Raw genomic sequence first — 53,421 nt, 5'->3', positions numbered from 1 at the left:
TCTAATCGATGAACTTGAAGTGCCCGGCATCGGCACGATGCAGTCAACCATGATCACCGCCGGCATCCCCACAGTATTCGTCAACGCCGACGCGCTGGGTTATGACGGCACCGAATTGCAGCCGGCGATCAATGACGACAAAACCGCGCTGGCCAAGCTCGAAGCCATCCGCGTGGCCGGTGCGCTGCGCATGGGCTTGATCAGGACGCCGGAAAAGGCGGCCACACGCCAGCACACGCCGAAAGTCGCCTTCGTCGCGCCACCGCAAGCCTACGTGTCCTCCAGCGGCAAAGCCATCGCCGCCGACGCCATCGACCTCAACGTGCGCGCGCTGTCGATGGGCAAACTGCACCACGCGATGATGGGCACCGCCTCGGTGGCGATTGCCACGGCGGCTGCGGTTCCGGGCACGCTGGTGAACCTGGCCGCCGGCGGCGGCCAGCGCGATGCGGTGCGTTTCGGGCATCCGTCCGGCACCCTGCGCGTGGGCGCATCGGTGCAGCACGTCGATGGTCAGTGGATGGTCACGCGTGCGGTGATGAGCCGCAGCGCGCGGGTGTTGATGGAAGGCTGGGTGCGGGTGCCGCAGGACTGACCACACGCAAGCGCTGCGTCAGTGGGCTTCCCCCTGTAGCGAAATCAAGGGGGAGGCAGCGGGCGCAAGCACGCTGCCGGAGGCGTCGCGTAAGGGGGAAGCCCGCTGGCGCAGCGCCACATTGCTGCCATGGCTTCAACCGTGGCTTCACGCGCCGCAGCAATAAAACCCGCACGCTACAGGCTTGGTCGAAGCTCCCGGCCTGCCACCGGCACGCGTTTGCAGTTGACCTGAATCAACGCAACCCAACACGACTGTCGGCTTCACGCATCTTTCCGGCCTCCGGCGTAGCGTTGCCGGCGACAATGCAATTCGGTGCTGCTGGAACGTCCGCATGGCTTCCCATCTCGACAACGCCCGCCCCGACTGGGACGAACTGCTGGTCCGCATCGTCGATTACGTTCGCGACTACCAGCCACGCTCCGAACTGGCGTGGACCACGGCGCGCAACGTGCTGATCGATTCGATCGGCTGCGCGCTGGAAGCGCTGGACTACCCGGCCTGCACCAAGCTGCTGGGGCCGTGGGTGGAAGGCGCTGCGCTGCCGGGCGGGGCGCGGGTGCCGGGCACGGCCTTCGAGCTGGATCCGGTCAAGGCCGCGTTCGACATCGGCGCGACCATTCGCTGGCTGGACTACAACGACACCTGGCTGGCCGCCGAATGGGGCCACCCGTCCGACAACCTCGGCGCGATCCTGGCGGTAGCCGACTGGCGGGCCCGCCGCGGCGCGCCGTTGACCATGCGCCAGGTGCTGGAGTGCGCGATCAAGGCGCACGAAATCCAGGGCGTGATCGCGCTGAAGAATTCCTTCAATCAGGTCGGGTTGGACCACGTGGCGCTGGTCAAGCTGGCCTCGACCGCGGTGGTGTGCAAGCTGCTGGGGCTGGACCGCGAACAAACGCTGGCGGCGCTGTCGCAGGTGTTCGTGGACGGCCAGAGCCTGCGCACTTACCGGCATGCGCCCAATACCGGCTCGCGCAAGAGTTGGGCCGCCGGCGATGCGTGCAGTCGCGCGGTGCGGCTGGCGCTGATCGCGCAGACCGGCGAGATGGGCTATCCGGGCGCGCTGACCGCGCCGGCCTGGGGCTTTTACGACGTGTCCTTCCAGGGCCGCGAATTCCGCTTCGAGCGCGAGTTCGGCAGCTACGTGATGGAAAACGTGCTGTTCAAGATCAGCTATCCGGCCGAATTCCATGCGCAAAGCGCGGTGGAGGCCGCGATGGCCCTGCACAGCCAACTCAAGGCGCAGGGCCGCCGCGCCGATGACATCGAGAAAATCATCATCCGCACCCAGGCCGCCTGCATGCGCATCATCGACAAGCAGGGGCCGCTCGACAACCCGGCCGACCGCGACCACTGCATCCAGTACATGGTGGCGGTGCCACTGATCTTCGGCCGGCTGACCGCCGCAGACTACGAGGATGACGTGGCCAGCGATCCGCGCATCGACGCGCTGCGCGCGAAGATCCACTGCGTCGAAGACCCGGCCTTCACCGCCGACTACCACGATCCGGACAAGCGCTCGATCGCCAATGGCCTGACCGTCACCTTCACCGACGGCAGCAAACTCGACGAGGTCCTGGTCGAATATCCGATCGGCCACCGCCGCCGCCGCGCCGAGGGCATCCCGCTGCTGGAAGCCAAGTTCCGCCGCAACCTTGCCCGCCGCTTCGACCCCGCCCGCCAGCAGGCCATCCTCGACGTCGCGCTGGATCAGGCCAGGCTGGAAGCGCTGCCGGTGCAGGACTTCATGGCGCTGCTGGTGGCCTGAGCCACCGCGCGCCGGCAGCGGCCGCGCCTGCGCCCGCGGCCGTGGGGAAGCGTGCTCAGGCCGCGTCTTGTGCGAGCGCGAAACCGCCTTTGCGCAGCTCGTGGCGGGCCTGGTCGAAGCCCTGCGCCGGCACGAAGCTGTCGCTGCGGTCGCTCAGTTCGCCCCAGCGCGCGAGGATGGCTTCGGCGCTGGCGGTTTCGCCCAGTTCGATCCCCTGCGTCATCGCCACCTGCACCAGCTCATAGCCGCCGGCACCAGCGCTGAGGATGGCGCGGTTGGGCGCGCCTTCGGCCACCAGCGCCAGCACCGCCGGGCTGACCAGCTCAGGGCTGAACTTCGACAATTGCTCCGGCGGCAGGATGCCTTCCATCATCCGCGTCGCGCCGGTCGGGGCCAGGCAGTTGACGCGGATGCCGTGCTTTTCGCCCTCGATGCCCAGCGTCTGCATCAGCCCGACCAGCCCCATCTTGGCGGCGGCGTAGTTGGCCTGGCCGAAGTTGCCGAACAGCCCGCTGCACGAGGTGGTCATCACGATGCGGCCGTAGTTCTGCGCGCGCATCGCGTTCCACACCGCCTTGGTGCAGTTGGCCGCGCCCATCAGGTGCACGTCGACGACCAGGCGAAAATCGTCCAGCGCCATCTTGCCGAAGCTCTTGTCGCGCAGGATGCCGGCGTTGTTGACCAGGATGTCGATGCGGCCGAATTCCGCCAGCACCGCATCCACCATCGCCTGCACCGCCCCGGCGTCGGCCACCGAGCACTTGGCCGCACGCGCCTTGCCGCCCGTTGCGATGATTTCCGCCACCACCACATCGGCGGCATCGCCCAGATCATTGACGATGACCTGCGCGCCGCGACTGGCCAGCAGCAGCGCGTGGGCACGCCCCAGGCCGCCGCCCGCGCCGGTGATGATGGCCGTGCGGCCGTGGAGGTCGATGCGGGAAGTCATGCGATCCATTCTCCTAGGGTGCGGGTTGCAGGCGCGATTGGATGTCCAATTCCTGCAGGGTTTGCGGCAATGCCGCCAGTGAATCAATCGTGCGTATTCGACCTTGGCCTTGGCCAAGCTCGGCCTCGGTTTCGTGCGCCCAGGTGGTGTGATAGGGCACGTGTACGCCCCAGCCGCCCAGCTCCAGCACCGGCGCGATGTCCGAGCGCAGCGAATTCCCGACCATCAGGAATTGCGCCGCGGTGATGCCGAATTCCTCGAACAGGCGCGCATAGGTCGCCGGGTCTTTTTCGCTGACGACCTCGATCCGGCGGAACAGATCCGACAAACCGCTGTCACGCACCTTGGTTTCCTGATGGAACAGATCGCCCTTGGTGATCAGCACCAGCGGATGCTGCGCCGCCACCGCCGCCACCGCTTCGCGCACATCGGGCAGCAATTCCACCGGATGCCGCAGCAGGTCCTTGGCCAGGGTCACGATGCGCTTGATGTCGGAGCCGCTGATGCGCGCCTCGGTGATGTCCACCGCCGCTTCCACCATCGACAGCGCCATGCCCTTGGCGCCATAGCCGAAGAAGGCGATGTTGTGTTTTTCGTAGGCATACAGGCGCTGGCCGACGTCGCCCAGGTCGACGTACTGGGCGATGATCCGCTCGAAGCTCGCCTGCGCGTCGTCGAAGTAATCCTGGCTGCGCCAGAGGGTGTCGTCGGCATCGAACGCCACCAGGGCGATGCCGGAACGTGGGTCGTTGGAGTTCATCACCGCCATTTTACGGCTTCGCGCCAGGCATGGCCGTTTCCGGTGACCGACGGGCACAATGGGTCGATTCCGGAAGGAGCCGCGCCATGCCCGAGTGGACCCAGCTGATCCGCGACGTGCCGGATTTCCCCAAGCCGGGCGTCGTGTTCAAGGACATCATGCCGGTGCTGGGGGAGGCGTCGGCATTCGCTGCGGCCATCGAGGCGATGGCCCGACCGTGGCAGGGGGTGCCCATCGATGCCGTGCTGGCGATCGAGGCGCGCGGCTTCCTGCTCGGCGCGCCGCTGGCACGCACACTCGGCGTTGGTCTGGTGCCGCTGCGCAAACCGGGCAAGCTGCCGGGCGCCACGCTCGAACAGTCCTACGCGCTGGAATACGGCAGCGACGCGCTGGTGGTGCAGGCCGGCGCGCTGGCGCCGGGCAAGCGCGTGCTGCTGGTGGACGACGTGTTGGCCACCGGTGGAACCCTGCTGGCCGCGCGTGCGCTGGCGCAGCAACTGGGCGCGCAGATCGCCGGCGCCAGCGTGCTGATGGAGCTGACCTTCCTCAACGGCCGCGCCCGCTGGACGGACGCGGCGCCGCTGCACGCGGCGCTGGTGGTGTAGCGGGCGGCGCGTGCCCGCGTCCGGACGCGGACCGTCGCCACGTCGGTTGCGAACGCCGCCGCTGGCGGCAGCCCTCACGGCATCTCGAGCGCGTCGGTCTTGTAGATCGCCACGTGCGGCACGCCGTCACTGCCGATCCAGCCGCGGTACATGCCGCCGCTGTTGAACGGGAACGCGACGACGCCGTCGGCACCCAGCGCGATCGCCCCGCCGTCGCCGCCGGCGCGCGGGATGTCGACGTTGATCACGTCATTGGCGGCATTGGGCAGGGGCACGCCGGCCAGCCGCACGCGGGCGCAGATTTCGTGGGCGGCGGCAGCGCGGATGTAGAACTCGCCCCAGCCGGTGCCGGAGACGGCGCAGCGGGCGTCGGCCCAGGTGCCGGCGCCGATGATCGGCGAATCGCCGACCCGGCCATAGCGCTTGTTGGTCATGCCGCCAGTCGAGGTACCCGCCGCGAGGTTGCCGCTCGCGTCCAGTGCCAACGCGCCGACGGTGCCGAAGTAGGCGCGGCCGGGCAGCACCAGCGGTCGCTTCTCCAGCTGCGCCTGCTTTTCTTTCTGCAGGGCGCGCTGCAGCGCCCTCCAGCGCGATTCGGTGCGGAAATACGCCGGATCGACCAAGGTGATCCCCTGCTCGCGGGCAAAGGCTTCGGCGCCATCGCCCACCATCATCACGTGGTTGGAGTGTTCCAGAATCGCGCGCGCCAGCAGGATGGGATTCCTGACCCGATGCAGGCCGGCCGCCGCGCCGGCGCGTCCGGTCGCGCCGTCCATGATCGAGGTGTCAAGCTCGTTCCTGCCGTCGTGGGTGAACACCGCGCCACGCCCGGCGTTGAAGTGCGGATCGTCCTCCAGCACGGTGATCGCGGCCGTCACGGCATCCAGCGCCGGCGCGCCGCCCTGCAGCTTGGCGTAGCCGGCGCGCAGGGCGGCTGACAACGCGGCTTTGATGTCGGCCTCCTGCTGCGGGTTGAGATCACCCGGTTCGACCCCGGCGCCGCCGTGGATCACCAGCAGCGGCGCATCCAGCGCCACCAGCACGCCGTTGCGGACGGCATAGCGGCGCGTAAAGCTGGGGCGATCGACGGTGCCGGACGGCAGGTGCAGCACCGAATCGCGGCCGGCGCCGAGGGTTTCCAGGCGATCGAGGTGCATCGGACGTTCTTCGGCCTGCCGGGCCGCAAACCCGCCGCGCACCACCGTCGCCCCCGCGCCTGCCGCCGTCGCGTAGACGCGGCCGGTGCCATCGCCTTCCACCGCGACTGCCGCATCCTCGTCCACGCCCAGCCCAATCAGCGCCCGGCCGGCCATGTCTTCACTCTTGGCGAGGAAGGCCACCAGACGGCCGAGCCTGGCCCGCTCGCTGAAGTGGGTATCGGTGACGACGCCCTTGAGCAGGGCGAGGTCGAGGAAACCGGTTTCGATGGTATTGGCGTCACCCAGCGGATCGGCCAGCGCGGCCGGGCTGACCAGGCTGCCGCCGTCCATCGCGCCATACAGATATTCGCCGAGGATCGCCAGCCCGGCGCTGGTGCCGCCCAGCGGCTTGCCGGCGCGCACGTGCGCATCCAGCGCGCGGGCAATGGGCGTGCCGCGCCAGTAGCGCACGTAACGCGACTGGTCGCCGCCGGCGATGAAAATGCCGTCGGCATGCTGCAGGGCCTTGAGGATGCGGGGGTCGCTGGCGGCCTGGCGATCCTTGAACACGAAGGTTTCGACCGACGCGATGCCGCCGATCCGATGGAAGAACTCCTCGCCTATCTCGCCACCCTGCGAGGCGCGCAGGATCACGATGTGGCCGTTGCCCGCCTTCTGCATGAACCAGCGCAGGGCGTCGTCATTGCGATCGCCACCGCCCATCAACAGCAGGCCCGGTTGCACCGGTCCCGGCGTACGGGCGGCGGTGTTGCCGAGCACGAAGTGGCCGACGTCGGCGGCCAGCGCGGACAGCGGCAGTGCCAGTGCCAGCCATGCCGCCAACAGGATTGCCCGGCAGGAAACTTGCTTCATCCTCGCACTCCATCCATCAAAGGCCACACCCGGTAGACGTGCCAACGTGGAACATCCCCCACCGCCGCCGAACCCGGCGCAGCACGCCTGCGTTCGGCTATGGTACGCGGGTGCGCAGCCCGCTCGACCAGTGGTTCGTCCAGGAAATCCTGATCCACGAGGAGGCCTTGCTGCGCTACCTGCAGCGCCACTGGCCGCACCGGGACGAGATCCACGACCTGCGCCAGGAGCTCTACGTGCGCCTCTACGAAGCCGCCGGCAAGGCCCTGCCCGCCCAGCCGAAGGCCTTCCTGTTCGCCAGCGCACGCCACCTGATGACCGACCGGATTCGGCGCAACAAGGTGGTTTCGATCGAACCGATGGGTGATTTCGAGCCTTCGCACGTCTTGATGGACGAAGTGACGCCCGAACGCTGGAGTGGCGGTCGGCAGACCCTGCATCGGCTTTCCGACGCACTCGACCGATTGCCGGCGCGCTGCCGCGAGGTGGTGTGGTTGCGTCGGGTGGAGGATCTTTCGCAGAAGGAAGTGGCCTTGCGGCTGGGGATCAGCGAGAAGACCGTGGAGAAGCAAATCGCCAAGGGCATGCGCCTGCTCGCCGACGCGCTGTATACCGGCGCGGTGCCTGCGGCCGTGCCGAAACCGCCGCGCCGCGACAATGCGTCCGCAACCGGCGCGCAGGACTGAAGGCCGATGCGCCCGTCCAGCCGCGACATTGAACAAACCGCCGCCGATTGGCTGGCACGCTGCGACGCAGGCGCCTGCACGGATGCGGAGCGGGCCGCACTGGACGCCTGGCTCGCGCAGGACAGCGCCCACAAGGTGGCTTGGCTGCGACTGCAGGCGGCGTGGTCCGAAGCCGGACGGCTGCGAGCGCTGGCCGCGGGTCGTCCGGAAGGTGCCACCGTGCGCCCCGCACCGGCCCCGGGCGACGACCGCCGCGCCCGGATGCTGGCCGCCCTGCAACCGCGGCCACGGCCAAGACGCGATTCGCGCCGCCGCTGGCTCCACTTCACCGCCGCCGCCGCGCTGGCCGCTTGCGCGCTGCTGATTGGCTGGACCCTGCGGCCGGCCCCACCGGTCGCCGCCAGCGTCTACGCCTCCAGCCTCGGCCAAGTGCGCAATTTCACCCTGGCCGATGGCTCGCACGCCATCCTGTCCAGCGACAGCCGGATCGAGGTGCGCCTGCAGCCGCACGCCCGCGACATCACCTTGGTCCGCGGCGAAGCCATCTTCGAAGTCGCCAAGGATCCCGGCCGGCCGTTCACGGTTGCCGCCGCCGGCTACCGCGCCATCGCGGTGGGCACCCGCTATGGCGTACGCCGTGACGCTGCGAACCTGCGGGTGGTCGTCACCGAAGGCACGGTCCGCCTGGAATCCACCGCACCCGGCCCGTCCGCGCATCCGGCGCTGCTGCTGCCGGCCGGCAGCGTGGCCCTGGTGCGCGGAGGCGGCGTGCTGGTGCGCAGCCTGGCGCTCGCGCAGGCCCAGGATCTGCTCGATTGGCCCAGCGGGATGCTGGCGTTCCGCGATGCGCCGCTGTCCGAGGTGGCCGCGGAGTTCAACCGCTACAACGCCCGCAAGCTGGTGGTGGCCGACGACGCCGCGGCTGCGCTGCGGATCGGCGGCAGTTTCCGCTGGGACAACGAAGATGGTTTCGTGCGCCTGCTCGAAGCCGGTTTCCCGGTCCGCGCCGAAGCCAGCGCCGACCGCATCGTCCTGCATTCGCGCTGATTTCACCTCGACTGGGGGATTTTCCGCACCCGTTCGTCATGAACGCTGAACGGCGCAGCGCGCGCCTACCGGGGAAACCACAATGCTCGCGTCCCGATCACTCCGCCGACTGGTGCTGGCGCTGGCCTGCTCCGCCGCCCTTGCCGCACAGGCGCAAACCGCCACCCGCATCAACGTCCCGGCCGGCGATCTGGCCGCGGCGCTGGCGGCCTATGCCAGCCAGACCGGCACCCAGCTGATCTATCGCGCCGACCAGCTGCGCGGCGCCCACAGCAATGGCCTGCGCGGCCAGGCTGCTTCGCCGCAGGCGCTCGACGCGCTGCTGGCGGGCAGTGGTTTTCGCGCCCAGCACGATGCCTCGGGGGCGGTGCTGATCGTGCCAGCCGCCAGCTCTCCGGCCGCACCCGCGCGCACCGCGCCCGCCGCACGTCCACCCCAGGCCCAGTCCGAAGGTCCCGTCACCGAACTGGAGACGGTGCAGGTGACCGGCTCCCGCATTCCGCGTGCGCAGGTGGAAGGCCCGGCCCCGATCACGGTGGTTACCTCCGAGCAGATCCAGGCCGCCGGCTTCACCTCGGTCCCCGAAGTGCTGCGCTCGCTCAGCCAGAACAGCGGCAGCGTGCAGGGCCAGCAGAACACCACCGGCGCGCAGTCCACCCCCGGCGCGCAGGCGGTCGACCTGCGCGGCATCGGTCCCAACCACACCCTGGTGCTGATCAACGGGCGCCGGGTCGCCGACTTTCCGCTGCCGCTGGGCGGCAAGAGCAACTTCACCGACATCGGCAACATCCCGCTGGGGATGATCGACCGCATCGAAGTGCTGACCGGCAGTGCATCGGCGGTCTACGGCTCGGACGCGATGGCCGGGGTGATCAACTTCATCCTGAAAAAGACCGCCGACGGCACCACCATTGACTACCGCTTCGGCGACACCAGCCACGGCGGCGGCCAGTCCCATGACCTGACCCTGACCACCGGCTTCGAGCGCGGCAACTTTACCGGCCTGATCGGTCTGGAATTGCAGGACAAGCGCCCGCTCTGGGGCTTCCAGCGCAACATCCAGGATTCCACCCTCGACGCCCCGACCGCGCGCCGCCGCCTGCCGCGCCTGACCGCGCAGATCTACGACTGGGACGACGACATCAACATCGCCCCGGCCGACAACTGCGCGGCACTGGCGGGGCTGAACCAGGGCACCACCGAACTGGCCTTCGACCGCTGGGGTGAACCCTATTGCGGCAGTACCCGCGCGATCGCCAACCGGACGATCCAGAACGAACGCAAGGGCGTCAATTTCTACGGCGCGTTCGAATATCGCTTCTCCGGCACCCTGTCCTGGTTCGCCGACGTGCAGGCCGGCCGGCAGACGGTGCGCCTGCTGACCGGCACCAACGGCAACGACGTCAACAGTGACCACATGGGCTGGCAGTTCCAGGACCCCAATGCCACCGACAGCAACGACGGCATGTTCTACAACGCCAATACCGGCCACTACGAAGTCTGGACCCGGGAGTTCACCCCGGAGGAAGTCGGCGGCCTGCGCAACCGCATGAACACCACGGTCGAGAAGACCTTTGCGCTGACCACCGGCTTCAAGGGCATGATCGGCGAGAACTGGGATTGGGAGCTGTCCTGGAACCATTCCCAGTACAGCGCCAGCGTGGGCATGCCGCGCATCAATGCCGAGGCCGCCAACACCTGGTTCCTCGGCCCGCGCCTGGGCTACGACGCCGACGGTTATGCGATCTATGCGCCGGACCCGAACAAGCTGTTCACTCCGCTCACTCCCGACCAGTTCGCCGCCATCGGCGCCATGTCGGTGTTCCATCCCAAGGCGCAGAACGACAACCTCAGTTTCATGGTCAACACCCCCGCCCTGTTCACCCTGCCGGCCGGCGACGTCGGCTTTGCCGGCGTGATCGAATACGGCTCGCAGTCCTACCGCATCAACCCCGATCCGCTGGCATTGACCGATACCGCCTACTACGGCCCGCGCTACGGTGATGGCCACGGCAACCGCGACCACTGGGACGTGGCCGGCGAGCTGCGCCTGCCCCTGTTCTCCTCCCTCCAGGCCAGTCTCGCCGGCCGCTACGACCAGTACAGCTACGGCGGCAAGAACCCCGGCAAGTTCACCTGGAGCGTCGGCATGGAATGGCGCCCGGTCGACAGCTTGCTGCTGCGCGGCTCCTACGGCACCGGCTTCCGCGCCCCCGACATGCACTATCTGTTCGCCGGCAACGACTACTACCGGCGGACCTCCACCGACTATTTCCAGTGCCGCACCGACGATCCGAGCCTGAGCAACGACGAATGCTGGGATGACGGCAGCTGGGACATCGCCACCCGCGACGTCTATTCCGGCAACCGCAACCTGGAGGTGGAGACCAGCCGCTCCGGCACCGTCGGCTTCGTGTGGTCGCCGACCCCGAATTTCGACCTCGCCATCGACTACTACAACATCCACATCGCCAACCAGGTCCAGACCCAGAGCCGTGACCTGCTGCTGATCACCGACGCCGACTGCCGGCTGGGCGTGACCGACACCGGCGCGCCGGTCGACATCACCACCCCGACCTGCGTCGATGCGATGGCGCGGGTTGTCCGCAACGGCGCCGGTGAAATCACCAGCGTGTTGTTCGGGCCGATCAACATCGCCCGCGAGCAGACTTCCGGCATCGACCTGACCGCCAACTACCGGCTGGAAACCGCCAGCATCGGCACGTTCCGCTTCAGCGGCAACTACAACTGGACCCGCCGCCACACCCGCGTCATCTACCCGGGCGACCCCACCGAGGACATGCTCGATGTCACCTTCAGCGACACCACCCTGCCGCGCAGCAAGGGCAACCTCGGCGTGAACTGGGACAACGGACCGTGGGGCGCCAGCCTGTTCGGCAACTACCTCGGCAAGGTCGCCAACTATGCCAACGACGCCTGGACGCGCTCGACCTGGCGCTTCAACGCCGCCGCCCGCTATGACATCAACGACCATTTCCGGGTGGCGCTGACGGTCAACAACCTGTTCGACCAGATGCCGCCGAAGGACCCGACCTGGGCGAACTATCCCTACTACGACACCTCGTGGTTCGACAGCTTCGGCCGCAGCTTCTTCCTGCAGCTGACCTACAAGATCGGCGGCGCGCCGCTGCAGTGACCGCACACGCGCCCGGGGATTCCAGCCCGGGCCAGGCGGTCGCACCGACGCCCCGGCGCCGGCTCAGTCCGGCTGCCGCACGTCGTGGTTGCGACCGTGGAAGGGCGCATACCAGCGCTGGATGCGGGCGATGTCGGCCTCCATGTCGTCGGTCAAGGCCAGCGCCGCACCGATGACGATGCGCCGGTTCTGGTAATCGAACGCCGCCGGCACCACCGGCACGCCGGCGCCGTGGGCAATCTTCCAGAACCCGGTCTTCCAGTGCGGCACGCGCCGACGCGTGCCTTCCGGCGCGATGGCGTACCAGATCGCCTCATGGGCGCGGATCGTGGCGATCGCCTGCTCGATCACGCCCAGCGGCATGGCGCGGTCCACCGGGATCACGCCCTGCCAGCGCAGCACCTGCGCCAGCACCGGAATCCGGAACAGGCTGTGCTTGCCCAGCACCGACAGGCGGATGCCGACCGCAACCTTGGCCGCAAATCCCCAGATGCCGTCCCAGTTGGACGAGTGCGGCGCGGCAATCAGCACCGCCTTGGGCAGGTCGGGAAACTCGCCCACCAGCGTCCACCCGCCGCTGCGCAGGAGCGAACGCGCCAGCCATTGCGCAAACGCGTTGCGCGGCATCCGCGGCACCGCCGCAGGCAAGCTTGGCACCCGGTCTTGCCCCTGCGCCTGGCTCAATCCCAGCTCCGTCCGCTGCGCCCCTGCTTGATCGTCGCACGTTCACGCTTGTCCCCCAAGCGGCGCTCCTTCGCGGCGCGCGACGGTTTGGTGGCGATGCGCGGTTTGGGCACGTGCAGGCCGCTTTCGATGAAGGTCGCCAACCGCGCGCGCGCATCCTCGCGGTTGCGCTCCTGGGTGCGAAAACGCTGCGCGGAAATCACCAGCACGCCCTCGGCGGTCAGGCGCCGGTCGCGCCTGGCCAGCAGACGCGCGCGCACGGATTCCGGCAGCGACGGCGAGCGCGCCACGTCGAAACGCAGCTCGACCGCCGTGGCCACCTTGTTGACGTTCTGCCCACCCGGCCCCGACGCCCGCACGAAGCGTTCTTCGAGCTCGGTTTCATCGAGGGTGATTCGGCCAATGCGCATGGGAAGAATCTTAAGGCAATGCGGAACAAATACCGTCATCCCCGCGAAAGCGGGGATCCATGGACATCAATCACTTGAATGGCAAAGTCCATGAATTGGACAAACATTCGTTTGTGAGACGCGGCCCGCTTTCGCGGGCATCATCTCGCAGGCGAATGTCTGCGCATGACCGACACGAATGACTTGATTGGCGCTGCACCGCTCGGGCGTCAGCCAGTTGCCGTTTGCTCGAACAGCGCCAGCGCTCTGGCAAATTCCGCATCCACCGGCGCCACTGCTTCGATGAGCGCGTCGGTGTGGGGGTGCGCGAACGCCAGTCGGCGCGCGTGCAGCAGCATCCGGTGCACGCCCAGCATCCGGAATGTGCGGTTGTGGCGACCATCGCCGTGGCTGGTATCACCAATCAGGTGGTGCGAGACATGCTTGAGATGGCGGCGGATCTGGCGAAAGCGGCCGGTTTGCGGGCTGGCGCGCAACCACGCGTAGCGCGAAGTGGCAAAGGCGGCGGACGCCAGCGCCAACTCGCAGCTGGCCAGCACCTCGAACTCGGTGCGCGCCGGTTTCTTCAGCGGCTTGCCGGGGCCGCCGTCCAGCGCGTGGTCGACGATGAACGCACGCTCCGCCGGCCAGCCGCGGCAGACCGCCCAATAGTCCTTTTCGACGCCGCCCATCATCAGCACCTTGCCCAGCGCGGACGCAGTATCGCGGTCGAAGGCCAACAGCAGGCAGCCGCTGGTGGCACGATCCAGCCGGTGCACGAGGAAAATGGGTTTGCCGAACTGTGCGCGCAGGCGATCGGCGGCAAACTCGGTTTCGCCGCGCGCCAGCGCGCTGTCGTGCACCATCAGCCCGGCCGGCTTGTCGACCACCGCCAGCGCGGCGTCGGCGTACAGCACCTCCAGCGCCGGCTCAGTCATGCACACCCTCACCACCGCAGTGGCGGGCTTCAACCTGCAAGGTGGCGTGGCCAATGTCGAATTTTTCGTGCAGCACCTGTGCCACCTGCGCACGCACGGCATCCGGCTCACCGTGGCCTTCGCACAGCACCACATGGGCGGTCAGGATCGGCTCCCGCGAACCCAGCGCCCACACGTGCAGATCGTGCACCGCGCCCACGCCGGGCACCGCCCGCATGGCCGCGCGCACGGCCTCGACGTCCAGCCCGGCCGGAACGCCCTGCATCAGCACGTGGATCGCCTGCCGCAGCAGGATCCAGGTGCGCGGCAGCACCCACAGCCCCAGCAGCACCGCGACCACCGGATCGACCCAGGACCAGCCGGTGAAATGGATCAACAGGGCGGCCACGATCACCCCCAGCGAGCCGAGCATGTCGCTCCAGACTTCGAGGTAGGCGCCCTTGACGTTCAGGCTCTCGCCGGAGCCGGCCGCCAGCAGTTTCATCGACACCAGATTGGCCACCAGGCCCACGCATGCGACCACCAGCATGAAGGTCGACGCCACCGCCTCCGGGCTGCGAAACCGCTGCACCGCCTCCCACAGGATGTAGCCGGCGACGAGGAACAGCAGGCCGCCGTTGACCAGCGCACCGATCGCCTCCATCCGCGCATAGCCGTAGCTGCGCCGCGCGTCGGCCGGGCGTCGGCTCAGGCGCACCGCAAACAGCGACACCCCCAGCGCCGCCACGTCGGTCAGCATGTGCGCCGCGTCCGACAGCAGGGCGAGGCTGTTGCTGAGCAGCGCACCCGCCAGCTCCACGCCCAACACCACCAAGGTCAGCCCGAACGCTATCCACAGCGGACGCTCGTGCTTGATCACCGCCGGCACGTGGCTGTGGGCGTGAGCGTGCGCGTGGGCGTGGACATGGCTGGCGCCGGCGGTCCGCGTATCGTCGCCGGCTTCCCGCGTGTCGTCGTGATCGTGGCCTGCGGCCATCGCGGCATTCCGGACAATTGCAATGGCGCCACCCTAGCGAGCATGGCGGCGGTTACACAATTTCAGCGCGCCCGCGGGGATTCAGCGCGGGTCAACCCGTTCGTCATGCGCCGCAAGGCAGTCTTCACAGAGAAACGCGTGCGACACCTCGCTGCCGGCCGGACCTTCGAACGTGCAGGCGATCAGGTCATCACTTTCCGTGCCGCACTCGTGGCAGCCGCTGACCCCCGCCGCCTGCTGGAGGGTCAGGCCAGGCGCCAGGTCTTCGACCCGGTCACCGCAGTGCGGACACCGACGGGTCGGCAGCAGGCCCGGCAGCGGGTCCATCCGTTCCGCCGCGTGCGCGACCGCCTTCTGGCCACCGCAGTCGCGGCAGAGGCGGTCGGCAGTCGGCAGGTAGACGACGTTCCCCACGGCCGCGCTCCACGGAACCCGCCCCAACATAGCAGATCAATCCCCCGCAGACGGGGCGGGCCGCGCCTCAGCCGGCGTGCAGCGAGGCGCGCAATCGCGCCAGCCCCTGCGCCATCGTCAGCCGGGGCCGATAGCCGAAATCACGGGTCGCCGGTGCCATCGAATACCAGTGCGGGGTGCTCAGCTGTTCGGCCAGAAAACGCGTCAGCGGCGGGTCATCGCGCAGCGGCAGCAGCGTCCACAGCGCCTCGCACACCGCGCCGATGGCGTAAGCGGCCGGGAAGGAAATGGATTTGCGCACCTCGGGCGCGTCGGCCGCTCGCAGCAGGGCGTTGAGCACGTCGCGCAGCGGCCAGGGCTCGCCGTTGCTGATGAAGTAGGCCTGGCCGGCGCAGGCGGCGCCGGCGTGCAGGTGCTCCAGCGCATCGACGTGGGCCTGCGCGGCATTGTCGAGATAGGTGGTATCGACGAGGTTGTCGCCGCCGCCGACCAGCCGCACCCGGCCGCTGCGCGCACGCGCCACCAGCCGCGGCAGGATCTGGGTGTCGTTCGGCCCCCAGATCAGGCGCGGGCGCAGCGCCACCGTGGCCAACCGATCGTCGTTGGCCGCCAGCACCGCGCGTTCGGCAATCGCCTTGGTGGCGGCATAGTGCGACTTGAACGGCTCGCCGTAAGGCACCTCATCGGCACCCACCCCTTCGACCGGGCGCGTGGCGCGATGCGTCACGCTGGGCGTGGAGGTGTAGACCAGCTTGCCGATGCCGTGGGCACGACAGGCCGCCAGCACGTTTTCGGTGCCAAGGACATTGGCCGCGTGGAAGTCGGCGCGGCGCCCCCAGACCCCGGCCTTGGCGGCGTTGTGGAGCACCGCATCGAAGCCGCCGTCCAGCGCCCGCAGCACCGCCGTGCGGTCGGCCAGATCGCCCCGCAATTGCGGCACACCCATTGTTTCGAGCGCGGCATGCGCGCTGCGGCTGAAGCTGGTGACGGCATGACCCCGTTCGCGCAGTGCACGGCACAGCGCCAGCCCGAGGAAACCGCCGCCGCCGGTCACCAGGACCTGCATCGCTCAGCCGCCGCCCGCCGCCGCCATCCGCGCCGCCGCCCAGCGCGCCAGCTGTTCACGTCCGATCTTGGCGTTGTGGCGAATGTCCACCGGGAACGGCTTTGGATGATGCAGGAACACATCCACCTTGGCGGTATGCACGAAGCCATCGGCAATATGCCGCAGTTCGTCGGCGATTTCCTTCGGGTCGGCGCCGCTGCCCGGCTTGAGTTCGAAGCACAGCACCGCCGTCTGCGCGCCGCGCGGCCCTACCCCGACCAGCGCCGTGCGCGCCAGCGCCGGGTGGGTGTTGAACACCGGCTCGACCTGTTCGGTGTACAGGGTCGTCAAGGCATCGACAGTCACCCGCTGCGACTTGCGCCCGCAGAACCACAGCCGCCCGTCTTCATCGAACCAACCCAGATCGCCCATCCGGTGCACGCTGCGCTCGCTGCCATCGGGCAGGGGTTCGCGGATCTTGGCCAGCGCGGTCTGGTCTTCGCGTCCGAAATACGCATCGGTTGCGCTGGGGCCGGCGACGACAATTTCACCGACCTCGCCCTTGGGTACCGACAGCGCGTCATCCCAGTCGGCAATGGCATTGTCATCGATGGCAATGATCCGCACCGTGTTCCCGGCCACCGGATGGCCGACGCAGGTGCCGGCGCCGGTTTCGGTGCGCGCGCGCAGGCCCAGCAGTTCGCGGCCTTCGATCACCGCCACCGGCAGGCATTCGGTGGCGCCATACGGCGTCCAGAATCGCGCCTCCGGCGGCAACAGTTCCAGCATCCGCTGCACGATCTCCGGCGGCACCGGCGCGCCGGCGCTGGTCACCCGACGCAGGGTCGGCAGCGCCTCGCCGTATTCGGCCAGCACCCGCATCAGCGCCGGCGAGCCGAACAGTTGATCCGCCTTGAAGCGGGTGATCGCTGCGTGCAGCTTGCGCGGCTTGGCCTTGGCCGGGCGGGTGGGGTCCATGTCCGGGATCACGCTGGTCAGGCCCAGCGCGGGATCGAACAGGGCAAACGGCGGGAAGGTCGGGAAATCCACGCCACCGGCTTCGATCCCGAATGCGCTGCGCAGCATCTCGACCTGGGCAACGAAATGCCGGTGCCGGTAGACCACGCCCTTGGGCACGCCGGTGCTGCCGCTGGTGAACAGGATTGCCGCCACGTCATCGGGCGCGGTGTCCGCCAGCTGCGGGCCGGCGCCACGTCCCGCCGCCTCGACCTGCGCCAGGGTCGCATCCGACAACAGGGCGACGCGTCCGGTCGTCACGCGCAGGGTCGTCATCGGCGCCCAGCCCAGCAGCGCCTTGGCCAGCAGGGCCAGCGGGACGCCGATGAAGGCGGACGGCTGCGCCTGTGCCAGGCATTGCCTGAGCGCGCGCTTGTCGATGCCAGGATCGATCAATACCGGCACAGCGCCCAGCTTGAACAGCGCGAACATCAGCAGGAAGAAGTCCGGGGTGGGCCGCACCATCACCACGCAGCGGCTGCCGCGGGCCACCCCGCGCCCGGCCAAGCCCGCCGCGATCGCATCACTGCGCGCATCGAGCTGGGCATAGCTCAGCGACTCGCCATAGTCGCCGCTGCGGCCGGGGCAACGGATCGCCGCCCGCTCCGGGCTTTCAAGCGCCAGCTTCGGCAGCGCCGCGGCGATGTTGCAGTTCGACTCCATGGGGGGATTATCGCCCATCAACCGTCGCAGTCCCCGGCATCGGTCGTCGATTCAATTCGGGAATTGACGCCGATCAAATCCCGGTTCCTCCGGCACGCGCAGGCTGGAGTCCCCGACCCGGAGAATCCCGGATGAACGACAAACTGGAAGGCAAGGTTGCTCTGGTGACCGGCGGCGCACGCGGCATCGGCGCAGCCATCGCCCGCAGGCTGCATGCGGAAGGCGCAGCCGTGGCCATCACCGACATACTCTCCGACGCCGGCCAGGCACTGGCTGCAGAACTGGGCCCACGGGCGGCGTTTTTCCACCACGACGTCGGCGACGAGACGGCGTGGATCGATGCCATGGCCGCAGTCACCGCCACCTTCGGTCGGCTGGACATCCTGGTCAACAATGCCGGCATCTTTCACCCCGGCGAAATCGCCCAGACGGCAGCTGCCGACGTCGAGCACCAGTTCCGGATCAATCAGCTCGGCGTCTTCCTTGGCATGAAACACGGCCAGGTCCCACTGCGTGCAGCCGGAGGCGGCTGCATCATCAACATCAGTTCGATCGCCGGTCAACTGGGCTTCCCGGGCGCCGCGGCCTATGTGGGCACCAAGTGGGCGGTACGCGGAATGACCAAGACCGCCGCGCTGGAACTGGCGCCACTGCACATCCGTGTCAATTCGGTCCACCCCGGCTTCATCGACACGCCGATGCTGGAAAACAACCCGCCCGAAGCCAATCAGGCCGGCCTCGAAGCCACGCCACTCAAGCGCATCGGCAAGCCGGAGGAAATCGCCGCTGCCGTGGCGTTTCTGTCGGGTCCGGATGCCGGCTTCATCACCGGCGCCGAGCTGACCGTGGACGGCGGCTGGATCCTGTAGCGAAGCAACGCGGCGCGCTGTCCCACCCGGATCAAGGTGCCCTTGCAACCAAGCGAGCACCGGGGAGCAACCTGCGATGGCAGCTTGATCCGGATGGCATCGCAAACACATCTAACCTGGCGCCGAACTACTCCGGATTGCGCTCCAGGAACGCCCGAATCAGTGGCACCAATTCTTCGTGCTTGTCTTCCAAGGCATAGTGGCCTGCGTCGACATAGGCATGCACTTGCGCGTTCGTCAGCGCGGCACGGAAGCCGTCGAGGAAGTGCTGGTCGAACACGAAATCGCGCAAGCCCCAGCCGATGACCGCCGGCCGATCGGCATAGCCCGGCAACGCCTGCGCGCTGGCTTCGACCAGCGCCATCGCGCGATCGCCGGGTTGCAGCGGGATGTCCTGCATGAAGCGCAAGGTGCTGATCGCATTGGTCCAGCCGTCGTACACGCCCGTATAGGCCTGTCGCACGTCCTTCGGCAGTCGGCGCACGGTGCCGAAGCGTGCCGCGCCGCGCGCGAACAGGTTGCAGCGGCGGATCAGCCAGCCACCCACCTTCGAATCGCGGCCCATCGCCAGGCGCAGCGGGAAGCGCTTGCGCCGCGGCAACGGGAAGGCGGCGGTATTGGTGATGACCAGCCGACGCACTCGTTCCGGGTCACGCAGCGCCCAGCCGAAACCAATCATCCCGCCCCAGTCATGCACCGCCAGCGTCAGCGGGCCGCTGATGCCGAGATGGTTCAGCAACGCAGCGACGTCATCGATTCGCGATTGCAGGGTGTAATCGTAGCGAGGCGAGGCGTTGGGCGCATCGTCGGGCTTGTCGGACAGGCCCATGCCGACATGGTCGGGCACGATGCAGCGGTAGCGATCGCGCAGGCCCAGCACCAAGTGCCGCCAGTAATAGCTCCACGAAGGATTGCCGTGCAGCATCAGCACCATCTCGCCGTCACGCGGCCCTTCATCCAGATACGACATGGCGATGCCGGGTCGCACCTCGAATCGACGCGGGGTGAAGGGATAGTCAGGAAAAGAAGGCGTGGTCATCCTTGCCATTGTCGCAGGCAACGCCCGTTCGAACATGCACAACGCCCTCATCGCCGATGACGCCGCCGCACGAAGTCAGCAGCAAGGCACAACGCTGCCGTCCAAGGAAGCCACAGGGCCGCCTGCCTGCGCGATCGGTCCGAGCGGGCCAAGGATGGCCCGCGGCTGCGCATCGAAGCTGGATGCGTCGCCTGCGCGGCGGGCCGAGCACGCAGGCAGGCGGCCGGCGCGGACGCAAGCGATACTCCGGTTGTTTCACGCCGCAGACGTTTCAGCCCAAGTTCGGTGGCTTCGGGCAACTCGACTAGAAGCGGTTGCGATTCGTCGCGGGTCGCCCGGTCGGGTTCGCCGCTCAACACTCCGCGTCCAGCCTCGTGCCCGTCATTCGCTGACCCGTGTCAGCTCCTTGCCGTCCACCGTCATTTTCCATTCGCCATTGTCCTGGTGCGGCGGCGCCGACACCGTGTAGGTCGTCTTCATCGGCCCGAGCCCGATGGTGAAATCGTTGCCGGTGAAGCCCTGCAGCGGCGCTTCGACCTTGGTTCGGCCATTCGCCCCTTCCTTCACGACGATGACCTTCCCGTTCGCGGCGATGTTGACGGCCATGCCGTCCGACTGCCATTCGCCAATGTAAGCCTGCTTGTCCGGCGGGACGGATTGGCCACAACCGACCAATCCAAGCAGGGTAAGCAATAACGCAATGATCGCAATACGTCGCATGTCGGCTTCCTCGGTTGGGCCATGACTCACGATGCGGAATGCGGCGGCAACAGCGGACATCCACACATTTGACCGGGCACCCTGGTGGCAGCGGATTTCGGTCCCTCCGCCAACGGAGCAACGCAGAACACCCCGCCAACCGGCCAGCGCACCGCTTGCTACGGCACCGCCTACAGCGAGGTGTAGACCAGCAGGACCCCGCCGGCAAGAATCGCGATCAGCGATGCCGAGAAACACCATTCGGAAATCGAAACGAACTTCCGCGCCCGGGCCCGGTCCGGGTGCTTGGTGGACCAGTAGCCCAGCGACACCGTCGTTAGGAACCCCAGTGAGGCGAACAGGAAAAAATCGTCGGTGATCGAATCGATGTGGGTGACGGCATCCTTGGCCGAAATGATGGCTACCACGGCCAGGCACACGGTGGCCATGGTGGCGCTGACCGTGATCAGCACGTCGATCGATCTGTTTTCGTCCGTCATGCGCGTCTCCGGCCTGCAACCGAATCATGCCCGAGATTCCCGCGAAATCGAAACCCGCCGTCTGGCCGCGCGCTTCACTGCCGCGCTGGCATCATGCCCAACCATGACCGAATCCTTCGACGCGCTGCTGGCGCGCATCCGCGCCTGCCGGATCTGCGAGGCCTTCCTGCCGCTCGGGCCACGCCCGGTGGTGCAGGCCTCGCCCACGGCGCGGTTGCTGATCGTCAGTCAGGCGCCGGGCCGCAAGGTGCACGAGACCGGCATTCCCTTCAACGACCCCAGCGGCGATCGCCTGCGCAACTGGCTGGGGATCGACAGGCCAGTCTTCTACGACCCCGACCGGATCGCCATCATCCCGATGGGCTTCTGCTTTCCCGGCACCGGCAAGGGCGGCGATCTGCCGCCGCGCCCGGAATGCGCGCCGCAGTGGCATCCACGGCTGCTGCCGCACTTGCAGCAGGTCCGGCTGACCCTGGCAATTGGCCAGTACGCGCAAGTCGGGCTGCTGGGCGCTGACCGCGGCAACACCCTGACCGACAGCGTGCGCGCCTGGCGCCGCCATCTGGACGGGCGCGGCATCCTGCCCCTGCCGCACCCCAGCCCGCGCAACCGGCTGTGGCTGACGCGCAATCCGTGGTTCGAGGCCGAGCTGCTGCCGGAGCTGCGGCAGCGGGTGGCCGAGGCGCTGGCGCCTTGAAACGTCGCGCCGGCCGACGGGTCAGCGCACGTCGGTGACCACCACGGCATCACCCTGGCGAGTCAATTCAACTCGCATCGCCTCGCCCGCCTTTTTTTCGACGTTCCAGGTCCTGGGCACCTGGACGAAGTTCAGATGGTAGGTGGTGATGTGGCTGGACACGGTCTTGCCCTGCGCATCCTTGCACCAGACCACCAGGCCCCCACGCTCGGAAAACTGCACGTCATAGGCGCCCGAGCAGTCGTCGTAGCCGCCTTTGGGCACATAGCTGAAGGTGTGGGCCGCCACCCCGGAGTCCCGCAGTTGGCCGGCCTCGGATTCCAGCCGAAACGCAATCCGGGTGGCACCATCACCCTGGAACAGGCCGCAGGCGGACAGAGCCACCAGCGGCGGCAGCAGCAGCGCCAGCCGGCCAGGATTCATGCTTCGGTTCATGCGGCACCCGGAGATTGGACCCGCCACCAGTATGCCGTCAATGCGGGCGGGCTGTGCGGCGCCGCCCCTCCCGGACTACCACTCCACTTCGGCCATCGAGCAGTTCAGGCCCGAACCAATCCCCAGCAGGGCGACCCGGCTGCCTTTCTTGAAGCGGCCCATTTCGCGCAATTTTGACAGCACGATCGGCACAGATGCCGGGCCGATATTGCCATGTTCGCCGAAGATCGTCATTACCTTCTTGGGGTCGATGCCCATCGCCCGGGTGAAGGCAGCGGTGTGGACCTTGCTGACCTGGTGGATCACGAACTCGTCCATCTCGCCGACCACCCAGCCCAGCTTGGTCTTGGCCACGTCGAAGGTCTTGGTGGCCAGCTTGATGCCCTCGATCAGCAGGGTGCGGGTGTCGGTGATCATGCCGTCGAGGTTGCCGCGGCACAGCTTGTTCCACTGGGTCGCCGCGCGCGTCACGCCACCCTTGTAGCGCGGCGCGCCGGGCGCCAGTTCGGCACGCGCCAGCACCATTCCGGCGGCTCCGGAACCCAGGGTCAGGGTGGCCAGTTCATTGCGGAAGTCGGCCTCGGTGACGTCGGCGCGGGTCATGCGCTCGAGGGTTTTCTCGTAAGCCTTGTTGGCGGTTTCACCATCGACCACCAGCGCATACTCGATCTCACCGCGCTCGATCATCCGGCCGGCGATGTCCATGCCGTTGATGAAGGCCAGGCAGGCGTTGGCAATGTCGAAGTTCTGGCAGGTCTCGGGCAGGCCGAGGTTGCCGCTGACGATCGAGGCGGTGGACGGCTCCAGATAGTCGCGGCTGACCGACGTATTGACCAGCAGACCGATCTTGTCCGGGTCGATGCCGGCGTCGGCCAGCGCCTTGACGCCGGCCAGGGTGGCGGCATCGGAGGCCTGCACGTTGTCGTCCCACAGACGGCGCGCATGGATGCCGGCGATGTCACCGAGCACGTCAGTCCGGATGCCCAGCCGGTCCAGCGTCGGCTTCAGCCGCGCATTGATTTCCTCGGACGTCAGGCGCCGGGGCGCATCGATATGGGCCAGACCGGCAATGGCAACGCGTTGAAACAACATGATCTTGACTCGAGACTGGCGCAAACGGCGCCCCGGACCGTGCAGGATAGCGCGATTCGCGCCCCATGCGCAGGCGTATGGAAATTTCGGATCGGCGGGCCCCGTTCGCCTTCAGGGGCAGCGCCACATCGCCGAAGTTGGCGGCCGTGGTCTGGCGCCTGCATCGGACTGATCCGATTGGCGCCCACTCGACGGCCTGGTTGCGCGCCAGGATTCCAGTTCGTCGCGTAGCCGCAGCGCGTCGCGCTCGTAGAAGCGACCTCGGTGGGTCATGGTCACCACCACCTCGCCGCGGTTTCACAGCCGGACGGCGCGCTGGCCAGCACCTGCACCTGTGCCGCGCTCGGGCGCAGGTCACGAAAGCGCAGCCTGAAAGGATCAGGCATCCGCACGCCAGCAGGAAAACGTCGCATTCGCATGCCTCGGTGTCCGAAAATTCACTCGCCCGACCGGGCCGGCCGGCACCGCCTGGGCGCACACGTCGCTGCCTCGCATGGGCGACCGCGCCGCGCCCACGCCGGGAGTGTGGCCGGTTTGAATCCGGCTGGATGAACGCGGGGTGGCTTGGCGCCTGCGTGACGGCCTGCCGCAGGTGCCACCAGGCAAGCCTGGCCCCGCCCGCTGCCGGCCGGCCGGCATGTCTGCCTCGCCCAGCAGCGCCGCCACCAGCGCGGCATGATGCGCGGCCTGGACCGCCCGGCGCAGGCGGCTGGCGGTGAGGATGCAGCAGATCCGCTGACCGCGGTTTCGAACACGTCATTGATGACGACGTAGTCGAACTCGTCGTAATGGCGCATCTCTTCACGCGCACCGGCCAGTCGGCGCCGGATGACGTCCTCGGAATCCTGGGCGCGTTTGCGCATGCGCTCTTCCAGCGCGGGCGCGGGTCGGCGGCAGGATGAAGATACCACCGGCCTCCGGCACTTTCGCCGCACCAGCCGCGCGCCCTGCCAGTCGATCTCCAGCATTGCCGCGCCCGGCCGCCAGCAGCGGCCTGACCGCCTGCCGGCCGGTGCCCTTCCAGTCGCCGGACGGCGCGGGCGTATTCGAAGAAACTGGCCGCCACCAGCACGCCCCCTGAATTCGTCCGCGCTGATGAAGTGGTAATCCCGCCTCCATCCACCTCGCCCGGCCGCGCCGCCCGCGAGGTGTACGACACCGACAGGGAAAGCCCGGCATCCCGAGTCAGCAGCGCCCGTACGATGCTGGATTTTCCTGCACCGGAGGGCGCCGCGATGATGTAGAGGGTGCCTTTGCAGTGGTGATTGGTGATTGGTGACAGGTGATTGGTGATTGTGATTCGTGATTCGTGATTGGTGATTCGTGATTGGTGATTCGTGATTGGCAAAGGCGGGGAACTCTATCTGCCGTAAACTCAGCATTATAGGGCTGCCGTTTATCCAATCACGAATCACGAATCACCAATCACGGTTCTTTTCCAATCACTCGATGTTCTGTATCCGCTCATGGATCTGATCGATCAGCAATTTCAACTCCACTGCGGCAGTGCTGGTGCGGGCGTCAACCGACTTGCTGCCCAGGGTGTTGGCCTCGCGGTTGAATTCCTGCAGCAGGAAATCCAGCCGGCGGCCGATCAGCCGGGCTGCGTGAGCACGCGCTGGAGTTCGTCCAGATGGCTGGTCAGACGGTCGAGTTCTTCATCGACGTCGAGTTTTTTGCAGCCACAGCACCAGTTCCTGCTCCAGCCGCCCGGGATCGACCGCCGTTCCCCAGTTCGGCCAGGCGGGCCTCCCAGCTTGCCGCTGGCCGGCGCGGATCGCCGGGATCAGGCCGCGCACATCGGTCACGATCGTCGCGATGCGCCGGGCGTTCGCGATCGCCGCCGCCAGCGCTTCACCTCACGTTCTCGGGCCGCGACGAAGGCGGCCAAGGTCGCCTCCAGCACTGCCAGCGCCTCGGCTCGCAGCGCCCTGACATCGACGCCGGCCACCTGCAAGACCCCGGATACTGCAACAGCTTCGGTGAACCTCGACGTGCAGCTGCGGGAAATGCGGCATCCAGCGTGCGCGCCAGTTCGCCCAGCCGCGCCACCACCGCCTCATCCAGCCCCAGGCCGGTGCCGGCCGGCGCGCGCAGGCGCAGGACGAGGTCGAGCTTGCCGCGCGACACCCGCGCGGCCACCCGCTCGGCAGCGCCGCCTCGCAGCCGCGCACCCTTCCTGGCAGGCGCACGCCCAGTTCCAGAAATCGATGGTTGACCGCGCGCACGCTCGCAGCTGAGCGCGCCCTACGCGGTTGCGCGCTCGGCGGTGGTACTGGCGGTCAGTGCTGCGAATCGACATGGGTGGGTCAGGTTGCGGGAATCGTGAATGGCAGTCTAGTGCCCTGTCGTTTTCCGTTGCAGCGATGACATCGCTCGTCCCAGCGGCCGCCAGCCCGGCGAGCCGCGCACCGTGGAGATCGTCCGCGGCTACACCCGACATGTGCCGAAGGTTCGGTGCTGGTGAGCTTCGGCGACACCCGGGTATTTCGCACCGCCAGCGTCGACAACAAGGTCCCGCTTTCCTGCGCGGCAGCGAGGAAGGCTGGGTCACGGCCGAATACGGATGCTGCCAGCGTCAATTTATACACGCAGCGACCGCGAGGCCGCGCGCGGCAAGCAGGCGGGCGCATCGCTCGAAACCAGCGCCTGATCGAAGCCGCTGCGCGCCTGCATCGACCGCAAGCTGCTCGGCGAGCGCACCATCACTCGACTGCGACGTGCTCCAGGCCGACGGCGGCACCCGCACCGTGGCAGTGATCACCGGCGCCTATGTGGCGCTGGTGGATGCGATCGACGGCCTGATCGCTTCCGGTGCCATCCGTCCGAAACCGCAGCGCCGCTCGCCGGTCACCCGCGCGGTCGCGGCGATTTCGGTCGGCATCTACGCCGGCGTGCCGGTGCTCGATCTCGATTATGCCGAGGACAGCGCCTGCGACACCGACATGAACGTGGTGACGAACGACGGCGGCGGCTTCATCGAATTGCAGGGCACCGGTTGAAGGCCAAAGCGTTCCGCTGGCGACGAACTCGATGCCCTGCTGGTGCTGGCCGAGCAAGGCTGTGCCCGCTGTTCGCCGCGCAGCAGGCCGCGCTGGTTCTGTAGGCGCACCACAGGGGCGCGATCGGGGCCGCCAAACGCCAGCGCGTCTCTGTGGCGCGCTCCCTGTAATCGACATGACATGGGCGCTTCATGCAGCTGGTCCTCGCCTCTTCCAATCAAGGGAAATCTGGTCGAATTGCGCCGAGCCAGTTGGGCGACGGGTCTTACCCTGCACGCGCAGTCCGAATTCGGGATTGCCGATGCCGAGGAAACCGGGCTGAGCTTTGTCGAAAACGCCCTGATCAAGGCCCGCCGCCACCTGCGCCAGCGGGCTGCCGGCGCTGGCCGACGATTCCGGGCTGTGCGTGGACGCGCTGGGCGGCGCGCCCGGCCTGCATTCGGCGCGCTACGCCGGCGGCCACGGCGACAGCGCGGCCAACATCGATCGCCTGTTGCGCGAACTGGACGCGGTGCCCGACGCTGCGCGCACGGCACGCTTCGTCTGCGTGCTGGCGTTGCTGCGCAGGCCCGACGATCCGCTGCCGCTGATCGCCCAAGGCGTCTGGGAGGGCCGCATCCTGCGCCAGCGCACCGGCGCCGGCGGCTTCGGCTACGACCCGGTGTTCTTCTCGCCCGCGCATGGCTGCAGCGCGGCGGAATTGCCGGCGGCGGTCAAGAATCGGGATTCCCATCGCGGGATTGCACTGGCGCAATTGCGCTTCAGGCTCTCGTAGGAGCGCACCTTCAGGGGTGCGATGACGGTGTGTGATCGGTCGCGCCCCTGCGGTGCGCTCCTACAATAGGCCATGCTCACCACACCACCGCTGTCGCTCTACGTCCACCTGCCGTGGTGCGTGCGCAAATGCCCGTATTGCGATTTCAACTCGCACCAGCAACGCGGCGCGCTGCCGTTCGATGCCTATGTCGATGCGCTGATCGCGGATCTGGAACACGATCTGCCGCTGGTCTGGGGCCGCATCGTGCACAGCGTGTTCTTCGGTGGCGGCACGCCCTCGCTGTTTCCGCCGGAGGCGATCGATCGCTTCCTGCAACAGGCCAGCGCACGGCTGCGGATTGCGCCCAACGCGGAAATCACCCTCGAAGCCAACCCCGGAACGCTGGAACATGGCCCCTTTCCGGGCTACCGCAAGGCGGGCGTCAATCGCCTGAGCATCGGCGTGCAGAGTTTCGATGACGCCAGCCTGCAGCGTTTGGGGCGCATCCATTCCAGCGGCGACGCCGAGCGTGCGGTCAAGGCGGCGCAGGATGCCGGTTTCGACAACATCAACCTCGATCTGGACGCTGCCGCAGCAGACGCTGGCGAGCGCCGTGGCCGACTCCTCGAGCAGGCCCTCGCCCTGCACCCGACCCACCTCAGCCACTACCAGCTCACCCTCGAAGCCGGCACCGCCTTCGGCGCCCGCCCGCCCAAGGGCATTCCGACATCGACAGCGCCTGGGACATGCAGGAAGCCCGCTGGCCGGCTGGCGCAGGCCGGTTTCGCGCAGTACGAGGTCAGCGCCTGGGCGCGCGCAGGCCACCGCTGCGCGCACAACCTCAACTACTGACCTTCGGCGACTACCTGGGGCATCGCAGCGCTGGCGCTCACGGCAAGCTCACCCTGCCGGCCGAAAACCGCGTGCTGCGGCGCTGGAAGACCAAGCTGCCCAATGCCTACATGGCGGCCGCCGACCGCTGGACGCCATCGAAGGCGAGGAAACCCTCGATCCGAAGCGACTGCCGTTCGACTTCATGCTCAATGCCCTGCGCCTGGAACGACGGGTGCCGATGACCACGTTCGAAGCCTCCGCACCGGCCTGTCGCGGCAGGCGATCGCCGGGCAGCTTCGATCGCGCCCGCGCCAACGGCTGGCTGGACGATGATCCGACTGGCTGCGGCCAACGCCGCTGGGCCTGCGTTTTGCCAATGATGCGATCGCGCTGTTCCTGGACTGAGCCAGTCCCGGCAGCCGGCATCGCCGCGATCAATCGCCGGAGCCGATTGCACGGTGGCCGCCAATGCGCTTGATGGCCACCTGTTTCTGCTGGCGGCGTTGCCGAGGGCAACGGTGTTGCTGAAGCCGAAGCAACATCCGGGACCAGGGAAGGCGGGGATGCATCCGGCCAGCGTGTCGCCGCGCGCGCCGCGTGCTCGATCGCGTGCTGGCCGACGTCCGCGCGGAATTCGAGCACCGGTTGCCGCGGATGGTCGAAGCCACCGGAGCCTGGCCCTGACCGAACCCTTGCCGGTCGGCAATCCCGCTTTGGAAACCATCCGCATCGACTCGCTGCGCAACCTCGGCAGCGGCAGCCCGTTGTTCATCCGGCGCTTCCTTCTGCACGTGGAGGAAAGCTTCAAGTCCCCCGACAGCAACACCACGCCGGCCTTGACCGTTACTGCCGCCGATCCACTGCCGCAGACGCTGAGCCTGGTGGTCGACGATGAATTGGACAACGACGGCACCTTGCTCGACAACATCGCCAGCCGACTCAGCGCGCGCAATAGCCTGGCGCTGCAGCTGCTGGGCCAGCGTTTCGGCGTGTTGACGCGCGCGCCGGCGTATGAAGCGGAAACCCTGCCGCTGGGCCTGAACGTGCTGTGCGCAGGCCTGGCCAAGGCTTCCGACGCTGGTTTTCGTCGCGGCAGGCCCGACTGCAATTGTTCCAGCAGTTCGAACGGGCGCTGGTCGATGCCTATCCGGCGTTGCTGGACGCCTGCAACGCCAGCCTGGCGCGGCTGGGCATCCTGCCGCACCTGAGCTTCGTGCCGGTGCGGCGAGCGCCAGGGTCGTACGCCGGCGACGTGGTGCGGACGCCGGCTTTGACCCGGACTCCGCCGGCACGGGCAGCCCGCAAAACGCCCGAAGCCCTGGCCAGCGTGTGATCCGTGCGCGGCGCAGCGGGCACTGATCGATGCCAGCTTCGCCACCTTGAAAGTCGCTGCCGTAATGCCGCTGCGCGGTGTTTCGCCAAGCCGCTCGGCGGCGGCCGGCGGCAGCGGCGGCGAGCGTCGCCGAAACGCCGCCAACGCTCGCCCACGACGATTGCTGGAAGCGCCGCAGCGGCTGCGCGCCAACAACACCCGCGCTGGGAAAGTGCAGGAATACCGCCAATCCTGCTGGCCCAGGCCTGCCAGCAGCACGGCCACGGGATGGCGCTGTCGGAAACCGATGAAGACAGTTTGAGCCCGCTGGCGCTGTTCCTGGCTCCAGCCCAGCGCGCCCTGCGGCGCTCCAGCCCGGGCCATTCGCTGATCGACAAACTGTTCCTGCCGATGGTGCTGTCCGCCCTGCGCGACAGTGATTTCTTCCACCCGCCACGATCATCCGGCGCGTGGTTTCGATCGACGCGTCCCGCCTGCCGGCGCGCTGGCTGGGTGAAGACGACCTCGACCCGCGTGGCTGGGGCTGCTGGCAACGCGCCGTCAATTCGGTGCAGCGCGACGGCAACGGCGGTCCGGAAGCCTTTGCTGAGGCCAACTGCACGCTGCAATCGGGCCTGCAAACCCTGATGCGCAAGGCCGAGAGATGGCCGAACGCCGGCAGGTGGAAGGCCCGCGGGCGCGAGCGGTTCGCGATCGCGCGGATGCGCGCCGGCGAGGAAATCACCCGGCTGCTCGGATGGGCAAACGCTGCCGCAGTTCCACGACGTGTTCGTCCATCACGTCTGGGTCGACGTGCTGTCGCTGGCCTACCTGCGCAGCGGCGATGACAGCGACGCCTGGCGGCAAGCTGGTGGAGACCACGCAACACATCGTTGCCGCCGGCGCCGGAGGATGTCGTCGGCACGCTCCCGGAAGCCAGTCTCGAACGCATCCACGACGCGCTGGAACAGGTGGGCTACCACCGGGAAGATGCGGCTGCGATCGCCAGCGCGCTCAACGATGTGCGCACCGTGCCCGCCGCCGAGCGTCACCGTACCGCTGGACAGCTCGGCGCGCGCGCCCGCCCGGCGAAGACGCGCTGTGCTCCGGGTACGGATCCCCGGCGGAGCCCAGCACCTGGACGAACTGGAAGCCTACGAACAGCTGCGCAACACCCTCGTTCCCACCTGGATCGAATTCAACGTCGATCCCGAGCATCCGCTGCGCTGCCGCCTGGCGTGGGAAGGGCGAAGCTTCGGGCTGGCCTCGCTGGATGCACCTGTCGCGGCCTGCGCGCGGAGGAAGAAACCCTGGTCGTGACTGGCGCGCAAGCTTGCGGCCGGCAATGCCTACTGCTGGGCGCGGACGCCACACCGGCAAGATCGGCATGGAAGCCACCCTCGACAGCCTGATGCCACTGGCGTCCGGCGCGCCGGCAAGAGACGACGATGGGCATTGAACAGCGCCGCCATCCGCGCCGCGCGGTGGTCGGGCGCGTCGAGGTTCGACACCATCGCCGAGACGGTGGAATCCTCGGTGACGTCCGCCGGCGGCCTGCTCCTGATCGCCAGCGCCCCGCTGCCCGATGACGCGCTGTTCCAATTCCGTTTCTGCCTGAATGACGACGGCCGCCCATTGCCGACGGTCGAGGTCGGCGCCCACGTGCTCTGGCAGGCCCCTGCCGGCGCTCCGGGGCAGCATTACGTGGGCATGCGCTTCATCGGCCTGGCCCCGGAAACTGCCCTCCTGGCTTCGACAGTGGTCCGAAGCACCCACCAGGCCGCCTGGATGACGGCTCGCCTCGATGACGACAGGCCGACGCCTGACGGCCAACAAACATTCCGGATGGAGCCCGTGGCTGTCTTCAATCGGTCCCGCTATCACTCCCGACATTCAAATCCGCCACCTCGCCACGACGCGTGGCCCAGATCGTGGACCACGTCACCCGGACCGCGGCCACCGCGCTGACGCCCCTGCTGCAAGCGGTCATTGCGGACCTGGAAGACGTTGCCGTTCAAGCTGGCTGACCAGGCCCCGACCACCAGCCTGCAATCGTGGAATGCCTGATGGCGGCGCTGCGCGATGTGCGCGGATGCAGCGCTTTGTTCAGACGGATTTTCCTCGCCACCCCCTATGGACAGCTCCTCGGCGCAAAGCGCCTGCGCCCTCCGGCACCACCGGGGCTTCGGCGTGGCCCGGCGACCAAGCCTTGTCCTTGGTCGGCAACATCGCCATGGATGAGACCGTCCTGCTCAATGGACATCGCCACTCATGGCAGCGCGACGAACACCGGCCTGCGTCAGCCCGGCCAGCGCTTCGCCGTCTTGATTGTATCGCCGGTATTCGACGCGGAACAGGTGTTCTACGGCCCGCACGCCCTGTGCTCGGTGCTGCGTGAGGTCGCCGGCCGGATGCCCCTGTCGGCCGAGACCTGGCAGCATCTCTACCGCAGTTTCGACCGCGAACCTGCTGGCGCAGCACGCATCTGGTCGACCTGATCAACACCACGATGGAAGAGCATGGCGTCTTGCGCAATCTCCGCTAATCCTGGCTGCGCATGAAATCCTCAAGGCAGTCCGCAGGCGGCGAATGACAGGCGGCCCAGGCCCAGCAAGCAGGCAGCGGAACAGTCCGCTGACGCGCCTGCGCAGCGGGAGAACTGTCCGGCCCGCACCCCGGTTCCGGCTTCGGCGCCAGCCCCGGTTCCGGTTCCGGTTCCGCTTTTCCCGACAGCCCCGTCGAACCGCCTGGCTGGGCGCTCCATGCCGACGCCGCCGCCGCAGACACCATCGACAGCGCCATTGACCTCACTTCGACACGCTGCGCTGCTTCGCTGGCCAATCGGCGCGAGTCGCAGCATGCCGCGGGCAATCGCAGTGCCAACGGCTGCGCTGGTCACCGTGACCCGTGAACTACTGGCGCGCTGCCGGCGTTTGCCGCGGGATGACGCCCGCCCGCTGTCCATGAACATCGCGCAGCATCCAGCAGGACACCCTTTGCCCGTCTTCGCCATCAGCACGGGCAATCGACCGATCCGGCCAGCGAGGACAGCGACACCTTCGAACTGCTCGATCTGCTGTACGGAAACATCGAGGGCGAAATCCGGCCCAGCAGCACCGCCGCAACGCTGCTCAAGCAGTTGCAGGTGCCCACGATCAAGCTGGCGCTGCGCGATCGCGCGTTTCTCGAACGTCCTGACCATCCCGGCCGGCAAGCTGATCAACGCCGCCGCCGAAGCGGCGCCCGCTGGCTGACGGAAGACGACGTGGATCCTGACGTCATCGCCGCGCTGATCGAGGCCGTCAGGCAGGTGGTCGAGACCCACCAGCGTGACGCGGACGCCTTCAGCAAGGCCAACACGACGTACCAGGCACGCGCCCGCAACCTGAAACGCAAGGTTAAACCGGCCGAGCGCCGTCAGGTTGATGCGGCGCGGCAAAAGAAAACTCGAGGTCGCCAGGCAGCTTGCGCTTGCCACGATTACCGCTGCCGTCGGGAACACGCCGCTGCCGCACGATGCCGCCACGTTGTTCCAGCAGGTCTGGCTGGACGCCCTGACACTGACTTTGCGGCATGGCGAAGCCTCGCCGGAGTGACCGGGCAACTTGCGACAACTCGGCACATCGTCACCCGGCTCCAGTCACGGGACGCCTCCGCCCCCGATGCCGCGCTGGCCGATACGGCACAGGCTTCACTCGTCGCAGATCGGCTACCACGCGGACGATGCGGCGGCCGTTGCCCAACGCCTGACCGGCAACATCGAGGCTACCGAAGAACCATCGTCCGCCGATGCGCATCCCGAAGCCAGCCCCAACGCACACACCCGCCTGCGCAGGAAGTGCTGCGAGGCCACGCCCTTCGAGCACGTGCCGCGCACCGACGCAGAAGAAGCGCGCCACCGCTACCTGCTGCGACTGCCGTTCGGGACCCTGGCTGGAGTTCACCATCAACCAGCAGGGCGATACTGCACGCCGTCGTCTGGCGTGGTTCGTTTCCGTCACCGACAACGCGCTGTTCGTGAACCAGCGCGGGCAGCGCTTGGGCGAGCAGTCGCTGGACAGCCTGGCCAGGCTGATGGTCAACAGGGGCAGGTGCGCGTCGTCGACATGACCCGCCCGCGCCTGATCGACCGCGCATGGGACGCCACGTTGTCCGCCCTGCGCAACTTCTCCGGGCGCCCGGCAACTGCAGGAGATCCCGCATGAACGAAGAAGCCCGCCGACGCCGCGGCGCACCCTCGATATCACTGCCCAAGTCATCGACATGATGACCGACAAGCCGATGGGGCGTACTGTGCAACATCTCCGCAACCGGCATGCTCCCGATCACCCGCACGCCCACCAACGACAATGCGCTGTACCAGCTTCGCTTCGCCTGCCCGAAGGGAGGGACGCACGAGGCTGGATTGCGAAGTCGGCGTGAATCAGGTCTGGCAGCAACCGGCGTGGAAACGCCGGGGATGTATTGGGTATACTCACTTCATCGCTATCTCGGAGCAGGACATCGCGTGCCTGCAGCAGTGGATCGGTGCCGGCGTGACGGCCGACCGGTCACGCCCACCTGCGGCAAAATGAAGCTCCCCGCTTTCGCAAGGCACCTTCGATGCGCACCCAGGACCATCGCCACGCATTACGCCGACCACCTCCAGGTGCTCCAGCAGCGCCGCCGAAGCGCCGCGACGCTGCCAGCGCGACCATCGGTGATCCCCAGTGGCACGCTGCACCTGCGGGCATTCGACGATCTTGACTACCCCTACGCGGTCAATCCCCAGTTCAAGGCCTGGCTGCCGTTGACCAACGCGCCGGGCAGCCTGGCTGGGCATCACCCTCGGCCAGCGGCCCAGGCTCATCTTCCTGCAGCCGCACGACTACCGCACACACGGTGCCGCGTGAACCCGACGGTTATTGGGCCGAGCAGTTCGACATCACCATCATCCGCACTCCCGAAGACGCGCTGGCGCAGCTTCCACCCGATGCGTCGCGCTGCGCGATCCTGGGTGAACTGCAAGCGCGCTGGGCGAGTTCACGCCTGACAACCGCCAGCGGCGGTCGCGTATTTTCGGAATACTACCACAGCGCGCGTTCAAGACGCCCTACGAATCGCGATGATGGCGGCCGCCAACCGCACCGCCGCGCGCGGCCACCGCGCCGCCGAACGCGCGTTCCGCGCCGGCTCCAGCGAGTTCGGCATCCTGTCTGGCCTACTGCCAGGCCACCGGCCAGGACGCCAATGACCTGCCCTACGGCAACATCATCGTGCTCAACCAGCACGCCGCGATCCTGCACTACATGACCCAGGATCGGCTGCCGCCGGCCGCTGCACAGCTTCCTGATCGATGCCGAGGCCGACCACGGCGGCTGCCGACGTCACCCGCACCTATTCGGCACACGAGGACGATTTCGCCGCGCTGATCACCGCCGTGGACGCGGCCCAGCAGGCGCTGGCGGCGCGGGTGCGCCTCGGGCTCGACTATCGCCAGCCGCATCTGGACGCGCATCTGGCGCTGGCCGGGGTGCTGCACGAGGCCGGCGTGCTGCGCGTGGGTGCCGAAGAAGCGGTGGCGCGCGCGTTCCCGCGCGCGTTCTTCCTGCACGGCTGCTCACGGCACGGCCTGCAGGTGCACGACGGCCGGCTTGCCGCCTCGGCCGAAGGCGGCACGATCGCCAAGCCCGATGGTCACCCTTCCTGCGCCTGACCCGCACGCTGCAGCCGGGGATGACGGTCACCATCGAACCTGGCATCTATTTCATCGACATGCTGCTGGATGAACTCAAGGCCGCCGGCAATGCCGATGCGGTGGACTGGAAACGTGTCGATGCCTTCAAGCCCCGCGGCGATCCGGATCGAGGACGACGTGGTCTGCACCGACGGTGCGCCGATCAATCTCACCCGCGAGGCGTTTGCCGAAGCTTGAGGGCCACAGGTCGCGGGTTGCCCGGGCTGGGGTTCGCCGCTCAGGACTCCGCTCCAGCTTCGATTCGCGGGCGCAGGCCATCCATGGCCTGCTCGAACCCCAGCGGGCAACCCGCGACCTGTGGCCACTCGCAGCTCGTGGCCTCACAATCGCAAGTCGATTCGTCGGGTTTCGCGGGCCTTTTGGGCAAAGTAAAGGAGGAGGCATCCGCCGCGGGCGGATGCCGGGGGACATTTGCCCAAAAGGGCTGCGGAACCCGGCGAACTGCCGGGAAGCCTCGCAAAGAGATCCGGAAAAGTTCCGAGCGCGGAGGCAGGCAACCGGCGCTGGCGCTCGACTGTTGCTCCCATCGGCTCTTTGCAAGAGCGGGCACTGCCCGCGACCCTTCACGTTTCAGGCGCGCGCCATCAGCGTTTCGACCTCCTCCGCGCGGCGCTCCAGCGCGGCACTGAGCACGCGGTGCCCGCCGCGCGTCACCACCACGTCATCTTCGATGCGGATGCCGATGCCGCGCCACTTGGCCGGCACTTCGGCGGCGTCGGCCGGCACGTACAGCCCCGGCTCGACGGTGAACACCATGCCCGGCTCGAGCAGGCGCGAGGCACCGTCGATCCGGTATTCGCCCACGTCGTGCACGTCCAGCCCCAGCCAGTGCCCGGTCTTGTGCGGATAGAAGCGCTTGCAGGTTTCGTCGGCCACCACGTCCTCCACCCGGCCCTTGAGCAGTCCCAGCCGCAGCAGACCTTCACTCAGGGTGCGCACCGCCGCTTCGTGCATCGCGGCAAACGCCGCGCCGGGTCGCGCCTGCGCCAGCGCAGCATCCTGCGCAGCGCAGACCAGGTCGTGCAAGGCGCGCTGTTCGCGGGTAAAACGCCCATTGGCCGGGAAGGTGCGGGTGATGTCGGCCGCGTAGCCCCGGTATTCAGCGCCGGCGTCGATCAGGACCAGATCGCCCGCCCGCACCCGGCTGGCATTGGCGCCGTAGTGCAGGATGCAGGCATTGGCACCGGCGCCGACGATGCTGGCGTAAGCCGGCTGCGCGTCATGGCGACGGAACTCGCGCTCCAACTCCGCCTGCAACACGTATTCGTGGGTCGCGCCAGGCGCCGCACCCATCGCCGCGCGGTGGGCATCGATCGTGATGTCCACGGCGCGCTGCATCAGCCGCAGCTCCGGTTCGGTCTTGAACAGCCGCATCTCGTCGAGCAGGTGACCGAGTTGCAGGAATTCCTGCGGCGCGCGCCCGTCCCCGCGCCCGCGCATGCGGTTGACCCAGCCGATCAGCTTGAGATCGAAGCCGGCATCCAGCCCCAGCGGGTAATAGGCGCGCGCGCGCCCTTCCATCAGACCGGGCAGGATGTCATCGATGTCGGAAATCGGATACGCGTCATCGACGCCCAGCGCCGCGCCGGCGCGCTCCGGCCCGAGCCGCGGCCCGTCCCAGCCCTCGCGCTCGCGGTCGCGCTCACGACAGAACAGGATCACCTCGCCGTGGCGACGGCCCGGCACCAGCGCCAGCACGGCGTCGGGTTCGAGAAAGCCGGTCAGATACAGGAAGTTCGAATCCTGGCGATACGGGTACAGGGTGTCGCGACTGCGCACCCGCTCGGGCGCGGCAGCCAGCACCACGATGGCCTCGGTTCCAACCATCTCCATCAGCCGCTTGCGGCGCGCGGCGTGGAGCCTGCGCCATTCGGCGGTCAGCAGCGCCATCGCGTCACCCCGCGCTCAGTGCAAACGCCGGTCGGGGCGCGGCGTCAGGCTGCGGTCGGCGTGCAGGAGCAGCACCGCAACCCGCAGGTACTCCTCGATCTCGGCCAGCGCCGCCTCGTCTTCGCTGTCCCCCTCGTCGTCCAGCTGCGCGGCCGCCAGATTGGCAAGATCACGCAGCGCTTCCTGGCCCTCGTCCGACAGCGCAGGACCGTCCGCAACCAGGCCGAATCCGCCCAGGAACCCGCGGCACCAGGCAAATACCGCTTCGGCGCGCACGGCCACGCCGTCCTGCTCGGGCAGCAGCAGCTGGAAGCCGAACTGCGGATCTTCGAGCTGGGCGAGACTGGCGGCGTGCATCCGATCCAGCGCATCCTCACCCTGCGGCAGCGCCAGATCCGGATCGACCATCACCTGGCGCAGCCAATCCGGCGCATCCGCAGCGCCCCCCGCCAGCCATCCGCACAGCGCGCCGTGCAGCTCGGCGGGCGAGCAGGCAAGCATGTGCTGGCCAATGGCCAAAGCGACTTCAGACCAGTCAGGCAACGCCAGATCGCGCACGGTCGGGACTCGGGCTCGCGGAAGGTCCAAGTCTATCAATCGCGGCCGGTCGCTTGTTGTTCTGGCAGGGCTGCGCCTAAACTCGAAGGGTTTTCAGGGTCGCCTGACCCATCGCTGCTGCCGCCTTCGCCAGCCCGCACCGACGACCGCCTCGACCCCGACCTTGAATACGCCCATCGATACGCCGCTGGTTTTGCTGCTGTCGGCCCTCGTGCTGGCACTGGCCGGGCTTGCGCTGGCGAGCTTCCGCCGCCGCGAGCGCGACCAGCAGCGGTTCCGCCAGGAGCTCGACGAACGCGACCAGCAGCTGCGGCTGGCGCTGTGGGCGTCGGACGAGATGTATTGGCAGTACGACCTGCGCACCCAGCACCTGGAGCGCGTCCGGATCGTGGCCGACGCCGACAATGATCTGGCGGTGCGTCTGGATCAGGATCGTGACACCCAGATCCATCCCGACGACTTGCCGCGCGTGCTCGACGCCCTGCGCGCCCACCTGCGCGGCGACATGCCGATGTTGCAGATCGAACTGCGTTTTCGCAGCGAAGGGGACACGTGGGTATGGATGCGCGCGCACGGGCGCACGACGCGACGCGACGCCGGCGGCCGCGCGACCCTGGTGGCGGGCACGGCCCGCAACATCGAAGCCCTGCGCGAGCTGGAGGGCCAGCACGAAGTCGCCATCGAGGTCATGCGCAACATGGCCGAGTCGGTGGCCGTGCTGGATTCCGACTTCGCCTTCATCGCCGTCAACCAGGCGTTCTGCCGGATGAGCGGGCACGAGGCCAAGGACGTGATCGGCAAGGACGCCGCGCTGCTCAACGGCAAGCAGCACGAACCAGAATTCCACGCCGCCGCGCGCGCGGCCATCCGCACCCAGGACCATTGGACCGGGGAAATGTGGCAGCAGCGCAAGGATGGCGTCGATTTCCTGTGCGCGATGCAGTGCACGAGCATCGAAGACCCGCGCACGCACCAGCGCCGCTACGTGATCGTCGCCAGCGACATCACCGAACAGCGCCGACTTGAACACGAACTGCGCTTTCTCGCCAACTACGATCCGCTGACCAACCTGCCGAACCGGACCCAGCTGTCCGACCGGCTGGCGCGCGCGATCATGCAGGCCCGCCAGCACGCCACCAAGGTCGGCGTGCTGTTTCTCGATCTGGACAATTTCAAGGACGTCAACGACACCCTGGGCCACGCCATCGGCGACCGCGTGCTGCGCGCCGCCGCCCAGCGCCTGCTGGAAGCGGTCGGGGCCGAGCGCACCGTGGCGCGGATCGGTGGCGACGAATTCACCGCCGTCATCGAGGACATCCACAGCGGGGAAGAGGCGGACGCATACGCGCGGCGCATCGTCGAGGCCTTCGATGCCCCGCTGCGCCTGGACGACCGCTACGAGTTCACCATTTCGCCCTCGGTCGGGGTCAGCCTGTTCCCGGACCACGCCCAGGTGCCCAGCGACCTGCTCAAGCACGCCGATACCGCGATGTACCAGGCCAAGGCCGCCGGCAAACGCACCTTCGTGCGCTACGCCGAAGCGATGGACAACGACATTCGCCATCGCGCCAACCTCATGACCGCCCTGCGCCGGGTGCTCGAGCGCAACGAATTGCAGCTGGTCTATCAGCCGCAGTCCGACCTCAGGAACGGTCGAATCGGCTGCGTTGAAGCCCTGCTGCGCTGGCACAGCCCGGAGTTCGGCTGGATTCCCCCCGGGCAGTTCATCCCGCTGGCGGAAGAAAGCGGCCTGATCGTCCCGATCGGTGAATGGGTGATCGGTGAAGCCTGCCGGACCCTGGCCGCGTGGCGGGCTGCCGGCGTCGATCAACGCCTGGTGATGGCTGTCAATGTGTCGGCGCTGCAGCTGCTGCGCAGCGATCTGGCCGGCAGCGTCCACCGTGCGCTGGTGGACAACGACCTGCCGGCCAGCGTGCTCGAACTGGAGCTGACCGAAAGCGTGCTGATGAGCAACGCCGAGCTCGCCAGCGAGCGCCTGCAGGCATTCCAGCGCATGGGCATCTCGATTGCGGTCGACGATTTCGGCACCGGCTATTCCTCGCTGGCCTATCTGCACCGGCTGCCGATCAATACCCTGAAGATCGACAAGGCCTTCATCGACGGCCTGGCCTCGAGTGAAGACAGCGAAGACACCACCATCACCACGACCATCATCGCGATGGCGCGCACGCTCGGCCTGCTGGTCGTGGCCGAAGGCGTGGAAACGCCCGAACAGCTCGCCTTCCTCGAACAGCACCACTGCGATCTTGCGCAGGGCTACTGGATCTCGCGGCCGCTACCGGCCGAAGCCTGCCTGCGCTACCTGCAAGGCGACCCGGTGCCGACCCCGACCGATGCCAATCCGCTTGACCCCAACCCAACCCCTGCCTAAGGTGCGTCCATGAACGCCCGCAACCTCGACGCCGAATTGCATGCGCTGCTGGCGCGGATCGACCTGCTGGCCGAACGCATGCGCCGGCTGCAGGAGGAGAACCGCGGGCTGCGCGCCCAGGTCGAGCAGATGGGCAGCGAGCGCGCCCAGCTGCTGGCGCGGCAGGAGCAGGCGCGCAGCCGGGTCGAGGCGATGATCGGGCGGCTCAAGTCGCTGGAGCAGCACACATGAGCGAGCCGGTCAGCGTCCACATCCTCGACCGCGAGTACACCTTCGGCACCAGCGACGCCGAACGCGCCGGTTTGATCGCGGCGGCACGCATGCTCGACGCGCGCATGCGCGAACTGCGCGGCGGCGACAAGCTGGTGGCCCCCGATCGCTTGGCGGTGCTGGCGGCGCTCAACCTCGCCCACGAGTTGCAGCAGGCCCGGAACGGCCCGGAGGCGCGGCCTGATTCCGCGTTCGTGCTCATCGACGAAGCCAACCGCAAGCTTGACGCGCTGCTGGCACAGGCCGGCTGAACGCGGCCCGTGCGCCGTTCGCCGGCGGCATGCGCCAGCTCGGCCACAGTGGGGTATATTGGTCTCGCCCTCTGCCGTGTGCGACGGCGTGCGCAACATTTGCCTTGTCCCTAGATGACGACCACGGGGTGGCATCGGTTGCCGGGAGTGCAGGTCCGCCCACGAGCGGAAAGCCCGAAGGCCACCGCGCTTCCCCACTTGAACCGCTGGTTCAAGGTCGTTACGCACGCATCGGCACGGTGGAGGCATTCTCTTCTCCTTCCCCATTCCCGCAGGACGCGCCCCGCGTGAACCCGTCCTCCGACCGTGTGGCGCTGCGCGCCACGCTGCGCGAACGTCGCCGCGTCCTGCCCGCGACGCAGCGCATCGCCGCCGCCGAAGCGCTGGCCGAGCGCCTGCTGGCACTGCCGTTTTTCCCGCGGGCCGGCCGCGTGGCCGGCTACTGGGCGGTGGATGGTGAAATCGGCCTGCACGCCTTCCAGCTGCGCCTGCCGCCCAGCATCCGCTATTGCCTGCCGGTGCTGCATGCGGACCGCCGCCTGCGCTTCGCCGAATGGCGCAGCGGCGCGCCGCTGGTGAGCAACCGCTACGGCATCCCCGAACCGGATGTCGCGCCTGGGCAGACGTTTGCGGCCTCCGACCTGGCGCTGCTGGTGGTGCCGCTGACCGGCTTCGATGCCGCCGGCAACCGGCTGGGCATGGGCGGCGGCTGGTACGACCGCAGCCTCGCCTTTCGCCGCGCGCAGGCGCCGCCGCCGTGGCTGGTCGGCGCCGCATTCTCGGTCCAGCGCGCCGAACGGGTGCCGACCGAAGCCTGGGATGTGCGGCTGGACGCGATTTGCAGTGAAACCGACACATGGCTCGCCGGAGGCGAACGATGAGCGCGCGCCGCCGCTACTGGATGATGAAATCCGAACCGGACGCCTTTTCCATCGACGACCTCGCCCGCGCCGGCACCGAACCATGGAACGGCGTGCGCAACTACCAGGCGCGCAATTTCATGCGCGACGGCATGCGGGTGGGCGACGGCGTGCTGTTCTACCACTCCAACTGCGCGGTGCCCGGCATCGCCGGAATTGCCCGCATCGCCAGTCCGTCCTATCCCGACGAGACCCAGTTCGACCCGGCTTCCCACTACCACGACCCCAAGGCCAGCCGCGAGCAGCCGCGCTGGTACCTGGTCGATGTCGCCTTCGAACGCAAGCTGCGGCGCCTGATCCCGCTGGCGGAAATCCGCGAACATGCCGAAGAACTGGGCGAAGGCTTCGCCCTGACCGCCCGCGGCAACCGGCTGTCGGTGTTTCCGGTCACTGCCCCCCAGTGGCAACTGCTGCTCTCCCTCGAATAGCCCGTCTCCCGTCTCCCGTCTCCCCAATCCCCAATCCCATGACAGAAGCCAAACGCCAAGCCGCCGAACGCGCCCTCGCCTACGTCGAAGACGACATGATCGTCGGCATCGGCACCGGCTCCACCGTTGCCTGTTTCATCGACGCGCTGGCCGCGTGGAAAGGCCGCATTCGCGGCGCGGTCTCCAGCTCCGAGCAAAGCACGGCCCAGCTCAAGGCGCATGGGATCGACGTCATCGACCTCAACAGCGCCGGGCCGTTGTCGCTCTACGTCGATGGCGCCGACGAATGCGACCCGCACAAGCGCCTGATCAAGGGCGGCGGCGGCGCGCTGACCCGCGAGAAGATCATCGCCCAGGCCAGCCAGCGCTTCGTGTGCATCATCGATGCCAGCAAACAGGTGCCGATCCTCGGCCATTTCCCGCTGCCCGTCGAAGTGATCCCGATGGCGCGCAGCCTGGTCGCGCGCGCCATCCTCGCCGACACTGGCGGCCAGCCGGTCTGGCGCGAAGGCACCGTCACCGACAATGGCAACTGGATCCTCGATATCCACAACCTGCGGATCATCGACCCGGTCAAACTGGAAACCGAGCTCAACCAGATCCCCGGCGTGGTCAGCGTCGGCCTGTTCGCCCGCCGTCCGGCCGACGTGGTGATCGTCGGCGGGGAGCCGGTGCAGGTGCTGTAGGGCAGCCGGCGGCCGGCCCGAATGCCGGGCTGGCACACCCAACTAATTGCACCGCAAGGAAAAACGCCGCATAATGCGCGGCTCGCTGCAAGCTGCAGCGCCTTCCCGTTGCGATCAGCGGGGCCGCCGTCACCCGGGCTACGGGCGACAACCGTTTGCGGATCCTTCCGCAAAAGCCTGGCCATCCGTGGCCGGACTTTCAACTTATCGAGGTGCCCAGTGTCCAAAGTCTGCCAAGTGACCGGCAAGCGCACGACGACCGGCAACAACGTCTCGCATTCCAACCGCAAGACGCGTCGTCGCTTCCAGCCCAACCTCCACGAGCGCCGTTTCTGGGTCGCCTCGGAGAACCGTTGGGTCAAGCTCCGTGTTTCCAATGCCGCGCTGCGCACCATCGACAAGAACGGCATCGACGCCGTCCTCGCCGACCTGCGCAAGCAGGGCGAGAAGGTCTGAGGAGAGATAAACCATGGCTACCAAGCGCGACAAGATCCGCCTGATCTCTTCGGCCGGCACCGGTCATTTCTACACGACCGACAAGAACAAGAAGAACACCCCGAACAAGATGGAGGTCAGCAAGTACGACCCCGTCGTTCGCAAGCACGTGATGTACAAGGAAGGCAAGATCAAGTGATGTGACGGCCCATTCGCGCCCGCGCGAATGGCTCTGCCGGAACATCATCCCCGCGCAAGCGGGGATCCAGCTTTGTCAGTACGTCATCCCCGAGTGCTCTCGTCGGGTATCCAGCCTCATGCAAAAGCCCGCAGCAATGCGGGCTTTTGCGTTTCTGTGCGGCCGGATGAACGAAAGGAAGCCCCGAAAATCCTCATATCCCTGACCGGAGCCCCCAAAATGGATTCCCGCTTGCGCGGGAATGACGAGCAATACTCCGGTTTTCGAGGTTCCCGAAAGCTTCTGACGCGGTTCAACCCGAATGCGCGCGGAGAACCAGCTTCAAAGCATCCTGCGCTTTTCGCATCCATCCGCGTCAAGAATCAGCGTAATCACTGCCCGCGATCAACTTCCCACCGGCAGCCAACACAGCAGCGCCGCGCCCAGCGCGATGCGGTAGAACGCGAACGGCGTGAAGCGGTGGCTCTGGATGTAATGCAGCAGCCACTTCACCGCCACGAAGGCGGTGACAAGCGCAGCCACGAAGGCTACGCCCAGCGACGCCCAATCCTCGTGGCCGACCTGGCCGTGGCGCACCAGCGACAGAAACTCGTAGCCGGTCGCCGCGAACATGGTCGGGATGCCGACCAGGAACGCGAACTCGGTGGCCGCCACCCGGCTGGTGGTGCCGGCCAGCAGGGCGATGAAGATGGTGGTGGCGCTGCGCGAGGTGCCGGGGAACACGCCGGCCACCACCTGCGCGATGCCGACCAGAATGGCGACGGTCCAGGTGATCGCGGCGCGCTCACCGACGCTGGCCGCGCGCCGCGCCGCGAAATACTCCGCCGCCAGCATCCACAGCGCGCCGATGACCAGCGCCCAGGCGATCGGCCGCACCTGGGTCGGCAGTTCCCAACCCAGCGCCTTCACCATCAGGCCCAGCACGGCCGTGGTGACGAATGCCGCGATCAACTTCCATGCGTAGCCGCGTGCGTGGGCCGGCGTGTCCAATGCGGGTGAGGCGACACCGACAGCGCTTGCCGGTGCGGTGCGGCCAAGGAAGGCCAGCAGCATCGCCCACAGCCGTTGCCGGTAAATCAGTACCACCGCGACGATGGCGCCGGCCTGGATCGCGATGTTGAACAATTCACTGCGCGCGCCCAACCAGCGCTCGGCGATCAGCAGATGGCCGGTACTGGAAATCGGCAGGAATTCGGTGATGCCTTCGATGATGCCCAGCAGCAGGGCGGCGAGGAGGTCGGACATGGAGCTGTGATTGGTGATTGGGAAGGGTCGTGATTGGTGATTGGTGATTGGTGATTGGGAAGGGCAGTGATTGGTGATTGGTGATTCGTGATTCGTGATTGGGAAGAGCAGTCGCGCAGGATAGCGGATAATCGAACGCTTTATATTTGTGCATTTTGCCGATTGTTTGCACTTTCCTTGTGCATAAAAGTGATTACTATCAGATTGCATCCATGTAAATCAATGGGTTGCCAGTATCTGTGCGTTGGCACGTTTTCTGCAAGAACCCTGCAACATCAACCCGCTGCAACTGTCCCCGCTCTTCCGAATCACGAATCACGAATCACGAATTCCCAATCACCAATCACCAATCACGGAACCCCCCCATGTCCATCGACCACATCGAAACCCTGCTCAAGACCCACAAGATCGAATTCGTCGACCTGCGCTTTGCCGACATGCGCGGCGTCCAGCACCACGTGACGTTCCCGGCTTCGATCGTCGATGCCAGCCTGTTCGAGGACGGACGCATGTTCGACGGCAGTTCCATCAACGGCTGGCGTGGTATCCAGAATTCGGACATGGTGCTGCTGCCCGACCCGACCACCGCCTACGTCGATCCGTTCACCGCCGACCCCACCCTGGTGCTCAGCTGCGACATCCTCGACCCGGCCACCATGCAGGCCTACACCCGCGATCCGCGTGGCGTGGCGCGGCGCGCCGAGGCCTACCTCAAGGCCAGCGGCATCGCCGACCAGGCCTTCTTCGGCCCGGAGCCCGAGTTCTTCATTTTCGACTCGGTGCGCTTTGCCAACGAGATGGGCCACACCTTCTACCAGATCGATTCGGAAGAGGCGCACTGGAACTCGGCGCGCGACTACGCCGGCGGCAACAGCGGCTATCGGCCGATGGTCAAGGGCGGCTATTTCCCGGTCGCGCCGCTGGATTCGCTGCACGACCTGCGTGCGGAAATGTGCAAGACGCTGGGCAAGGTGGGCATCGAAGTCGAAGTGCACCACCACGAAGTGGCCAATGCCGGCCAGTGCGAGATCGGCACCCGTTTCAACACCCTCGTGAAGAAGGGCGACGACCTGCTGGCGATGAAGTACATCATCAAGAACGTCGCCCATCGCAGCGGCAAGACCGCCACCTTCATGCCCAAGCCCATCGTCGGCGACAACGGCAGCGGCATGCACGTGCACATGTCGCTGGCCAAGAGCGGCGTGAATCTGTTTTCCGGCGACGGCTACGGCGGCCTGTCGCAAACAGCGCTGTGGTACATCGGCGGCATCTTCAAGCACGCGCGCGCCATCAACGCCTTCGCCAACTCGACCACCAACAGCTACAAGCGCCTGGTTCCGGGCTTCGAAGCGCCGGTGATGCTGGCCTACTCGGCCTCGAACCGCTCGGCCTCCTGCCGCATTCCCTACGTCTCCAACCCGAAGGCGCGCCGCATCGAGATCCGCTTCCCCGATCCGATGAACAGCGGCTACCTGATCTTCGCCGCGCTGCTGATGGCCGGCCTCGACGGCATCAAGAACCGGATCGACCCGGGCGCGGCCAGCGACAAGGACCTGTATGACCTGCCGCCTGAAGAGGAAAAGAATTATCCAACCGTCTGCCATTCGCTCGACCAGGCGCTGGAAGCGCTGGACGCCGATCGCGACTTCCTCAAGGCCGGCGGGGTGTTCAGCGACGACTTCATCGACGCCTACATCGCGCTGAAGATGAAGGAGGTCACCGCGTTCCGCGCCGCCACCCATCCGCTGGAGTACCAGCTGTACTACACGATCTGAAGCAGGAACCGCGCAACGCCGGAAGGGTGCCTGCACCTCTCCCGGCGCTTGCCCGCGCTACGGATGGAACGGCCAGAATTGCGGGATCAGCCACATCGAGATCGCGCAGAAGATGGCGATCAGCGGGATGCCCACCTTCATGAAGTCGGTGAATCGGTAGCCACCCGCGTAATAGACCATGGTGTTGGTGGGATACCCGACCGGCGTGGCGAACGAGGTGGCGGCGGCGAACGCCACCGCCACGATGAACGGGCGCGGATCGGCCTGCACCGACTGCGCCACCGAGATGGCGATCCCCACCATCAGCACCACCGACGGGTTGTGGCCCATGAATTCGGTCAGCACCGCGGTCAGCAGGTAGACCAGCAGCAGGGCCGCCAGCGGGCCATGATCGCCGAGCAACTGCATGCTCGCCGCCACCAGCTCATGCGCCACCCCGGTCTTTTCGATCGCGATCCCCAGCGGCAGGATCGCGCCGAGCAGGACGATGATCTTCCAGTCCATCGCCTCGTAAACGTCCTTGTGCCCGTAGCAGCCGAAGGCCGCCATCGCGACCGCGCCGCAAATGGCCGCGGCGGGAATCGGCATCCAGTGCATCCCCGAGGCCACCACCACCGCGACCATGGTGCCCACCGCCAGCCAGGCCTTGCGCCATGACCGGTGCCGCCGGCTGCTGCGCTGGCCCAGCACGATGAAGCGGTCATCCGCGCGCAGTACCGGCAGGCGATCTTCTTCGGTCAACAGCAGCAGGACGTCGCCGACCGCCAGCTCCACCTCGCCCAGCGAGTCGTGCAGAAGGTGGCCGCGGCGGTGGATGGCCAGCACGCCGCCGTCGTAGCGCCAGCCCAGGTCGAGGTCGGACAGGTGCCGACTTTCCGCCGCGCTGGCCGGCGCCACCATCATCTCCACCAGCACCCGCGGGCGGTCATCCGGGCCGGCGTAGTGCGGCTCGCGCGGATACACCAGCTTCATGTTCTGGCGAAACGCCTCGATCTTCTCCCAATCCCCGCGCACCAGCAGCACGTCGTGACGCTCCAGCTTCTGGAAGCGCGGCGACCACATCTTTTCGTTGCCGCGCAGCAACTCCAGCGGGAAGACCCCGTGCAATTCAATGATCCGGGCATCGGCAATCGTGGTTCCGCGCAGCGGCGAATCGGCGGTGATGCGCAATTCCGTCACGTATTTCCCGATGCCCTCGCCATCACCGACCGCGCCCAGCAGGGTGTTCGCCTGCTTCGGCAGCAGCCAGCGCCCGAGCAACATCAGGTAGGCGATGCCGACCACAGCGAGGATGGCGCCGAGCTTGGTGAACTCGAACACGCCGAACTCCGGCAGGCCGCTCTTCACCGCCAGGCTGTTGGTCAACAGGTTGGACGAGGTACCGATCAGGGTGCACACCCCGCCCATCTGCGCGGCAAACGCCATCGGCATCAGCACCCGCGCCGGCGAAGTGCCTGAGCGCGTGCAGACCCGCAGCGCCAGCGGCAGGAAGGTGGCCACCAGCGCGATGTTCTTCACGAACGCCCCCATCGGCGCGATCGTCACCATCAGCGCCAGGGTGAGCAGCCACGGTTTGCGGATGCGCGAGAGCATTTGCCCCAGCGGTTCCAGCGCGCCGGAGCGCTCGATGCCCAGGCTGAGCGCGAACATCGCCGCCACCGTCACCGTGGCCTCGTTGGAAAACCCGCTGAGCGCTTCGTCGATGTCGACGATCCCCAGCGCCACCAGCAGCGCCAGCACCACCAGCGCCACCATGTCGATGCGGATTTTCTCGCTGGCGAATGCCACCATCGCCATGGCGATGATCGCGAGCGTTGCCCAAGCCTGCCAATGCATGTGGTGTGCGGGTCCCCGGATCCAAAGGCGCCATTCGCGGCGCCCGGATGGCGCCACTGTGGCGATCGGCAGGCACGTGCCGACCATGGCCACATCCCCGTGCTGCTGACGCATAATCGCACGATGGACCGCTATGAGCGCATCATCGCGATGCACCGCACGTTTCAGGCCGCGCGCCGGCCGGTGACGGTGGCTCACCTGCAGGACGAACTGGGCTGCTCGCGCGCCACCGTCTACCGTGACCTCGCCTTCCTGCGCGATGGGCTGATGGCGCCCGTCATCGGCGACGGCGACGCCGGCTTCAGCTACGACCGGGCCGAAGCCGAACGTTTCGAACTGCCGGGGCTGTGGCTCACCTCGGAGGAATTGCACGCGCTGGTGGCCGCGCAGCAACTGCTGGCGCGCAGCGGCGGCGGCATGCTCGCGGAGGTGCTGGCCCCGCTGCAGCAGCGCATCGACAGACTGCTCGATGAACATTCCGGCGGCAAGCGCTGGCCGCTGGAACGGATCCGGGTGATCCCGCACCGCACCCGAAAACTCGACGAGCACGTATTCCGCCTGGTTGCCTCGGCGGTGCTCGAACGCCACACCCTCGGCTTCGACTATCGCGCCCGTTCCACCGACGAGAAAACCCGGCGCAGCGTCAGCCCGCAGCGTCTGACCCACTACCGCGACAACTGGTACCTCGACGCCTGGGACGATGATCGCGAAGCGCTGCGCAGCTTCTCGCTCGATCGAATCACGGCTCCCAAGCCCGGCGAGGGCCGCGCCCGCGACCTCGATGCCGCCGAACTCAATGCCCATCTTGCGTCCAGCTACGGCATCTTCTCGGGCGCGCCCAAGGGCTGGGCGACCATTCGCTTTTCCGCCAAGGCCGCGCGCTGGGTCGCCGAGGAACACTGGCATTCGCAGCAGCAGGGCCAGTTCCTGCCCGACGGGCGCTACGAGCTGAAGGTTCCGTATTCGGTCCCGCGTGAACTGCTGATGGACGTGCTGCACTACGGTGCCGACGCCGAACTGGTCGAACCAAAGGCACTGCGCATGCAGCTGCGCACCCTGCTGCAGCTGGCGATCAGCAACTACGAAGACGCGCCATGAACGCCACCGACGCACCTGCCATGGACAATGCCCAGGACCGCAGCATCGTACTCGCGCTGGGCGCCGGCGGTGCCCGCGGGCTGGCGCAGATTGGCGTGATCGAAGTGCTGCAGGAACGCGGGATGCAGATCCGGGCGATTGCCGGCACCTCCTGCGGCGCGCTGGTCGGCGGCGCCTGCGCTGCAGGAAAGCTGCCCGAGTTGATGCACTGGATGCAGACGACCAGCCGCGCCGAGATGCTGCGCCTGCTCGATCCCGGGTTCGGTCGCCCGGCCATGTTCACCGGCGAGAAGCTGGTGCGCACCCTGCGCAAGGTGGTGGGCGAACCGCGGATCGAGGAATTGCCCATCGACTTCACCGCCGTGGCGGTGGACCTGATGCACCAGCGCGAGGTCTGGCTGCGCCGCGGCGATCTCTGGGATGCCATCCGCGCCTCGTTCGCCATCCCCGGCATCTTCACGCCGATGGTCATCGGCGACATGGAACTGGTCGATGGCGGCCTGCTGGCGCCGCTGCCGATCACCGCCACCCGGCTGGCCGGGCCGCACCGGGTGATCGCGGTCGACATCCACTCACGGCCGCCGCAGCTGGCCGCCGATCCGGTGCGCGAGCTGGTTGCGGAAAATGCCAAGGAATCTCCCGGCATCCTCGGGCGTTGGGTGGAGCGCCATTTCAGCGACGACGAAGCCAAGCCGCCGCAGCACCACTTCAAATTGATGGAAGTGATGTCGCGCGCGCTGGACACCATGCAAGAGCGCATCGGCCGGGTGCAGCTGGCGCTGGAACCGCCCGACCTGCTGATCCGCATCCCGCGCGACGCCTGCGAGTTCTACGAATTCTGGCGCGCCTCGGAACTGATCGAGATCGGCCGCCGCGAAGCGGAAAAGGCGCTGGACGCGGCGGGGTTCTGAGCGTCTCAATCCGTGCGACGCGGGCGCGGCAAGCTGGCTTTCCCAGCATCGGAGCACCGCCATGTCCCGCCGCTCGCTTGAACTGTTCCTGCGCCAGTGTGTTCTGCTTGGCGCAACCCTCGTCATCCTGATCCCCGCCGCGCGCGGCAGCAGTGCCTGGATCGGTTGGCTGCCGCTGTGGCTGGTCGGAATGCCGCTGGCGGCGTGGCTGAGCTTGCTGCGGCTGGCGAAACCGCAGATTGCATGGGCACTGCCGCGCCGCCGCCGCCCGCAGGCGCGCCGTCAGCGCGTTCGGCGGACGGCCATCCCGCGGCCTTCAGCACGTCGCGCCTGAACCACGGGCGCGGCGTTCCCGGCCTTCGGCCAACCTTCAGGACATCCGCGGTTCCGCCGCTGCGTGCTAGCGTTCCCGGTTTGACGCCTTTGCCACGGAGCCCGCCATGTCCCAATTCTCCAGCGCCTGCCTGATCGCCAGCCTCGCCATCGCCGCCTCGGCAGCCGCGCAAACGGCGCCGCCCACCGACGATCCCTATGCCTGGCTGGAGGACGTGTCCGGCCAGCGTGCGCTGGACTGGGTGCGCGCACGCAATGCGCGAACCGAGGCCGACATTGCCGCATCGCCTGAGTTCAAGCGACTGGAAGGCGAGATCCGCGCCATTCTCGATTCCGACGCCAAGATCCCGGGGGTCGAGAAGATCGGCGACTACTACTACAATTTCTGGAAGGACGCCCAGCACCAGCGCGGCCTGTGGCGGCGCACCACGCTGGCCGAATACCGCAAGCCCGAGCCGCAGTGGGAAACCGTGCTCGACCTTGATGCGCTCAACGCCGCCGAAGGCAAGCAGTGGGTCTGGCACGGCGCCGATTGCCTGAAGCCCGCCTACCAGCGCTGCCTGATCGCGCTTTCGCCCGGCGGCTCGGATGCCGACGTCACGCGCGAGTTCGACCTCACCAGCAAGCAGTTCGTCGAAGGCGGTTTCTTCCGTCCCGAGGCCAAGGGCGGGCTGGCATGGATCGACGAAAACACGGTGTACGTGTTCACCGATTTCGGGCCGGGCACGATGACCAGCTCGGGCTATCCCAACATCGTCAAGGTCTGGAAGCGCGGCACGCCGATGGCAAGCGCCAGCACCGTCTACACCGGTCAACCCGGCGACATGTACATCGCCGCCTTCCACGATTTCACCCCCGGCTACGCCCGCGACTTCGTCAGCCGCACGCTGGCCTTCTACAACGATGAGCTCTACCTGCGCAGCGCAGACGGTGCGCTGACCCGGATCGATGCGCCCAACTCGGCGCAAAAGAGCGTGCACAAGGACTGGCTGCTGCTGGAGCTGCGCGAGCCGTACACGGCGGACGGCAGGACCTATCCGGCCGGCGCACTGATCGCCACGAACTTCAACGATTTCATGGCCGGCAAGCGCGAATTCTCCGCGCTGTTCACGCCCACCGATCGCGCCGCGCTGGCGGGCTACAGCTGGACCCGCGATCATCTTGTCCTGAACGTGATGGAAGACGTCAAGAACCGACTCTCCGTGCTCACCCCCGGCGCCGGCGCCTGGAGCAAATCGGACTTCATCGGCGCGCCGCCGATCGGTGCGGTGACGGTTTCGTCCGTCGATCCGGATAACAGCAACGCAGTGTGGATGACCACCACCGATTTCCTCTCCCCGACGACGCTGTCGCTGGTGGAGGTCGGCCAGGCCCCGGAGAAGCTCAAGTCCAACCCCGAGTTCTTCAATGCCTGGAAGGAAGTGATCGAACAGCACTTCGCCACGTCGAAAGACGGCACCCGGGTGCCGTACTTCGTGGTGCGGCCCAAGGATCGGAAGTTCGACGGGACCGCGCCGACCCTGCTGTACGGCTACGGTGGCTTTGAAATCTCGATGACGCCGTCCTACTCGGGCGCGATCGGCAAGGCCTGGCTGGAGCGCGGCGGCGTCTATGTGCTGGCCAATATCCGCGGCGGTGGCGAATACGGCCCGCGCTGGCACCAGGCCGCGCTCAAGGCCAATCGTCACAAGGCCTATGAAGACTTTGCCGCGATCGCCGACGACCTGGTCGCGCGCCGGATCACCTCACCCGCGCACCTGGGCGCCATGGGCGGCAGCAACGGCGGCCTGCTGATGGGCAATATGCTCACCCAATACCCGGAAAAATTCGGCGCGATTGTGGTGCAGGTGCCGCTGCTGGACATGAAGCGCTACAGCCACCTGCTGGCCGGCGCCTCGTGGATGGCCGAATACGGCGATCCCGATACCAGCGACTGGGACTTCATCAAGACCTTCTCGCCCTACCACCTGTTCGACGCCAGCCGGGCCTATCCACCGACGCTGTTCCTGACCTCGACCAAGGACGACCGCGTCCACCCGGCGCATGCCCGCAAGATGATGGCGAAGATGGAAGCGGCCGGGAAGGACGTGCATTACTACGAGAACATCGAAGGCGGCCACGGCGGCGCCGCCGACAACGCCCAGGCCGCGCACATGAGCGCGCTGGCCTGGACCTTCCTGTGGGATCGGTTGGCGCGACAAGGAAGGCAATGACTGCTTCCGGGCAAGCCGAGCCTGACTCGGTATCGGAGGGCTCGTCCGTTCGTGGCCCCCACCTCCCGTTCGTGGTGAGCCTGTCGAACCATGAACGGCACCGGCCAAGGCCCGAGTCCGTTGGCTCTGCCGTTCATCCTTCGACAGGCCTGTCCTGAGCCTGTCGAAGGGCTCAGGACGGACGGATTACGATACCGGGCACGATGCAAATGGTTCCGTTCGTGGTGAGCTTGTCGAACCATGAACGGAACAGCCATGATCCGTCACATACACCACCCCACCATTGCAATTCCCGCAACAGGCGCCATCCATGAAGCCTCTCCTTGCCATTGCCCTTGCCAGCCTCTTGTTCATGAGCCCAACTGCCCACGCCCAAACCCTGCCCACGCCGCCCGACGCCGCGCAGCACCCGCACGTCGTCACCGCGCCGCACGGCGCGCAGCGGCAGGATCCGTACTACTGGCTGCGCGACGACGAACGCAAGAACCCGGCGATGCTGGCCTATCTCAACGCCGAAAATGCCTACGCCGACGCCGTGCTGGCGCCAACCAAACCGCTGCAAGACAAGCTCTACGACGAAACCGTCGCCCGCATCCGCCAGGACGACGCCAGCGTGCCCTTCCGCGAACGCGGGTACTGGTATTACGCCCGTTTCGAAACCGGCAAGGATTACCCGATCCATGCGCGCCGCAAGGACGGCCCCGGCGTCGATGCGGCTTCCCTGCTGGCCGCCAACGCCGCCGGCAATTTCACGGGCGAAGAAATCCTGCTGGACGTCAACGCGCTGGCCGCCGGCAAGGACTACTACAACGTCGGTGACTACGAGGTGTCCCCTGACAACACGACCCTGGCCTGGGCCGAGGACAGCAACGGCCGCCGCCAGCACGTGATCCGCTTCCGCAACCTCGCCACCGGCGTCGATTATCCGGAAACGATCCCCGGCGTTTCCGGCGATCTGGTCTGGGCCGACGACAACCGCACCCTGTTCTACATCGAAAACGATCCGGACACCCTGCTCACCGTGCGGGTGAAGAAACACGTCCTCGGCACCGATCCGAAGGACGACCCCGTCGTCTATGAGGAGACCGACGACAACTATTATCTGGCGATCGACCGCACCCGCGACGAGCGCTACATCGTCATCGCGATGAGCAGCACGCTGTCTTCCGAGCTGCGCTACGCCCCGGCCGCAAACCCCGTGCAGTTTTCCGTACTCGCTCCGCGCGCGCGCGACGTGGAATATGACGCCGACCACTTCGGCGGGCGCTGGGTGATCCGCACCAATGCCGACGGCGCGACC

The 53,421-nt window shown here is 67.4% G+C and carries 50 protein-coding genes, 1 other RNA gene and 7 pseudogenes (1 of these 58 only partly in view); 34 read left to right on the top strand and 24 right to left on the bottom strand.

Annotated features, from left to right (window positions below; translation table 11 throughout):
• On the top strand, nucleotides 1-595 hold a 595-nt coding region (locus M9902_RS11380), incomplete at its 5' end, for a PrpF domain-containing protein (RefSeq protein WP_297223093.1).
• A 334-nt stretch (nucleotides 596-929) separates the two neighbouring features.
• The gene (locus M9902_RS11375; RefSeq protein WP_297223091.1) at nucleotides 930-2,366 is read left to right on the top strand and encodes a bifunctional 2-methylcitrate dehydratase/aconitate hydratase; all 1,437 of its coding nucleotides are present in this window, start codon (nucleotides 930-932) and stop codon (nucleotides 2,364-2,366) included.
• A 55-nt stretch (nucleotides 2,367-2,421) separates the two neighbouring features.
• On the opposite strand, the gene M9902_RS11370 is transcribed toward M9902_RS11375, so the two are convergent.
• Entirely contained in the window at nucleotides 2,422-3,315 is an 894-nt protein-coding gene (locus tag M9902_RS11370) for an SDR family NAD(P)-dependent oxidoreductase (protein WP_297223089.1), read from the bottom strand.
• A gap of 13 nt (nucleotides 3,316-3,328) precedes the next feature.
• Nucleotides 3,329-4,075: an HAD family hydrolase gene (locus tag M9902_RS11365; protein ID WP_297223087.1), complete on the bottom strand. Its 747-nt coding sequence runs from the start codon at nucleotides 4,073-4,075 to the stop codon at nucleotides 3,329-3,331.
• Between the two features lie 86 nt (nucleotides 4,076-4,161).
• Here M9902_RS11365 and M9902_RS11360 point away from each other — a divergent pair, with 86 nt between their 5' ends.
• The gene (locus tag M9902_RS11360) at nucleotides 4,162-4,680 is read left to right on the top strand and encodes an adenine phosphoribosyltransferase (RefSeq protein WP_297223085.1); all 519 of its coding nucleotides are present in this window, start codon (nucleotides 4,162-4,164) and stop codon (nucleotides 4,678-4,680) included.
• Between the two features lie 74 nt (nucleotides 4,681-4,754).
• On the opposite strand, the gene M9902_RS11355 is transcribed toward M9902_RS11360, so the two are convergent.
• Together M9902_RS11355 and M9902_RS11350 are read right to left on the bottom strand one after the other, a co-directional pair.
• A complete protein-coding gene (locus tag M9902_RS11355) occupies nucleotides 4,755-5,723 on the bottom strand; it encodes an isoaspartyl peptidase/L-asparaginase (RefSeq protein ID WP_297223103.1) in 969 nt (322 codons plus the stop codon).
• A gap of 213 nt (nucleotides 5,724-5,936) precedes the next feature.
• Nucleotides 5,937-6,500, bottom strand: a pseudogene (locus M9902_RS11350) (cyanophycinase); the annotation flags it as partial.
• A 302-nt stretch (nucleotides 6,501-6,802) separates the two neighbouring features.
• Here M9902_RS11350 and M9902_RS11345 point away from each other — a divergent pair.
• The 3 genes from M9902_RS11345 to M9902_RS11335 all read left to right on the top strand — a co-directional run bounded on the left by M9902_RS11345 (nucleotide 6,803) and on the right by M9902_RS11335 (nucleotide 11,582).
• The gene (locus tag M9902_RS11345; RefSeq protein ID WP_297170978.1) at nucleotides 6,803-7,378 is read left to right on the top strand and encodes a sigma-70 family RNA polymerase sigma factor; all 576 of its coding nucleotides are present in this window, start codon (nucleotides 6,803-6,805) and stop codon (nucleotides 7,376-7,378) included.
• Between the two features lie 6 nt (nucleotides 7,379-7,384).
• Nucleotides 7,385-8,425, top strand: a complete 1,041-nt coding sequence (locus M9902_RS11340) for a FecR domain-containing protein (protein WP_297223083.1) — start codon at nucleotides 7,385-7,387, stop codon at nucleotides 8,423-8,425.
• A gap of 82 nt (nucleotides 8,426-8,507) precedes the next feature.
• A complete protein-coding gene (locus tag M9902_RS11335) occupies nucleotides 8,508-11,582 on the top strand; it encodes a TonB-dependent receptor (RefSeq protein WP_297223081.1) in 3,075 nt (1,024 codons plus the stop codon).
• A 63-nt stretch (nucleotides 11,583-11,645) separates the two neighbouring features.
• Here the strand turns inward: M9902_RS11335 and M9902_RS11330 are convergent, their stop codons facing one another.
• The 7 genes from M9902_RS11330 to oleC form a co-directional block, all read right to left on the bottom strand.
• Nucleotides 11,646-12,239: a lysophospholipid acyltransferase family protein gene (locus tag M9902_RS11330; RefSeq protein WP_343231888.1), complete on the bottom strand. Its 594-nt coding sequence runs from the start codon at nucleotides 12,237-12,239 to the stop codon at nucleotides 11,646-11,648.
• Nucleotides 12,240-12,262: 23 nt separating this feature from the next.
• Nucleotides 12,263-12,676: an alternative ribosome rescue aminoacyl-tRNA hydrolase ArfB gene (arfB, locus tag M9902_RS11325; protein ID WP_297171834.1), complete on the bottom strand. Its 414-nt coding sequence runs from the start codon at nucleotides 12,674-12,676 to the stop codon at nucleotides 12,263-12,265.
• 209 nt (nucleotides 12,677-12,885) lie between these two features.
• Complete coding sequence (locus tag M9902_RS11320; protein ID WP_297223079.1) at nucleotides 12,886-13,593, bottom strand: pseudouridine synthase; 708 nt, start codon at nucleotides 13,591-13,593, stop codon at nucleotides 12,886-12,888.
• Nucleotides 13,586-14,569 (bottom strand): cation diffusion facilitator family transporter, encoded by a 984-nt coding sequence (locus tag M9902_RS11315; protein ID WP_297223077.1) that lies wholly within the window; start codon nucleotides 14,567-14,569, stop codon nucleotides 13,586-13,588. The genes M9902_RS11320 and M9902_RS11315 overlap by 8 nt, the downstream gene beginning before the upstream one ends.
• 81 nt (nucleotides 14,570-14,650) lie before the next feature.
• A complete protein-coding gene (locus M9902_RS11310) occupies nucleotides 14,651-14,983 on the bottom strand; it encodes a hypothetical protein (protein ID WP_297223075.1) in 333 nt (110 codons plus the stop codon).
• Between the two features lie 67 nt (nucleotides 14,984-15,050).
• Nucleotides 15,051-16,049, bottom strand: a complete 999-nt coding sequence (locus M9902_RS11305) for an NAD-dependent epimerase/dehydratase family protein (protein WP_297223074.1) — start codon at nucleotides 16,047-16,049, stop codon at nucleotides 15,051-15,053.
• A gap of 3 nt (nucleotides 16,050-16,052) precedes the next feature.
• The gene (gene oleC, locus M9902_RS11300) at nucleotides 16,053-17,708 is read right to left on the bottom strand and encodes an olefin beta-lactone synthetase (RefSeq protein WP_297223073.1); all 1,656 of its coding nucleotides are present in this window, start codon (nucleotides 17,706-17,708) and stop codon (nucleotides 16,053-16,055) included.
• Between the two features lie 131 nt (nucleotides 17,709-17,839).
• Between oleC and M9902_RS11295 the strand changes: the two genes are divergently transcribed.
• Nucleotides 17,840-18,577, top strand: coding sequence for a glucose 1-dehydrogenase (locus M9902_RS11295; RefSeq protein WP_297223070.1), 738 nt, complete (start codon nucleotides 17,840-17,842; stop codon nucleotides 18,575-18,577).
• Nucleotides 18,578-18,704: 127 nt separating this feature from the next.
• Here M9902_RS11295 and M9902_RS11290 read toward each other — a convergent pair whose 3' ends face one another.
• The 3 genes from M9902_RS11290 to M9902_RS11280 all read right to left on the bottom strand — a co-directional run bounded on the left by M9902_RS11290 (nucleotide 18,705) and on the right by M9902_RS11280 (nucleotide 20,815).
• Nucleotides 18,705-19,616: an alpha/beta fold hydrolase gene (locus tag M9902_RS11290; protein ID WP_297223068.1), complete on the bottom strand. Its 912-nt coding sequence runs from the start codon at nucleotides 19,614-19,616 to the stop codon at nucleotides 18,705-18,707.
• A 381-nt stretch (nucleotides 19,617-19,997) separates the two neighbouring features.
• Nucleotides 19,998-20,396 (bottom strand): hypothetical protein, encoded by a 399-nt coding sequence (locus tag M9902_RS11285; RefSeq protein ID WP_297223066.1) that lies wholly within the window; start codon nucleotides 20,394-20,396, stop codon nucleotides 19,998-20,000.
• A gap of 110 nt (nucleotides 20,397-20,506) precedes the next feature.
• Nucleotides 20,507-20,815: a hypothetical protein gene (locus M9902_RS11280; RefSeq protein WP_297171852.1), complete on the bottom strand. Its 309-nt coding sequence runs from the start codon at nucleotides 20,813-20,815 to the stop codon at nucleotides 20,507-20,509.
• 103 nt (nucleotides 20,816-20,918) lie between these two features.
• On the opposite strand from M9902_RS11280, the gene M9902_RS11275 reads away from it, so the two are divergent.
• Nucleotides 20,919-21,512 (top strand): uracil-DNA glycosylase family protein, encoded by a 594-nt coding sequence (locus tag M9902_RS11275; protein WP_297223064.1) that lies wholly within the window; start codon nucleotides 20,919-20,921, stop codon nucleotides 21,510-21,512.
• Between the two features lie 21 nt (nucleotides 21,513-21,533).
• Here M9902_RS11275 and M9902_RS11270 read toward each other — a convergent pair whose 3' ends face one another.
• The 5 genes and pseudogenes from M9902_RS11270 to M9902_RS11250 all read right to left on the bottom strand — a co-directional run bounded on the left by M9902_RS11270 (nucleotide 21,534) and on the right by M9902_RS11250 (nucleotide 25,352).
• Nucleotides 21,534-21,935, bottom strand: a complete 402-nt coding sequence (locus M9902_RS11270; RefSeq protein ID WP_297171855.1) for a hypothetical protein — start codon at nucleotides 21,933-21,935, stop codon at nucleotides 21,534-21,536.
• 87 nt (nucleotides 21,936-22,022) lie between these two features.
• On the bottom strand, nucleotides 22,023-23,039 hold the full coding sequence (locus M9902_RS11265; RefSeq protein ID WP_297171857.1) for a 3-oxoacyl-ACP synthase III: 1,017 nt from the start codon (nucleotides 23,037-23,039) through the stop codon (nucleotides 22,023-22,025).
• Nucleotides 23,040-23,476: 437 nt separating this feature from the next.
• On the bottom strand, nucleotides 23,477-24,007 hold the full coding sequence (locus tag M9902_RS11260) for a hypothetical protein (RefSeq protein ID WP_297223061.1): 531 nt from the start codon (nucleotides 24,005-24,007) through the stop codon (nucleotides 23,477-23,479).
• Between the two features lie 206 nt (nucleotides 24,008-24,213).
• A pseudogene (locus tag M9902_RS11255) lies at nucleotides 24,214-24,387 on the bottom strand (hypothetical protein); the annotation flags it as partial.
• Between the two features lie 94 nt (nucleotides 24,388-24,481).
• Nucleotides 24,482-25,352 (bottom strand): annotated as a pseudogene (locus tag M9902_RS11250) (YicC/YloC family endoribonuclease).
• A 58-nt stretch (nucleotides 25,353-25,410) separates the two neighbouring features.
• Between M9902_RS11250 and rph the strand changes: the two are divergent.
• The 8 genes and pseudogenes from rph (at nucleotide 25,411) to M9902_RS11210 (ending at nucleotide 31,442) form a co-directional block, all read left to right on the top strand.
• Nucleotides 25,411-26,145, top strand: a pseudogene (rph, locus tag M9902_RS11245) (ribonuclease PH).
• An 87-nt stretch (nucleotides 26,146-26,232) separates the two neighbouring features.
• A pseudogene (rdgB, locus tag M9902_RS11240) lies at nucleotides 26,233-26,816 on the top strand (RdgB/HAM1 family non-canonical purine NTP pyrophosphatase).
• Nucleotides 26,817-26,888: 72 nt separating this feature from the next.
• Nucleotides 26,889-28,037, top strand: a pseudogene (hemW, locus tag M9902_RS11235) (radical SAM family heme chaperone HemW).
• Nucleotides 28,038-28,345: 308 nt separating this feature from the next.
• Entirely contained in the window at nucleotides 28,346-28,840 is a 495-nt protein-coding gene (locus M9902_RS11230; protein ID WP_297223059.1) for a DUF1631 family protein, read from the top strand.
• 574 nt (nucleotides 28,841-29,414) lie between these two features.
• Nucleotides 29,415-29,792 carry a hypothetical protein gene (locus M9902_RS11225; protein ID WP_297223057.1) on the top strand — a complete coding sequence of 126 codons (378 nt, stop codon included), beginning with the start codon at nucleotides 29,415-29,417 and terminating at the stop codon, nucleotides 29,790-29,792.
• Nucleotides 29,793-30,045: 253 nt separating this feature from the next.
• Nucleotides 30,046-30,264, top strand: a complete 219-nt coding sequence (locus tag M9902_RS11220) for a hypothetical protein (protein WP_297223055.1) — start codon at nucleotides 30,046-30,048, stop codon at nucleotides 30,262-30,264.
• A gap of 135 nt (nucleotides 30,265-30,399) precedes the next feature.
• Nucleotides 30,400-30,912 carry a hypothetical protein gene (locus M9902_RS11215; RefSeq protein WP_297223053.1) on the top strand — a complete coding sequence of 171 codons (513 nt, stop codon included), beginning with the start codon at nucleotides 30,400-30,402 and terminating at the stop codon, nucleotides 30,910-30,912.
• A gap of 287 nt (nucleotides 30,913-31,199) precedes the next feature.
• The gene (locus M9902_RS11210; protein WP_297223051.1) at nucleotides 31,200-31,442 is read left to right on the top strand and encodes a hypothetical protein; all 243 of its coding nucleotides are present in this window, start codon (nucleotides 31,200-31,202) and stop codon (nucleotides 31,440-31,442) included.
• A gap of 68 nt (nucleotides 31,443-31,510) precedes the next feature.
• On the opposite strand, the gene M9902_RS11205 is transcribed toward M9902_RS11210, so the two are convergent.
• Complete coding sequence (locus M9902_RS11205; protein ID WP_297223049.1) at nucleotides 31,511-32,383, bottom strand: hypothetical protein; 873 nt, start codon at nucleotides 32,381-32,383, stop codon at nucleotides 31,511-31,513.
• On the opposite strand from M9902_RS11205, the gene M9902_RS11200 reads away from it, so the two are divergent.
• The 3 genes and pseudogenes from M9902_RS11200 (at nucleotide 32,370) to pepQ (ending at nucleotide 34,858) form a co-directional block, all read left to right on the top strand.
• Entirely contained in the window at nucleotides 32,370-32,540 is a 171-nt protein-coding gene (locus tag M9902_RS11200) for a hypothetical protein (protein ID WP_297223047.1), read from the top strand. The genes M9902_RS11205 and M9902_RS11200 overlap by 14 nt on opposite strands.
• Before the next feature lie 66 nt (nucleotides 32,541-32,606).
• Entirely contained in the window at nucleotides 32,607-33,149 is a 543-nt protein-coding gene (locus M9902_RS11195) for a hypothetical protein (RefSeq protein ID WP_297223045.1), read from the top strand.
• A gap of 365 nt (nucleotides 33,150-33,514) precedes the next feature.
• Nucleotides 33,515-34,858: pseudogene (pepQ, locus tag M9902_RS11190) on the top strand (Xaa-Pro dipeptidase).
• A gap of 393 nt (nucleotides 34,859-35,251) precedes the next feature.
• Here the strand turns inward: pepQ and M9902_RS11185 are convergent.
• Complete coding sequence (locus tag M9902_RS11185; RefSeq protein WP_297223043.1) at nucleotides 35,252-36,571, bottom strand: aminopeptidase P N-terminal domain-containing protein; 1,320 nt, start codon at nucleotides 36,569-36,571, stop codon at nucleotides 35,252-35,254.
• A gap of 15 nt (nucleotides 36,572-36,586) precedes the next feature.
• The gene (locus M9902_RS11180) at nucleotides 36,587-37,120 is read right to left on the bottom strand and encodes a UPF0149 family protein (RefSeq protein WP_297223099.1); all 534 of its coding nucleotides are present in this window, start codon (nucleotides 37,118-37,120) and stop codon (nucleotides 36,587-36,589) included.
• 172 nt (nucleotides 37,121-37,292) lie between these two features.
• Here M9902_RS11180 and M9902_RS11175 point away from each other — a divergent pair, with 172 nt between their 5' ends.
• The 9 genes from M9902_RS11175 to rpmG all read left to right on the top strand — a co-directional run bounded on the left by M9902_RS11175 (nucleotide 37,293) and on the right by rpmG (nucleotide 42,710).
• Entirely contained in the window at nucleotides 37,293-39,521 is a 2,229-nt protein-coding gene (locus tag M9902_RS11175) for an EAL domain-containing protein (RefSeq protein ID WP_297223041.1), read from the top strand.
• A 9-nt stretch (nucleotides 39,522-39,530) separates the two neighbouring features.
• Complete coding sequence (locus M9902_RS11170; protein WP_297171536.1) at nucleotides 39,531-39,752, top strand: TIGR02449 family protein; 222 nt, start codon at nucleotides 39,531-39,533, stop codon at nucleotides 39,750-39,752.
• Nucleotides 39,749-40,042 carry a cell division protein ZapA gene (locus M9902_RS11165; protein ID WP_297171534.1) on the top strand — a complete coding sequence of 98 codons (294 nt, stop codon included), beginning with the start codon at nucleotides 39,749-39,751 and terminating at the stop codon, nucleotides 40,040-40,042. The genes M9902_RS11170 and M9902_RS11165 overlap by 4 nt, the downstream gene beginning before the upstream one ends.
• A 65-nt stretch (nucleotides 40,043-40,107) precedes the next feature.
• Nucleotides 40,108-40,291, top strand: a non-coding RNA gene (gene ssrS / locus M9902_RS11160) — 6S RNA.
• 38 nt (nucleotides 40,292-40,329) lie between these two features.
• On the top strand, nucleotides 40,330-40,923 hold the full coding sequence (locus tag M9902_RS11155; protein ID WP_297223038.1) for a 5-formyltetrahydrofolate cyclo-ligase: 594 nt from the start codon (nucleotides 40,330-40,332) through the stop codon (nucleotides 40,921-40,923).
• On the top strand, nucleotides 40,920-41,390 hold the full coding sequence (locus M9902_RS11150) for an EVE domain-containing protein (RefSeq protein WP_297223036.1): 471 nt from the start codon (nucleotides 40,920-40,922) through the stop codon (nucleotides 41,388-41,390). The genes M9902_RS11155 and M9902_RS11150 overlap by 4 nt, the downstream gene beginning before the upstream one ends.
• A 38-nt stretch (nucleotides 41,391-41,428) precedes the next feature.
• Nucleotides 41,429-42,076 carry a ribose-5-phosphate isomerase RpiA gene (gene rpiA, locus M9902_RS11145; RefSeq protein ID WP_297223034.1) on the top strand — a complete coding sequence of 216 codons (648 nt, stop codon included), beginning with the start codon at nucleotides 41,429-41,431 and terminating at the stop codon, nucleotides 42,074-42,076.
• 219 nt (nucleotides 42,077-42,295) lie between these two features.
• Complete coding sequence (gene rpmB, locus M9902_RS11140) at nucleotides 42,296-42,532, top strand: 50S ribosomal protein L28 (RefSeq protein WP_297171525.1); 237 nt, start codon at nucleotides 42,296-42,298, stop codon at nucleotides 42,530-42,532.
• A gap of 13 nt (nucleotides 42,533-42,545) precedes the next feature.
• On the top strand, nucleotides 42,546-42,710 hold the full coding sequence (rpmG, locus tag M9902_RS11135; protein ID WP_028840080.1) for a 50S ribosomal protein L33: 165 nt from the start codon (nucleotides 42,546-42,548) through the stop codon (nucleotides 42,708-42,710).
• A gap of 384 nt (nucleotides 42,711-43,094) precedes the next feature.
• Here rpmG and M9902_RS11130 read toward each other — a convergent pair whose 3' ends face one another.
• Entirely contained in the window at nucleotides 43,095-43,955 is an 861-nt protein-coding gene (locus M9902_RS11130) for an undecaprenyl-diphosphate phosphatase (RefSeq protein WP_297223031.1), read from the bottom strand.
• 365 nt (nucleotides 43,956-44,320) lie between these two features.
• Between M9902_RS11130 and glnA the strand changes: the two genes are divergently transcribed.
• The gene (gene glnA / locus M9902_RS11125) at nucleotides 44,321-45,730 is read left to right on the top strand and encodes a type I glutamate--ammonia ligase (protein ID WP_297223029.1); all 1,410 of its coding nucleotides are present in this window, start codon (nucleotides 44,321-44,323) and stop codon (nucleotides 45,728-45,730) included.
• 57 nt (nucleotides 45,731-45,787) lie between these two features.
• Here the strand turns inward: glnA and M9902_RS11120 are convergent, their stop codons facing one another.
• Nucleotides 45,788-47,527: an SLC13 family permease gene (locus tag M9902_RS11120; protein ID WP_324528050.1), complete on the bottom strand. Its 1,740-nt coding sequence runs from the start codon at nucleotides 47,525-47,527 to the stop codon at nucleotides 45,788-45,790.
• Nucleotides 47,528-47,689: 162 nt separating this feature from the next.
• Between M9902_RS11120 and M9902_RS11115 the strand changes: the two genes are divergently transcribed.
• From M9902_RS11115 to M9902_RS11095, 5 genes are all read left to right on the top strand, one after another.
• Entirely contained in the window at nucleotides 47,690-48,664 is a 975-nt protein-coding gene (locus M9902_RS11115) for a YafY family protein (RefSeq protein WP_297223027.1), read from the top strand.
• Complete coding sequence (locus M9902_RS11110) at nucleotides 48,661-49,575, top strand: patatin-like phospholipase family protein (protein WP_297223024.1); 915 nt, start codon at nucleotides 48,661-48,663, stop codon at nucleotides 49,573-49,575. The genes M9902_RS11115 and M9902_RS11110 overlap by 4 nt, the downstream gene beginning before the upstream one ends.
• A gap of 61 nt (nucleotides 49,576-49,636) precedes the next feature.
• A complete protein-coding gene (locus tag M9902_RS11105; protein ID WP_297171516.1) occupies nucleotides 49,637-49,909 on the top strand; it encodes a hypothetical protein in 273 nt (90 codons plus the stop codon).
• 106 nt (nucleotides 49,910-50,015) lie between these two features.
• Nucleotides 50,016-52,121 (top strand): prolyl oligopeptidase family serine peptidase, encoded by a 2,106-nt coding sequence (locus tag M9902_RS11100; protein WP_297223021.1) that lies wholly within the window; start codon nucleotides 50,016-50,018, stop codon nucleotides 52,119-52,121.
• 310 nt (nucleotides 52,122-52,431) lie between these two features.
• Nucleotides 52,432-53,421, top strand: partial view of a S9 family peptidase gene (locus M9902_RS11095; protein WP_297223018.1) — the start only. 1,173 nt of this gene lie beyond the right edge of the window; only the first 990 of its 2,163 coding nucleotides appear in the window; it begins with the start codon at nucleotides 52,432-52,434; its stop codon lies off the right edge, out of view.

This window comes from Thermomonas sp., assembly GCF_023953935.1.
Taxonomy (GTDB): Bacteria; Pseudomonadota; Gammaproteobacteria; order Xanthomonadales; family Xanthomonadaceae; genus Thermomonas.
Note: the sequence above shows the minus strand (reverse complement) of the source record. Positions and strands in the feature narration are given on the sequence as shown.

Coding starts and splice junctions, on each gene's coding strand:
- M9902_RS11170 (WP_297171536.1), top strand. CDS start 39,531: ATGAACGCCCGCAACCTCGACGCCGAATTGCATGCGCTGCTGGCGCGG.
- M9902_RS11360 (WP_297223085.1), top strand. CDS start 4,162: ATGCCCGAGTGGACCCAGCTGATCCGCGACGTGCCGGATTTCCCCAAG.
- rpiA (WP_297223034.1), top strand. CDS start 41,429: ATGACAGAAGCCAAACGCCAAGCCGCCGAACGCGCCCTCGCCTACGTC.
- M9902_RS11365 (WP_297223087.1), bottom strand. CDS start 4,075: ATGAACTCCAACGACCCACGTTCCGGCATCGCCCTGGTGGCGTTCGAT.
- M9902_RS11185 (WP_297223043.1), bottom strand. CDS start 36,571: ATGGCGCTGCTGACCGCCGAATGGCGCAGGCTCCACGCCGCGCGCCGC.
- M9902_RS11150 (WP_297223036.1), top strand. CDS start 40,920: ATGAGCGCGCGCCGCCGCTACTGGATGATGAAATCCGAACCGGACGCC.
- M9902_RS11105 (WP_297171516.1), top strand. CDS start 49,637: ATGTCCCGCCGCTCGCTTGAACTGTTCCTGCGCCAGTGTGTTCTGCTT.
- M9902_RS11305 (WP_297223074.1), bottom strand. CDS start 16,049: ATGCAGGTCCTGGTGACCGGCGGCGGCGGTTTCCTCGGGCTGGCGCTG.
- M9902_RS11265 (WP_297171857.1), bottom strand. CDS start 23,039: ATGTTGTTTCAACGCGTTGCCATTGCCGGTCTGGCCCATATCGATGCG.
- glnA (WP_297223029.1), top strand. CDS start 44,321: ATGTCCATCGACCACATCGAAACCCTGCTCAAGACCCACAAGATCGAA.
- M9902_RS11130 (WP_297223031.1), bottom strand. CDS start 43,955: ATGTCCGACCTCCTCGCCGCCCTGCTGCTGGGCATCATCGAAGGCATC.
- M9902_RS11110 (WP_297223024.1), top strand. CDS start 48,661: ATGAACGCCACCGACGCACCTGCCATGGACAATGCCCAGGACCGCAGC.
- M9902_RS11295 (WP_297223070.1), top strand. CDS start 17,840: ATGAACGACAAACTGGAAGGCAAGGTTGCTCTGGTGACCGGCGGCGCA.
- M9902_RS11340 (WP_297223083.1), top strand. CDS start 7,385: ATGCGCCCGTCCAGCCGCGACATTGAACAAACCGCCGCCGATTGGCTG.
- M9902_RS11165 (WP_297171534.1), top strand. CDS start 39,749: ATGAGCGAGCCGGTCAGCGTCCACATCCTCGACCGCGAGTACACCTTC.
- M9902_RS11260 (WP_297223061.1), bottom strand. CDS start 24,007: ATGCTGGAGATCGACTGGCAGGGCGCGCGGCTGGTGCGGCGAAAGTGC.
- oleC (WP_297223073.1), bottom strand. CDS start 17,708: ATGGAGTCGAACTGCAACATCGCCGCGGCGCTGCCGAAGCTGGCGCTT.
- M9902_RS11270 (WP_297171855.1), bottom strand. CDS start 21,935: ATGAATCCTGGCCGGCTGGCGCTGCTGCTGCCGCCGCTGGTGGCTCTG.
- M9902_RS11335 (WP_297223081.1), top strand. CDS start 8,508: ATGCTCGCGTCCCGATCACTCCGCCGACTGGTGCTGGCGCTGGCCTGC.
- M9902_RS11315 (WP_297223077.1), bottom strand. CDS start 14,569: ATGGCCGCAGGCCACGATCACGACGACACGCGGGAAGCCGGCGACGAT.
- M9902_RS11210 (WP_297223051.1), top strand. CDS start 31,200: ATGGACATCGCCACTCATGGCAGCGCGACGAACACCGGCCTGCGTCAG.
- M9902_RS11275 (WP_297223064.1), top strand. CDS start 20,919: ATGACCGAATCCTTCGACGCGCTGCTGGCGCGCATCCGCGCCTGCCGG.
- M9902_RS11200 (WP_297223047.1), top strand. CDS start 32,370: ATGCGGCGCGGCAAAAGAAAACTCGAGGTCGCCAGGCAGCTTGCGCTT.
- M9902_RS11115 (WP_297223027.1), top strand. CDS start 47,690: ATGGACCGCTATGAGCGCATCATCGCGATGCACCGCACGTTTCAGGCC.
- M9902_RS11285 (WP_297223066.1), bottom strand. CDS start 20,396: ATGTCCGCTGTTGCCGCCGCATTCCGCATCGTGAGTCATGGCCCAACC.
- M9902_RS11120 (WP_324528050.1), bottom strand. CDS start 47,527: ATGGCGATGGTGGCATTCGCCAGCGAGAAAATCCGCATCGACATGGTG.
- M9902_RS11370 (WP_297223089.1), bottom strand. CDS start 3,315: ATGACTTCCCGCATCGACCTCCACGGCCGCACGGCCATCATCACCGGC.
- M9902_RS11375 (WP_297223091.1), top strand. CDS start 930: ATGGCTTCCCATCTCGACAACGCCCGCCCCGACTGGGACGAACTGCTG.
- M9902_RS11100 (WP_297223021.1), top strand. CDS start 50,016: ATGTCCCAATTCTCCAGCGCCTGCCTGATCGCCAGCCTCGCCATCGCC.
- rpmG (WP_028840080.1), top strand. CDS start 42,546: ATGGCTACCAAGCGCGACAAGATCCGCCTGATCTCTTCGGCCGGCACC.
- M9902_RS11290 (WP_297223068.1), bottom strand. CDS start 19,616: ATGACCACGCCTTCTTTTCCTGACTATCCCTTCACCCCGCGTCGATTC.
- M9902_RS11195 (WP_297223045.1), top strand. CDS start 32,607: ATGCCGCGCTGGCCGATACGGCACAGGCTTCACTCGTCGCAGATCGGC.
- M9902_RS11320 (WP_297223079.1), bottom strand. CDS start 13,593: ATGACTGAGCCGGCGCTGGAGGTGCTGTACGCCGACGCCGCGCTGGCG.
- arfB (WP_297171834.1), bottom strand. CDS start 12,676: ATGCGCATTGGCCGAATCACCCTCGATGAAACCGAGCTCGAAGAACGC.
- M9902_RS11280 (WP_297171852.1), bottom strand. CDS start 20,815: ATGACGGACGAAAACAGATCGATCGACGTGCTGATCACGGTCAGCGCC.